Source organism: Streptomyces sp. NPDC051136, assembly GCF_044455745.1.
Classification (GTDB): Bacteria; Actinomycetota; Actinomycetes; order Streptomycetales; family Streptomycetaceae; genus Streptomyces.
Window position 1 is genome coordinate 379,309 of record NZ_JBITFE010000003.1, and the last position, 54,984, is coordinate 434,292.

The window sequence follows — 54,984 nt, forward strand, 5'->3', positions numbered from 1 at the left end:
CGACTTCGCGGTGAGCGTCGACGACGCCGAGCGGGGGGCGGCCCTGCTCAACGCGCTGCGCACGGAGGGGGCCCGGGACTGAGGGCCACGGCCCCGAAGCCGTCCTGCACACGACCGAGCAGCCGTCTTACACGCAACTCGTCGGCCACCGCACAGTTTTCGCTCATCTTCGCTCGCAGTCGTGAACATCACCGATCTGACTGGCATATGCCCCCAGCTCCGCCCTACGTTCCGCGACGGAGGTGGTTCACATGAAGGAACCCAGCAAACGGCAGAACTCTGCCGAACAGCACGAAGCGATCGACGTCAGCGACTTCGTCTACGCGGCGACCGGCGCCCGGGTGCGGAGGCTGACGATGCCGGACGGCAGCCACTGGTTTCCGGCAGTCGACGTCTGCAAGGAACTCGGTCACACCAACTCTCGGAAGGCGCTCGCGGATCACGTGCCCGCCGAGCACCGAGAGATGCTCGAGACCGTAACCAGAAGTTACGGTCTCGGCGTTCCCGCAGGCAGGGGGTGGCGCCGAGACTTGCATGTCCTTTCTCTCCAAGGTCTCATCCTCCTCGTCAACGCCTGCACCAAACCGGCCTGCGCCCCCTTCAAGCAGTGGGTCGCCGAAGTCGTCGAGACCGTGCAGCGCGAAGGTTCGTACTCCCTCGACGAGGCCGAGGTGCAGCCCGCCGGACCCGGCGCGCCCGTCGCCTACGCCATGCCGGACCAGGTCGCCGAGGCCATCGTCCGGCTGGAGGCGCACAACCTCCGGCTGGACGAGGAACTGGCCGAGGGGCAGCGGACGTCGATCGCGTTGCAAAGGGAGATGCTGGCCACCCAGCAGGCCACCCTCGCCACGCAGCAGGCGGGGCTCGCCGTGCAACAGGCCATGGTCCGGGCACTGGAACGCATCGCGGACCGGTTCGACGCCCTGGTCGTGTCCCAGGCGGTGCCCCGCGGCCCTCTCGCCCCGGTGCCCACCACGGAGTCGGTGCTGGCCGACTGGCGTCGGCGGCTGTCCGTGACCGAGGACGTGTGGACGGTCGCCGTGATCATCGCTCCGGTGCTCGTCGAGAAGGGCGAGCTGCGCGAGCCGCTGGAGTCGATCGCCGTACGTACGGGGCTTACCGTGCGGCGGGTCAACGAATGCCTGCGGCTGCTGCGGACCCACGCCTGCATCCGCTCACGGGGCGGTGCCGAGGACGGGACGCCGGTGTACGTGCTGCACCACGTCTGAGCCCGGACGGGCAGGAGGGGCGTCGCAACTCGAACTTGCGGCGCCCCTCCGTCATGACGTTACCCGGTACTCGGCTCTCACGCCCAGCTGATCAACCGCTTCGGCTGCTCCAGGACCGCCGCCACGTCGGCGAGGACCTTGGAGCCGAGCTCGCCGTCGACCAGGCGGTGGTCGAAGCTCAGGGCGAGGGTGGTCACCTGACGCGGCTTCACCTTGCCCTTGTGGACCCACGGCTGGAGCTTGATCGCGCCGACCGCGAGGATGGCGGACTCGCCCGGGTTCAGGATCGGCGTACCGGTGTCGACGCCGAAGACGCCGACGTTGGTGATGGTCACCGTGCCGCCCTGCATGGCGGACGGGGACGTCTTGCCCTCCCTGGCCGTCGTCACCAGCTCGCCGAGGGACCCCGCCAGCTGCGGCAGCGTCTGGGCGTGGGCGTCCTTGATGTTCGGGACGATCAGCCCCCGCGGGGTGGCGGCGGCGATGCCCAGGTTGACGTAGTGCTTGACCACGATCTCCTGGGCGGCCTCGTCCCAGGACGCGTTGACGTCCGGGTTGCGCTTGATCGCGACGAGCAGGGCCTTGGCGATCAGGAGCAGCGGGTTCACCCGCAGGCCCGTGTACTCCTTGTCCTGCTTCAGCTCCTCGACCAGCTTCATCGTGCGCGTCACGTCGACCGTCACGAACTCGGTGACGTGCGGTGCCGTGAAGGCCGAGCCGACCATCGCGGCCGCCGTCGCCTTGCGGACCCCCTTGACCGGGACGCGGGTCTCGCGCGCCGTGTCGCGGGACGCCGGTGCCGCCGCCGGGGACGGGGCGGACACGGCGGCGGGGGCCGGCTCCGGTGCCGCCGCCGGGGTGGCGGCCGCGACGGCCGCGTGGACGTCCTCGCGGGTGATGACGCCGTCCGGGCCGGAGGGCACCACGGTCGCCAGGTCGACGCCGAGGTCCTTGGCCAGCTTGCGCACCGGCGGCTTGGCCAGCGGGCGGTCGCCGCCGGCCGGCGCGGCCGGGGCCTCGGGCGCCGCGGGCGCCGCCGGTCCGTGGCCGTTCATCTCGGCCTGGACCGCCGCCGACGCGGCCTGCGCGGCGGCCGGGGCCTGAGCGCCCTTGCGGGGACGGCGCCTGGTCGAGGACGTGGACACGCCGTAACCCACCAGGACCGGCTGGCGGGCCGCGGGCTTGGCCTCCTCCTCGGCGGCGGGGGTGTCCGCCACGGCCTCCTGCACCGGCTCGGCGGCGGCCGCCGCACCGTCACCGACGGCCACCGCGATGATCGACGTACCGACGTCGACCGTGGTGCCCTCGGGGAAGTGCAGCTCGCGCACCACACCGTCGTAGGGGATGGGCAGTTCGACGGCGGCCTTGGCCGTCTCGACCTCGCACACCACCTGCCCGTCGGTGACCGTGTCACCGGGCTGGACGTACCACTTGAGGATCTCGGCCTCGGTGAGGCCCTCACCCACGTCGGGCATCTTGAACTCACGCACGGAGCTGTCCGTCATCGTCGTCACGCTCCCCTCCTCAGTACGCCAGCGAGCGGTCGACGGCATCCAGCACCCGGTCCAGGTCGGGCAGGTACTCCTCCTCCAGGCGGGCCGGCGGGTACGGGGCGTGGTAGCCGCCGACCCTGAGCACCGGAGCCTCCAGGTGGTAGAAGCAGCGTTCCGTGATCCGGGCCGCGATCTCCGCGCCCGAGCCCAGGAACACCGGCGCCTCGTGGACCACGACCAGGCGGCGGGTCTTCTCCACCGACGCCTGGACCGTGTCGAAGTCCAGCGGGGAGATGGACCGCAGGTCCACCACCTCCAGGGAGCGGCCCTCCTCGGCGGCCGCGTCGGCGACCTCCTGGCAGAGCTTCACCATCGGACCGTAGGCGGCCAGCGTCAGGTCGGTGCCCTCGCGCACCACGCGCGCGGCGTGCAGCGGGCCGGGGATGGCCTCCTTGTCGACCTCGGCCTTGTCCCAGTAGCGGCGCTTGGGCTCGAAGTAGATCACCGGGTCGTCGCTCTGGATGGCCTGCTGCATCATCCAGTACGCGTCCCCCGCGTTGGAGGGGCTGACCACCTTCAGGCCCGCCACGTGCGCGAACAGGGCCTCCGGGGACTCGGAGTGGTGCTCGACCGCGCCGATGCCGCCGCCGTAGGGGATGCGGATGACGACGGGCATCTTGACCTTGCCCAGCGAGCGGGCGTGCATCTTCGCCAGCTGGGTGACGATCTGGTCGTAGGCCGGGAAGACGAAGCCGTCGAACTGGATCTCCACCACCGGGCGGTACCCGCGCAGGGCCAGGCCGATGGCGGTGCCGACGATGCCGGACTCGGCCAGCGGGGTGTCGATGACCCGCTCCTCGCCGAAGTCCTTCTGCAGACCGTCGGTGACCCGGAAGACACCGCCGAGCTTGCCGACGTCCTCGCCCATGATCAGGACCTTGGGGTCCGACTCCAGTGCGCGGCGCAGCGACTCGTTGATCGCCTTCGCCAGCGCCATCTTTTCCGCTGCCATGTCAGACCCCCTCTGCATCGGCGAACGATGCCTGGTACGCGGCGAACTGCGCCCGCTCCTCGTCCACGAGCGCGTGTCCGTCCGCGTACGCGTTCTCGAAGATGGCGAACCGGTCCGGGTCCGGCATGGCACGGACCACTTCGCGCACTCGTTTGCCCAACGTCTCGCTCTCCGCATCCAGTTCCGCGAAAAATCCCTCGTCCGCGTGGTGTGCGGCCTCCAGGAAGCGGCGCAGGCGCAGGATCGGGTCCTTCGCCTCCCAGGCGGCCCGCTCGTCGTCGTGCCGGTAGCGGGAGGGGTCGTCCGACGTGGTGTGGGCGCCCATGCGGTACGTGTACGCCTCGATCAGGGCCGGGCCCTCGCCGCGCCGGGCGCGGTCCAGGGCCCAGCGGGTGACCGCGAGGGAGGCCAGGACGTCGTTGCCGTCGACGCGCACGCCGGGGAAGCCGAAGCCCTGGGCGCGCTGGTAGAGCGGCACCCGGGTCTGCTTCTCGTTGGACTCGGAGATCGCCCACTGGTTGTTCTGGCAGAAGAACACCACGGGGGCGTTGTAGACGGCGGCGAAGTTGAACGCCTCGCTGACGTCGCCCTGGCTGGAGGCGCCGTCGCCGAAGTACGCGATCACGCCGGAGTCGGCGCCGTCCTTGGCCACGCCCATCGCGTAGCCCGTGGCGTGCAGCGCCTGCGAGCCGATCACGATGGTGTACAGGTGGAAGTTGTTGCTGTTGGGGTCCCAGCCGCCGTTGTTCACGCCGCGGAACATGCCGAGCAGGTTGGTCGGGTCCACCCCGCGGCACCAGGCGACGCCGTGCTCGCGGTAGGTCGGGAAGACGTAGTCGTCCTCGCGGGTGGCCCGCCCGGAACCGATCTGAGCGGCCTCCTGGCCGAGCAGGGAGGCCCACAGGCCCAGCTCGCCCTGGCGCTGCAGGGCGGTGGCCTCGGCGTCGAAGCGCCGGGTGAGCACCATGTCGCGGTACAGGCCGCGCAGCTCGTCGGGGGTGATGTCGGCGACGTACCGGGCGTACTCGGCGTAGGCGGAGTCCGCCGCCGTCTCGATCCGCTCGCCCTCGGGCGTCAGCAGCTGCACCAGCTCCGTCTCGGAGCCCTTCTCGGCAGCGGTACGGGTGGTGCTGGTGGTGCGAGTGGTGCGCTTGCCGGTGCCGGCCTTGGTGCCGGTGGTGCCGGCCGCCTTGGTGCCGGTGGTGCCGGCCGCCTTGCTTCCGGCGCTGCGTCGCGGCTTGCGCGCGGCAGTGCTCTCGGTCACGTGTGCTCCTCCGTCGGTCCGGCCCCCGGGTTCGCCGGAAGCCAGTGCGGCTCACCTGCGGCCCGGCGGACGCACAAGGGTGGGTGCGGCCCGATCGGGAACAGGCGTGACAGGTGCCCCGGCGAGCGCCCTGCGAACAGCACGTTACCCAGTGCTCCACATTTCTGTGAAACCCCTCCTGACCTGCATTTTTACTCGGATTTCCAAGTAAATCGGTGAAGGAGGGAAGTTTTACTGGTCACAGCCTTGCAGGGGGCCGGAACAACGGCACGTTATCCCGGGCACCCCGGGCACGGGAAGAGCCGGTGTGTGACACTGACCGCGTGCGCGAAGACGGAAAAATCCGGGTATTCCTCCTCGACGATCACGAGGTGGTCCGCCGCGGGGTGCACGATCTGCTCTCCGGCGAGGCCGACATCGAGGTGGTGGGCGAGGCCGGTACGGCCGCCGAGGCGCAGGCCCGGGTCGCGGCCACCCGCCCGGACGTCGCGGTGCTGGACGTGCGGCTTCCCGACGGCAGCGGTGTGGAGGTCTGCCGCGACATCCGCTCCCGGGACGACTCCGTCCGCTGCCTGATGCTGACCTCCTTCGCCGACGACGAGGCCCTCTTCGACGCGATCATGGCGGGCGCCTCCGGCTACGTCCTGAAGGACATCCGCGGCGCCGAGCTGCTCGGTGCCGTACGGGAGGTGGCGGCCGGCAAGTCGCTGCTCGACCCGGCGGCCACCGCGCGCGTGCTGGAGCGGCTGCGCGACGGCGGGACGAAGCCCGACGACCGGCTGGCCCGGCTCACCGAGCAGGAGCGCCGCATTCTGGAGCTGGTCGGCGAGGGCCTGACCAACCGGGCGATCGGCGAACGCCTGCACCTGGCGGAAAAGACGATCAAGAACTACGTGTCGAGCCTGCTGGGCAAGCTCGGCATGCAGCGGCGCTCCCAGGCGGCCGCCTTCGTGGCCCGCCTGGAGTCCGAGAACCGCTGACGGCTCCGCTCCCGGCGTCCCGGCCGCGGGCCCTTCGGGCTCACTCGGGACTTACGGCCCCCCGGGTCGGGGCGGGCGACTCTGGTCCGGCGCCCCGCCGTCGGCGCACAGTGAGGCCATGCCCTCCGACGAACAGCTCGCCGTCGGCCTGCTCGGCCGTACCGCCTACGGCCGGGCGGCCACCACCCTGCGCGCCCTGCCCGTCCTGGCCCCCGCGCGCCACATCGTGACCGACGGCCGGGTCCTGCTGCGCATGCCCCGGAGCTGGGGGTACCACCGGGTGTGCGCCGGGAGCGTCGTCGCCTACGGGGCGGACAACCTGACCTCCGCGCGGCCCGGCGAGAGCCTGTGGACCGTGCAGGTGGTGGGCCGGTGCGAGGCCCACGAGCCGAGCGCCGCCGAGCTGGAGCGGTTCGGTCCCGCACCGAGCCGGGTGGACGGCGAGCCGTTCGAGGCCGCCTATCTGCGCGTCGACCCGCAGTTCGGCACCGTGCACTTCACGGACGGGGAGGCGGGACCCGCCTAGGCGAACGCGACGCGCGCGTGGAGCCCGTGTCCGGGCCGCACGCGCGCGTCGAGCGAGGGTCGTGGGTGGGTCACTCGCCGGCGGGGTCGCTGGCGCCGCCCGCGCCTCCGGCTCCGCCCTCGGTGTCGCCGCCGGCCGGCGGGGTCTCGCCGCCGCCGGTCGGCTCACCGCCGCCGGTGGGGTCGCCGCCGCCCGTCGGCTCACCGCCGCCGGTCGGCTCACCGCCGCCGGTCGGCTCGCCACCGCCGGTCGGGTCGCCGGACGGGTTGCCCGAGGCGGTCTCCGACGGCGTGTACGACGGGGTGTACGGATCGTTCCAGCCCCCGCTGCCGTTGCCGTCCCCGCCGGAGCCCTGCTCGGTGCCCGGGTCGGTGCTCTCCTGCGTCTCCTTGTCACTGGGCGAGGAGCTGGGCGTCTTCTCGTCGGTGCTCTTGGACGTGGTCGCCGACGGGCTCTTGTCCGTCTCGGTGCCGCCCTTGCCGCCACCGCCGTTGTTCAGCGCCAGCGCGACGCCGGCCGCGATGGCGATCACCGCGAGGACGGCCAGTATCCACAGCTTGCCGCGGCCGCTGCCCTTGTTCCCGCTGCCCTCGAAGCCGCCGTCGTCGCCCCCGCCGTAGCCGTTCGGCAGGATCGGCTGGGGGATCTGCTGTGTGCCCGACGCACCGTGGTCGGGATGCGGCAGCACCGTCGTGCCCGCGAGACCGGCCGAGGGGGTGTGCCGGCCGTCGTGCGCGGCGACCGGGCCGGTGTTCCAGGTGCCGGTGTGGCCGCCCTGCTCGTACAGCATCTGGAGCCCGTACTGGACCAGGCCGCGCATCTCCTCGGCGGTCTGGAAGCGGTCGTCGGGCTCCTTGGCCAGCGAGCGCATCACCAGGCCGTCCAGCTCCGGCGGGGTGGCGTCGGAGACCTCGGAGGGGGGCGTCGGGATGTCCTGCACGTGCTGGTAGACCACCGACAGCGGGGTCTCGCCGGTGAACGGCGGGCGCAGCGCGAGGAGTTCGTAGAGCAGGCAGCCGGTCGCGTACAGGTCGGAGCGGTGGTCGACGGCCTTGCCGAGCGCCTGCTCGGGGGAGAGGTACTGCGGGGTGCCCATGACCATGCCGGTCTGGGTCATCGTCGACTGGGCGCCGTGCAGGGCGCGCGCGATGCCGAAGTCCATCACCTTCACCGCGCCGGCGTTGGTGATGATGACGTTCGCGGGCTTGATGTCGCGATGCACGATGCCGTGCTGGTGCGAGTAGGCGAGCGCCTCCAGGACACCGGAGACGATGATCAGGGCCTGCTCGGGACCGGGCGCCTCCGCGTTGAGCAGGAGGTCGCGGATGGTGCGGCCCTCGACGATCTCCATCACGATGTACGGCACGGACTGGCCGCCGACGACGTCCTCGCCCGAGTCGTACACGGCGACGATGGCGTGGTGGTTGAGGCCCGCCACCGACTGCGCCTCGCGCGTGAAGCGCGCCTTGGAGACCGGGTCCTCGGCGAGGTCCGCGCGCAGCAGCTTGACGGCCACGGTGCGCCCGAGCCGGACGTCCTCCGCGGCGAACACCTCGGCCATGCCGCCCCGCCCGAGCCTGCGGGTCAGCCGGTACCGGCCGTCGCCGACCAGGCCGCCGTTGCCCCAGTTCTCCGGCGCGTCAGACATACCGCCGCCAGATGCCTCGGGTTCGGACGGGCCCTGGGCGCGCTGCTGCTGTGCCATCAGTCCTCGCCGTCGTTTCTGCCCGCGGTACGCGCGGTGTTGTTACGGTCTCCGTCGGCCACGCTACAGCCTTCGCGGGGGCCTGCGGTCCGGGATGGACGCCGGGACCGGACCTGAGCCGGACCGGTCATGAAACCCTGGCTCCGTACTCTCGTGCAAATTCCGTGGACCGGCGGTACGCCCGCTGTAACGCTTCCGCGACGCTTCTTTCGCGTACGGTCACGGAACGGGCACCGCGCTTGACGTGTCAGTGCCCTGGGGCAGACTTGGCCGGGAATAGCACTTTCGATCACGAGCGCGCGTGCCGCTGCCACCGGCGCCCGCCGTCTATGGGGGACGCAGAGACATGAGCCAGGACGCCGGACAGGGACGGTACGCGGGGCGGGCACTCGCCGGCGGCCGTTACCAGCTGCGCGACTTGCTCGGCGAGGGCGGCATGGCCTCCGTGCACCTGGCGTACGACTCGGTCCTCGACCGTCAGGTCGCGATCAAGACGCTGCACACCGAGCTGGGCCGCGAGCAGGCCTTCCGTGAGCGCTTCCGCCGTGAGGCACAGGCCGTGGCGAAGCTCACGCACACCAACATCGTCTCGGTCTTCGACACCGGCGAGGACGAGCTGGGCGGCCTGACCACTCCGTACATCGTCATGGAGTACGTCGAGGGCCGGCCGCTGGGCTCGGTGCTCGACGAGGACGTGCGGCAGCAGGGCGCGATGCCCGCCGACAAGGCGCTGAAGATCACCGCGGACGTGCTGGCCGCCCTGGAGATCAGCCACGAGATGGGCCTGGTCCACCGGGACATCAAGCCGGGCAACGTGATGATGACCAAGCGCGGCGTGGTCAAGGTCATGGACTTCGGCATCGCCCGCGCCATGCAGTCCGGCGTGACCTCGATGACGCAGACCGGCATGGTCGTCGGCACCCCGCAGTACCTCTCGCCCGAGCAGGCCCTCGGCCGCGGCGTCGACGCCCGCTCCGACCTGTACTCGGTCGGCATCATGCTGTTCCAACTGGTCACCGGGCGCCTGCCGTTCGACGCCGACTCGCCGCTGGCGATCGCGTACGCGCACGTGCAGGAGGAGCCGGTGGCCCCCTCCGCCGTGAACCGCGCCCTGCCCCCGGCGGTGGACGCGCTGGTGGCCCGCGCGCTGAAGAAGAACCCCAACGAACGCTTCCCCAGCGCCGAGGCCATGCGCGACGAGTGCCTGCGGGTGGCGGCGTCCTTCCAGGCGGCGCCGCCCAGCATCGTGCCCGGCGCCCAGACGTCGAGCGGCGCGGGCGTCGGCTCCGCGGTCTTCCCGCCGGTCGACCAGAACACCCCGGCGCCCACCGGCCCCGTGCAGACGCCGTACCAGCCGACGCCGGCCCACGGCCCGAACCCGTACGGCGGCCCGGCCCCGGCGGCGCACTCGCCCGCCTACGGCTATCCGCAGCAGCCCGGCTACCCGACGCCGGGCCCTTCGCCGTACGCCCAGCAGCAGACCTCCACGCCGCCGCCGTACAACCTGACGCCGTCGGCCCAGGGCTCCGGGCCCTCCGGCGGCGGCAAGAACAACAAGCCGGTGATCATCGGCTCGATCGTGGTCGCCGTCGTGGCCGTCGGCGGACTGGTCGCCGCGCTGCTGATGAACAGCGGCGGGGGCGAGGACCCGGAGGGCGGTGGCGGTTCCTCGAGCGTGTCCGCGTCGCCCTCGAAGGCGGCGGGGTACCGCGGGCCGGACACGACGCGGACGATCGAGAAGGACAAGTGCACCGAGCCCGAGGAGTCGTACAACGACCCCGACAAGATCAAGGTGCCGGACTTCACCTTCAAGTACATCGGCTCGGTCAAGGAGTGCTTCAACGCCGCCGGCTGGCAGATGAAGGTCGTCGACGTCGACGAGAACACCTACGGCCAGGGATCGGTCCGCGACCAGTTCCCCGTCGCGGGCACGGACGTCGACCCGGAGAACATGCCGACGATCCAGCTCAAGGTCTCGACGGGCAACCCGGCCTCCGAGTGACCCCGTGACGCCGCCCCCGTGACGGACGGCCGACGACGAAGGGCCCGGCAGCATCCGCTGCCGGGCCCTTCGCGCTGCCGGCCCGAGCCGTGTGTACGGGTGGTGGACGCCGTCCCCGCCGGTGGGGGCCGTCCCTACAGGTAAGGGCCACCGGACCGGCCGCCCGGGTGCGGGGGCTCCTCGCCCTCCGGGGCGACACCGGGCGGCAGCGCGCGGCGCATCTGCTCCAGCTGGGCCCGCGCGGCCATCTGCTGGGCGAACAGCGTGGTCTGGATCCCGTGGAAGAGGCCCTCCAGCCAGCCGACCAGCTGTGCCTGGGCGATCCGCAGCTCGGCGTCGGTCGGGGTGCCGTCGTCCGTGAACGGCAGGGAGAGCCGCTCCAGCTCCTCCACCAGCTCCGGCGCCAGGCCGTCCTCCAGCTCCTTCACCGAACTGGCGTGGATCTCCTTGAGCCGCACCCGGCTCGCCTCGTCCAGGGGCGCGACCCGCACCTCCTCCAGCAGCTGCTTGATCATGCTGCCGATCCGCATGACCTTGGCGGGCTGCTCCACCTGCTCGGTCACCGGAATCTCCCGGGAGTCGTCGTCCCCGCCGCCGCTGAGCGCCATTCCGTCCTGGCCGACGACCAGGATCTGGGGGTTCTCCGGCGACCTGTCGTTCCTCGGCATTTCCATGCCGCCATTGTCTCCCACCCGGGTGCCGCACACGGGGGCTGCCCCCGGGAAAACGGGCGCCACGCGTTCGGCGGCGTCCGGAATGCCGGGATCGGCGGCCGGTGTGAGGCTTGTTCCGTCGTTTCACGACGCTTCCACGACGGGCTACACCGGGAGGGGGTCACGGCCGTGACTCCATGGCTGCGCACACTGCGGGCGACGGGGCTGGCGGGCGCCCTGGGGGTCGGCGCGGTGGTGGCGCCGTTCGGGGCGGGGGCGGCCCACGGTGCCGGGTACCCGGCGGTGGCCGCGACGAGGCCGGTCACGGTGGCGGCGCCGTCCCCCGAGGACTCCGCCCCGGGGCACGCCTCGGCTCCCGGGGCGCCGACCGGCCCGGGCGGATCCGCCACCCATGACGGACGGGGCGGCCACGACCGCCCCCGGCACCCCGACGGTCCCGGCCGCCCGGAGCACCCGGAGCGTCCCGACGCGGGGCCCGCCTCCCGGCCCGCCGCGGATTCCGGCCCCGCGGGCAGTGCGGGGCACGCGTCCGCCACGTCCTCCCCCTCGTCCCCCAGGCCCTCGGCGTCCCGCGGCGGCGCCGACCCCGAGCACTCCCGGCCCGGCGGCCTGCCGGGCGAGGGGCGCGGCCGGCCCGGTCACGCCGGGGAACGGGAGCGGGACGGCGGGGACGAGCACACCGGCCGGCACCGCGACGACGGCGACGACGCCCCGGAGGAAGAGGCCGCCGCCGTCCCGCCCGCGCGGAGCGAGACCGCCGTGGCGCCCTCGGCCGCCCCGTCCCCGGCCCGGTCGGCGACCGGCACGCACCCCCGGCAGGCGGCCGCCGAGCCGATGCTGCGGGTCCTCCCGCTGGGCAGCGGGCTGGTCCTGGTCGGCCTCGGTCTGGCCCTGGGCCTCGTCGGGCTGCGCCTGCGCCGGGGGTAGGGCGGCCGCCGCGCGTACCCGGCCGCGCGGCGCCGAAGGGCCGTCCCTACGTGGTGACCAGCAGCACCTTGCCGATGTGCCCGCTCTCCTCCACCACCCGATGGCCCTCCGCGGCCTCGCTCATCGGCATCTCGCGGTCGACGACCGGGCGGATGTGCCCCCCGTCGAACAGCGGCCAGACGTGCTCCCGTACGGCCGCCACGATGGCCGCCTTCTCCTCCAGGGGCCGGGCCCGCAGCGAGGTCGCGCTGACGGCGGCGCGCTTGGCGAGGAGCGTGCCGATGTTCAGCTCGCCCTTGCGGCCGCCCTGCATGCCGATGATCGCGAGCCGGCCGTTCACGGCGAGGGCCTCGACGTTGCGGTCGAGGTACTTCGCGCCCATGTTGTCCAGGATGACGTCGGCGCCCGCGCCGCCCGTCGCCTCCTTCACCTCGGCGACGAAGTCCTGCTCCCGGTAGTTGATCAGGATGTCCGCGCCCAGTTCGGCGCAGCGCTCCAGCTTCTCCTTGGTCCCCGCCGTCACCGCGACCTTGGCACCGACGGCCTTGGCGAGCTGGATCGCCATGGTGCCGATGCCGCTGGAGCCGCCGTGCACGAGCAGCGTCTCACCGGGACGCAGGTGGGCGACCATGAAGACGTTCGACCAGACCGTGCACACCACCTCGGGCAGCGCCGCCGCCGCCTTCAGGTCCACGCCCTGCGGCAGCGGCAGCAGCTGCCCCGCCGGGACGACGACCTTCTCGGCGTAACCGCCGCCCGCGAGCAGCGCGCACACCTCGTCGCCGACGGACCAGCCGGACACCCCGGGGCCGATCTCGGCGACCCGCCCGGAGCACTCCAGGCCGGGGTGGGCGGAAGCGCCGGGCGGGGGGTCGTAGAAGCCCTGGCGCTGCATGATGTCGGCGCGGTTGACGGCGCTGGCCGTCACCTCCACCAGGACCTCGCCCTCGCCGGGCCGCGGGTCGGGCACCTCGGCCCACACCAGCGCCTCGGGGCCTCCGGGTTCGGAAATCGTGATCGCATGCATGAGGCCGACGCTACTCCTGTGCCCCCTCGTGGCCCGCCGCCGGAAAAAGCCGGTGCGCCGCCGATGAGTTTGCGCGACGGTAAAGGTCTCCCCATGCGTAGCCCAAGAACGCGTACTCCGGCCCGCGGAAGGACCCACAGCATGAGCACGCACACGACCGGCCTCGCCATCGAGACCTCGGGACTGGTGAAGACGTTCGGTGAGACCCGGGCCGTGGACGGGGTGGACCTCGCGGTGCCGGCCGGCACGGTCTACGGCGTCCTCGGACCGAACGGCGCCGGCAAGACCACCACGGTGAAGATGCTCGCCACCCTGCTGCGCCCGGACGACGGCCAGGCGCGCGTCTTCGGCCACGACGTCGTGCGCGAGGCGGACGAGGTCCGCGGCCGGGTGAGCCTCACCGGGCAGTACGCGTCCGTGGACGAGGACCTCACCGGCACCGAGAACCTGGTCCTGCTGGGCCGCCTCCTCGGGCACGGGAAGGCCGCGGCCCGCGAGCGGGGCGAGCAGCTGCTGGCCGCCTTCGGACTGACGGACGCCGCGGCGAAGCAGGTCAAGCACTACTCCGGCGGCATGCGGCGGCGCATCGACATCGCCGCCTCCATCCTCAACACCCCGGACCTGCTCTTCCTCGACGAACCGACCACCGGCCTCGACCCGCGCAGCCGCAACCAGGTGTGGGACATCGTGCGCGCGGTCGTCGCCCAGGGCACGACGGTGCTGCTGACCACCCAGTACCTGGACGAGGCCGACCAGCTGGCGTCCCGGATCGCCGTCATCGACAAGGGCCGGGTGATCGCCGAGGGCACCAAGGGCGAGCTGAAGGCCTCCGTCGGCGCCGGCTCCGTCCATCTGCGGCTGCGGGACGCGGAGGAGCGGCCCGAGGCCGAGCGGCTCCTGCGGAACCTGCTGGTCGCCGAGGTGCAGCTGGAGCCGGACCCGGTGGCGGTGACCGCGCGCCTCGCGGCGGCGGCCGGCGACACCGCCGCCGACCAGGCCGCCAAGGCACTCGGTGAGCTGGCCCGGGCTGGCATCACCGTCGACAGCTTCTCCCTGGGGCAGCCGAGCCTCGACGAGGTCTTCCTGGCGCTGACCGGACACGACACCGGCCGGCGCACCGACGCCGGCTCCGGCACCGACACGAAGGGCGAGGTGGCGGCATGAGCACGGCCACGAGCACCGAGAACAAGGAACTCACCCCGGTCAGCGCCGAGTCCCTGGCGGCCCTGCTGGTCACCAGGGAGCGGCCGCCGCGGCCCGGCGCCCTGTCCACGTCGCTGACGTTCGGCTGGCGCGCGATCCTCAAGATCAAGCACGTGCCCGAGCAGCTCTTCGACGTCACCGCCTTCCCGATCATGAACCTGTTGATGTTCACGTACCTCTTCGGCGGTGCGCTGGCCGGTTCGCCCGGTGACTACATCCAGTTCGTGCTGCCGGGCATCCTCGTGATGTCGGTCGTGATGATCACCATGTACACCGGGGTCTCGGTGAACATCGACATCGAGAAGGGCGTCTTCGACCGCATCCGCTCGCTGCCCATCTGGCGGCCCTCGGCGATGATCGGCTATCTCCTCGGCGACGCGCTGCGCTACACCATCGCGTCCGTCGTCATGCTCTCCGTCGGGCTGCTGCTCGGCTACCGGCCCGACGGCGGGTTCGTCGGCGTGGTCGCCGGGATCGCGCTCCTGCTGCTCTTCTCGTTCGCCTTCTCGTGGATCTGGACGATGTTCGGTCTGATGCTGCGCACCGAGAAGTCGGTGATGAGCGTCAGCATGATGGTGATCTTCCCGCTCACCTTCCTGTCCAACGTCTTCGTCGACCCGAAGACCATGCCGGGCTGGCTTCAGGCCTTCGTGAACAACAGCCCCATCACCCACCTGGCGTCCGCGGTGCGCGGCCTGATGGCGGGCGGCTGGCCCGGCGCCGAGATCGCCTGGACGCTGGGTTGGGCGGGCCTGTTCGTGCTGGTCTTCGGCCCGGTCACGATGCGGCTCTACAACCGCAAGTAGCGGGGCCCGGGGAGCGGCTCAGTCGCGGGGAAGCGGGCGGGCGTCGGGTGCCACATGGGTGGCCGGCGTCGCCCGTACGATCGTGATCAGGCGGTCCGTCAACTCCAGCCCGCCGAGGGCCGAGTCGTCGTAGCCCAGGACCCGGTGGCCGCGGATCACGCTCACCACGAGGTCGTCCACCTCCCGCGGGCTCTTGCCCACCTCGGCCTTTATGACGGGCCGTTCGATGAGGTCGAGTCCGCTGCCCTGGCTGATCAGGTCCTCCATGACCATGCCGGCGGCGGGGCTGAGCACGGAGAGCCCGAGCAGCCGCCCCGCTGCGCTGGCGCTGGTGATCACGGCGTCGGCGCCGGACTGCTTCAGCAGCGGCGCGTTCTCCTCCTCGCGGACCGCGACCACGATCTTCGCGCCGCGGTTGAGCTGCCGGGCCGTCAGCGTGACCAGCACGGCGGTGTCGTCGCGCTGGGTGGCGATGATGATCTGCTTCGCCCGGTAGGCCTCGGCCCGGTTGAGCACGTCGCTGCGGGTCGCGTCACCGACCACACCCGCGTAGCCGTGGGCCGTCGCGGCCTCGATGGCCTTCCCGCTGGGGTCGACCACGACCACCTGGTCCTTGCGCAGCCCGGTCGCGCAGACGGTCTGGATCGCCGACCGTCCCTTGGTTCCGAAGCCGACGACGACGGTGTGATCGCGCAAGGCGGACCTCCAGCGGTTCAGGCGCCACTCCTCCCGAGTGCGCTCGGTGAGGGCTTCCAGCGTGGTGCCGACCAGGATGATCAGGAACAGCACGCGCAGGGGCGTGATGACGAAGATGTTGGTCAGCCGGGCGGAGTCGCTGACGGGCGTGATGTCGCCGTACCCGGTGGTGGAGAGGGTGACGGTGGCGTAGTAGAAGGCGTCGAGGAGGTCCAGGGAACCGTCGGAGTTGTCGGTGTAGCCGTCGCGGTCGACGTACACGACGACGGCCGTCACCACGAGGACCACCAGGGCGACGGACAGCCGCTTGGCGACCTGCCGGAACGGGTGCTCCACCAGTTTCCTGGGGAGCTTCACCTTGTGAGGCACCAGATGTTCGTCCGCCTGGCGGGCGATCGCGTCCTGGCCCGGAAGTTTCACGTGAAACACACCCCGATCCCACCGGTCGCCCAGGGCAGGTCGAGCAGCTCGGTCTCCTGCCCCGGTCGCGCACCGCCCGGCGCCACGACGGCCAGGGCGTCGGCGGCCGCGACACCGCGCAGCATCGCCGGGCCGTTGTAGCGCAGCGGCACGGCCCCCTCACCGCGCAGGACGACGGGCACGAGCCGGGTGTCGTACGGATGCCCGTGCACCGCGTCCCGCAGCGGCAGCGTGTACGGCTCGGGTGCCGGGCGGGCGGCGAGGGTGCGCAGCAGCGGTTCGGCGAGGGTGAGCAGTCCGGAGACGGCGGCGAGGGGGTTGCCGGGCAGTCCGACGAGGTGCTGGTCGTCCTTGAGGCGGGCCAGCAGCATGGGGTGGCCGGGGCGCACCTTGACGCCGTCCACGAGGAGTTCGGCGCCGATCCGGCGCAGGGTCGGGTGGACGTGGTCGACGGGGCCCGCGGCGGTGCCGCCGGTCGTGACGATCAGGTCGGCGTCGGAGGTCGTGACGGCGCGGTGCAGCGCCTCGGCGTCGTCGCCGATCCGGCGGACGGTGCGGACCTCGGCGCCCAGTGCGCGCAGCCAGGGCGGCAGCATCGGGCCGAGCGCGTCCCGGATCAGTCCGTCGTGCGGGAGGCCCGCGGTGAGCAGTTCGTCACCGAGGACGAGGACGTCGACGCGGGGCCGGGGGACCGCGGTGAGGGTGTCGTACCCGGCGGCCGCCGCGAGGCCCAGGACCGCCGGGGTCGCCAGGGTGCCGACGGGCAGCAACTGCTCGCCGCCGCGGCACTCCTGGCCGCGCGGGCGGATGTCCTGGCCGTGCACGACCTCGCGGACGGGGTGCAGCCGGCCGCGTTCGTCGCTGCGTCCGTGCTCGGTGCGCAGTACGGCGGTGGTGTCCGGGGGGATCCGTGCACCGGTGGCGATGCGGACGGCCTCGCCGTCGGTGAGGGGCTCGGGTTCCGCGTGTCCGGCGAGGACGCCCTCGTCGCGCACCGCCCAGGGGCCCGGCCCCGCGACGGCCCAGCCGTCCATCGCCGAGCTGTCGAAGGAGGGCAGGTCGGTGAGGGCCGCCAGCGGCGCGGCCAGGGTGAGGCCGAGGGCCGCGTCGAGCGGCACGGAGACCGGGGTGCGGCGGACGGCACGGGCGGCGGCGCGGGCCGCCCGCTCGGCGGTCGTCCGGGCCTCGGGCCACGGGATCGCGCGGTGGTGGTCCGCCCGCCCGCGCCGCTGATCGTCCTGGTGCCGCGGGACGGGGGCACCCTGGCCGCGGGGCTCGCGGTGGGCGGGGCCGGGATTCTCCTGCACGAGGGCGAGCGCCTCCTCGACTCCGAGGTCGTCCGCTTCCTCGTCGGCCCGCGTGCCGGGGGAGGTCATCACGCGTCCGGGCGGGCGTCGGGGGTGGCGTCGGGTGCCGGGTCGGGCCGGTCCTGCGCGGGGGCGGGCGCGGGACCCGCCGCCTCCTCGGCCCAGCGCAGCGCGAGCGCCGCGGCCTTGCGGGCGCTCTCGGCGACGGCCTCGGGACCGCCGCCCGCCCGGCCGACCGCGTAACCGACGAGGAAGGTGGTCAGCGGGGCCGCCGGCCTGGCCACCCCGTGGGCGGCGTCGCGGGCGAGATCGAGCAGGACCTTGGTGTCGACGTCCAGGTCGATGCCCAACTCGTCCTTGGCTGCGGAAATCCATTCATCCAACACGTGACCATGCTCCCTGATGCGTGCCCTTGCGGTGGCGATGTCGTCCCAGGTGTCGCAGTCGAAGGACGCGACGGCGTCCGGGAGTCGAGTGAGGCGCAGCGCGCCGGTCAGGCGGCGCAGCGGCAGCCCGGTGAGGTCCGGCCCGGCTGCCCGTTCCGCCCGCTCGCGGGCGAGCGCGGCCAGTTCGCGGCGGAGTGCGGGCGCGCGGTAGGCGGCGACGAGGGGCTGGTCGCGGCCGTCGACGTCGGTGAGCAGCACGCCGTCGGCGTCGCCCGCGGCGAGGGCCGACAGCAGCCGCCCCACGGTCGGCCCGGCGAGGAACGGCAGGTCGGCGGAGAGCACCACGACGTGCTCGGCCGCGGTGTGGCGCAGCCCGGCGGCGAGGGCGGCGAGCGGTCCGCCGCCGGGCGGGTCCTCGCGCGCCCAGGTCACGGGACGCGCGGTGGGCCGGGGATCGGCGACGACGACGGTGCTCCGCGCTCCGTCGCAGGCGGCGAGCACCCGGTCAAGGAGCGCGCGCCCGCCCACCCGCAGCCCCGGTTTGTCCGCGCCGCCCAGCCTCCGGGCGGCACCGCCCGCGAGCACCACGGCGTCGTACCCGGCGGGGCCGGGACCCGGCTCGGGGTTCCGGCCCGGCCCGGCATCGGATTCCGGCGCGGGGTCACGGCCGGCACCCGGGGCGCCGACGGGCTCGTTCGCACTCACCCCACGAGTATGGGGCCCGGTGCGATCACAGGGAATGTGAGGGAGCCCGCGCGATTCCGGGGCCGCGAGCGGGTCGCCGCCGGGGGCGGGCCGTCGCTTCCGTCACAGGGTCCGCAGCAGCACCGCCGGCTGTTCCACGCAGTCCGCCACGTACCGCAGGAAACCACCCGCCGTGCCGCCGTCGCACACCCGGTGGTCGAAGGTGAGCGAGAGCTGCACGACCTGACGCACCGCCAACTCGCCCTCGTGCACCCACGGCTTGGGGACGATGCGGCCGACGCCGAGCATGGCCGCCTCGGGGTGGTTGATGATCGGTGTGGAGCCGTCGACGCCGAAGACGCCGTAGTTGTTCAGCGTGAAGGTGCCGCCGGTCAGCTCCCCCGGCGTCAGCCGGCCCGCGCGGGCCGCCTCGGTGAGCCGGGCGAACTCCGCGGTGAGCGACTCGGCGTCCCGCGCGTGCGCGTCCCGGACCACCGGCACGACCAGCCCGCGGTCCGTCTGCGCGGCGAAGCCGAGGTGGACCCCGTCGAGCCGGACGATCTCCCGGGCCTCGGTGTCGACCGTCGAGTTCAGCTCGGGGAAACGGGCCAGGGCGGCGGTGCAGATCCGGGCCAGCAGGGCGACCAGGGAGATCTTCGGCCCGCCGGACGCGTTCATCGCCGTGCGCGCACGCATCAGCTCGGTCGCGTCGGCGTCCACCCAGCAGGTGGCGTCCGGGATCTCGCGCCGGCTGCGGGAGAGCTTGTCGGCGACGGCGCCGCGCACGCCTTTGAGGGGGACGCGGGTGCCGGGAGAGGCGGAGGTGGCGGAAGGGGCCGAGGTGACGGATGCGGCGACCTGCTCCCCGCTCGTCCTCGCCGCCCGGTCCGCCGTACGACCGCCCTGTGCGGCGGCGGCGCGCAGCGCGTACTCCACGTCCGCCCGCAGGATCAGCCCCTCCGGCCCGGAACCGGTCAGCTCGCGCAGGTCCAGGTCGTTCTGCCGGGCCAGCCTGCGCACCAGCGGGGAGATGACCGGCACCGGTCCTTCCACCGGCTCGTCCGTGCGGATCTGGCCGCCCGCCGGCTCGTCCGTGCGGATCTGGCCGCCCGCCGGCTCGTCCGTGCGGATCTGGCCGCCCGCCGGCTCGGTCGTGCGGACCTGTCCGCCCGCCGGCTCCGCCGGAAGGGCCCGGCCGTTCGCCCGCCCGGACGGGCCGGTGGCCGCCGGCCGGCCGGGCCGCACCCTGCGCCGCCGCGCGGGCGCCTCGGAGGTGCCGTAGCCGACCAGGACGTTGCCGGAGCCCTCCGCCTTGCCGTCCGCCTTCTCCGCGGTCCCCGGCGGCTCGGCGGCCGGTGACCCGGCGGCCCCCCTGCCGGACTCCCGCGCCGGTCCCCCGGCTGCGGCCGCCCCGGCCCCGTCCACCGCCACGGTCACCAGCGGCGCCCCGACGGGCAGCTCCGTGCCCTCCTCGCCGAAGCGGGCGGTGACCACACCGCCGTAGGGGCAGGGCACCTCGACCATCGCCTTTGCGGTCTCGACCTCGACGACCGGCTGGTCGACGACGACCACGTCACCGACCTCGACCAGCCAGCGGACGATCTCCGCCTCGGTGAGCCCCTCACCGAGGTCGGGCAGCTTGAACTCCAGGCTGTGCCCGTCAGAAGCGTGTGCCATCAGCTCTCTGCCTCCCACTGCAGGCGCCCCACGGCGTCCAGGATGCGGTCCACACCGGGCAGGTGGTGACGCTCCAGCATCGGCGGAGGATACGGGATGTCGAAACCGGCCACCCGCAGCACCGGCGCCTCCAGGTGGTGGAAGCAGCGCTCGGTGACCCGGGCCGCGATCTCCCCGCCCGGGCCCCCGAAGGAACCCGACTCGTGGACCACGACCGCGCGTCCCGTCCGCCGCACCGAGGCGCACACCGTCTCGTCGTCGAACGGCACCAGGGAGCGCAGATCGACGACTTCGAGGTCCCACCCCTCCGCCCGGGCCGCCTCGGCCGCCTCCATGCAGACGGCCAGCGACGGCCCGTACGTGATGAGCGTGGCGCTCCGGCCGGAGCGCCGCACCACCGCGCGGCCCACCGGTTCGACGGGCGCCGGCTCCGCCGGGTTCCAGCTGTCCTTCGACCAGTAGAGCCTCTTGGGTTCGAGGAAGACCACCGGGTCGTCGGAGGCGATGGAGCGGCGCAGCAGTCCGTAGGCGTCGGCGACCGTCGCGGGCGTGACGACATGGAGCCCCGGAGTCGCCATGTAGTACGCCTCGGACGAGTCGCTGTGGTGCTCGACGCCGCCGATCCCGCCGCCGTAGGGGACGCGGATGGTCAGCGGCAGGGGCATCGTGCCGCGGGTGCGGTTGCGCATCTTGGCGACGTGGCTGACGACCTGCTCGAACGCCGGGTAGGCGAAGGCGTCGAACTGCATCTCGACGACCGGGCGCAGCCCGTACATCGCCATGCCGACGGCCGTGCCGAGGATGCCGGCCTCGGCGAGCGGGGTGTCCGTGCAGCGGTCCGCGCCGAACTCCGCGGCGAGTCCGTCGGTGACGCGGAAGACACCGCCGAGGGTGCCCACGTCCTCGCCCAGGACGTGCACGCCCGGGTCGGCGGCCATGGCGTCGCGCAGCGCGCGCGTGAGGGCCTGCGCCATGGTGGCCGGCTTGGCGGCGACGGTGGTCATCGGTGTCCCCCCTGCGGAGCGGCCGCGGAATCCGCCTCGGCCTCCGCCTCCAGTTCGGCGCGCAGCTGGGCCTGCTGCTCGCGCAGCTGCGGTGTGGGTTCGGCGTAGACGTGGGCGAACAGCTCCAGCGGGTCCAGCTCCGGGTCCGCGTTCATCCGGGCGCGCAGGTCGGCGGCCATGGCCTCGGCCTCCTCGCGGGCGCCGCGGATGCCGTCCTCGTCGAGCAGGCCGCGCTCGGTCAGCTCCCGCTCCAGCAACGCGACCGGGTCGTGCCCGCGCCAGGCCTCCACCTCGGCGTCGCCCCGGTAGCGCGTGGCGTCGTCGGCGTTCGTGTGCGCGTCGAGGCGGTACGTCACCGCCTCCACCAGCGTGGGGCCGCCGCCCGCGCGCGCGTGCCGTACGGCGTCGGAGAGGACCTCGTGCACCGCCGCCGCGTCGTTGCCGTCGACCAGGCGGCCCGGCATCCCGTAGCCGACGGCCTTGTGGGCCAGCGACGGGGCGGCGGTCTGCTTGTCGAGCGGGACGGAGATCGCGAAGCCGTTGTTCTGCACGAGGAAGACGACGGGGGCCTGCCAGACGGCGGCGAAGTTCAGCGCCTCGTGGAAGTCGCCCTCGCTGGTGCCGCCATCGCCGACCATGGCCAGCGCGACCACGTCGTCGCCCTTGAGCCGGGCGGCGTGGGCGAGGCCCACGGCGTGCGGCAGCTGGGTGGCCAGCGGCGTGGACAGCGGGGCGACCCGGTGCTCGTAGGGGTCGTAGCCGGTGTGCCAGTCACCCCGCAGCAGGGTGAGGGCCTCGACGGGGTCGACGCCGCGCGAGACGACGGCGAGGGTGTCGCGGTAGCTGGGGAAGAGCCAGTCCCGCTCCTCCAGGGCCAGCGCGGCGGCGATCTCGCACGCCTCCTGGCCGGTGCTGGAGGGGTAGACGGCCAGCCGGCCCTGCTTGGTGAGCGCCGTGGCCTGCGCGTTGTAACGGCGGCCGCGCACCAGCCGGGCGTACAGCGTGCGCAGCAGCCCGGGGTCGACGCGGTCCGCGGCCTTCGTGCCGAGGACGCGGTACGGCTCCGCGTCGGGGAGCAGCGGCGCGGGGTCGGTACGGGGCTGCCAGGCGGGCGGCGGTGTGGGCCGGTACGCGCCCCGCTGCTCCATGACCGTCATGACGGCACCTCCTCGTGGGAGTGGCTCCGGGCTCGCCACGGGTGTGTGACGGGCCTCACCTACCGATTGTTCGGTCGTCGGCACATTTTGGCTACAGGCGGCCCCAGGCTGTGGACAAACGGTTCTCCACAGCCTGAGATGGACGCAGGACGTCCATCAGGGGAAGGCGGGGGCACGTGGCATCTGAACAAATGGCCGATCGCCCCGACGGGGGCGGCGGCCCGGACGAGGCGGGCACCGCGCCGCCCGCGCGCCCGCTGGACTCCATCGACCAGGACATCCTGCGCATGCTCCAAGCGGACGGCCGCGCCTCCATACGGTCGGTCGCGGAGCGGGTGCACGTCTCGCGCGCGAACGCCTACGCGCGCATCAACCGCCTGGTCGAGGACGGCGTCATCCGCGGTTTCGGCGCCCGCGTCGACCACGAGCGCGCCGGGCACGGCACCTCGGCGTACATCACCCTGAAGATCGTCCAGAACTCCTGGCGCACGGTGCGCGCAGAACTGCGCAAACTCCCCGGGGCCTCGCACATCGCCCTGGTGGGCGGCGACTTCGACGTCCTGCTGCTGGTGCACACCCCGGACAACCGGGCCCTGCGCGAGCTGGTGCTCAGCCGCCTCCAGGCCATCCCGGAGGTGCTCAGCACCCGCACCCTGCTGGTCTTCGAGACCGAGGACCTCGAACCGCAGAGCTGATCCGCGGGCCGGCCGGGTGCGGCCAGAGCCGTCCGGTCCGGTTCCAGAGGCCCTGCGCAGGCCGAGGGGCCCGGCGCGGCTCAGCTGCCCCGCGCGGCTCAGGTGGCCCCGCGCAGCCCGCCGAACACCAGCCGCGCCACCGCGTCGGCCACCTCGCGCTCGCCGGTGCCGCCCCGGCCGTCGGGACCGTCGGGCCGGTACCACTCGACGATCGAGTTGATCATGCCGAAGACGAGGCGGGTGGCGAGCCGCACCTCCACGTCGGCGCGCACGTCCCCCTCGGCCGCCGCGTCCTTCAGCAGGGCGGCGACCCGGTGGTCGAACTCGCGCCGCCGCTCCAGCGCCCACCGCTCGGTGCCGGTGTTGCCGCGCACCCGCAGCAGCAGCGTGACGTAGGGCAGCTCGGCCATCAGCACCTCGACCATGCGCCGCACGACGTACTCCAGGCGCTCGGCGGCGGACCCCACGCGCGCGTGCTCCTCGTCGAGGATCCCGAAGAGCTCGTCCAGCGCCCGGCTCACGGCCCGGCGCAGCAGCTCCTCCTTGCCGGTGACGTGGTGGTATATCGACGACTTGGAGATCCCCGCCGCCTTGGACAGGTGCTCCATGGAGGTGCCGTCGTAGCCGCGCTCGATGAAGACCTGCACGGCGACGGACAGCAGCGTCTCGGGCGTGTACGTGTCCCGCTTGGCGGTGGTCATGGGCGGCTGCCTCCGGTGGCGTCGACGGCGTGCGCGTGGCGGAACAGCGCGAGGGAGGGGGCGCAGCGGCCCGCGACGTCACGCCGGTGCAGCTCGGCGAGGAGCGCGTACGCCCACGCGGGGCCGAGCGCACGGCCCCACTCGATGGGGCCCAGCGGGTAGTTGACACCCAGACGCATCGCGGTGTCGACGTCCTCCTCGGTGGCGACGCCCTTGGCGACGGCGTCGTGCGCCAGGTCGACGATCCGTGCGACGGTCCGGGCGACGATCATGCCCGGGACGTCACCGATGACGCTGACCCGCTTGCCGAGCGCCTGGAAGAGCCCCGTGGCCCCGTCGAGCGTCGCGCGCGGTGTGCCGGGAGCGGCGGACAGGGCGACGCGGGTAGCGCGGCCGTAGTCGAGGGCGAGGTCGAAGTGGACGGTGTCGCCCAGCTCCGCGGTGCTGCGGCCGTCGGCGAGCAGGAGCCGGCCGCCGCCGGGCAGGACGAGCCGCCCGACGCCGCCGGAGTCCTTCTCGCGGACCTCGACGCCCGCCTCGCGGATCAGCCCGGGGAGTGCGGCGGCCGGTCCCAGGCCGCCCTCGACGACGACGTACGCGGGTGCCTCGGCCGGTCCGGCGGTGCGCGGCTCGGGCCGCACGGCGCCGTCGCGGTAGTCGTACCAGCCCTGGCCGCTCTTGCGGCCGAGCCGGCCGGACTCCACCAGCCGGCGCTGGGCCAGGGACGGGGCGAAGCGCACGTCCTGGAAGAAGGAGGTCCACACGGAGTGCGTGACCGACTCGTTGACGTCCTGCCCGATGAGGTCGGTCAGCTCGAAGGCGCCCATCCGGAAGCCCCCCGACTCGCGCAGCACGGCGTCGACGGTGGCCGGGTCCGCGCCCTGCTCCTCGAAAACCGTGAGGGCCTCGGCGTAGAAGGGGCGGGCGACGCGGTTGACGATGAAGCCGGGGGTGTCGGCGCAGGCGACCGGGGTCTTGCCCCAGGCGCGGGCCGTCTCGTACGCGCGCGTGGCCGACGCGGGGTCGGTGGCGAACCCGGAGACCACCTCCACCAGCGGCATCAGCGGTGCGGGGTTGAAGAAGTGCAGGCCGACGAAGCGGCCGGGCCCGCGCAGCGCGCCGGCGACGGCGGTGACGGAGAGGGAGGAGGTGTTGGTGGCGAGCAGGCAGTCGTCACCGACGACGTCCTCCAGCGCGCGGAACAGCTCCTGCTTGACGTCCAGCCGTTCCACGACCGCCTCGACGACCAGCGCGCAGTCGGCGAGGGCGTCCAGGGCCCCGGCGGGCACGAGCCGGGCCCGGGCGGCGACCCGTTCGGCGTCGGTGAGGCGGCCCTTCTCGACGAGCCGGTCGAGCCGGGCGCCGATCGCGTCGGCCGCTTCCCCGGCCCGCCCCGGGACGGCGTCGTACAGCCGGACGGGGTGGCCCGCGACCAGCGCCACCTGGGCGATGCCCTGGCCCATGGTGCCGGTGCCGACGACGGCCACGGGGCTGCTGAGGTCGAGTGCTGTCATGTGCGCGATCCTCCCGCACGGGGTTTTCCACAGATGCGGCGGACCCCCTTGTCCCGACCGATCGTTCGGTTACTCTAGCCGTGTCCGCCTGATTCTGCCCAGGTTTCCCCCAGGTCCACGGACTCGTCCGACCGTCGACGGAGCGTCGACGGCGCGCCGGCCGGTCCGTGAGAGACGAGGAGTTGGTCCCGCATGGCCGCCGAACTCACCGCACACCAGCTGATCGCCCAGCACCGGCCGACCCTGGACCTGGCGCTGGAGACGATCCGCACGCGCGCGTACTGGTCCCCCCACCCCGAGAACCCCAAGGCCTACGGGGAGAACGGCAGCCTGGACGCGGCCGCGGGCAAGGCCGCCTTCGACGCCCTGCTCGGCACCCGCCTCGACCTCGGCCAGCCCGGCACCGACGGCTGGGTCGGCGGCGAGGTCTCCCCGTACGGCGTGGAGCTGGGCGTGGAGTACCCGCACGCGGACCTCGACGTGCTGCTGCCCGCCATGAAGGCGGGGCAGAAGGCGTGGCGGGACGCGGGCGCGGAGCTGCGCGCGATGGTCTGCCTGGAGATCCTGCGCCGGATCGCCGACCGGACGACGGAGTTCGCCCACGCGGTCATGCACACCTCCGGACAGGCCTTCATGATGGCCTTCCAGGCGGGCGGCCCGCACGCCCAGGACCGCGGCCTGGAAGCCGTGGCGTACGCGTACGTGGAGCAGTCCCGCACCCCGGAGACCGCGGAGTGGACCAAGCCGCAGGGCAAGCGCGACCCGCTCGCGATGACCAAGCGGTTCACGCCGGTCCCGCGCGGCATCGGCCTGGTCATCGGCTGCAACACCTTCCCGACGTGGAACGGCTACCCGGGCCTGTTCGCCTCCCTGGCCACGGGCAACGCGGTGCTGGTCAAGCCCCACCCGCGCGCGGTCCTGCCGCTCGCCCTCACCGTCCGGGTCGCCCGCGGCGTCCTCACCGAGGCGGGCTTCGACCCGAACCTGGTCGCGCTCGCCGCCGAGCGCCCCGGCGAGGGCATCGCCAAGACCCTGGCGACCCGCCCCGAGATCCGGATCATCGACTACACCGGCTCCAGCTCCTTCGGCGACTGGCTGGAGTCCCACGCCCCCCAGGCGCAGGTGTACACGGAGAAGGCCGGCGTCAACACGGTCCTCGTGGAGTCCACCGACGACTACCAGGGCATGCTCGCCAACCTCGCCTTCTCGCTCTCCTTGTACAGCGGCCAGATGTGCACCACCCCGCAGAACCTGCTGATCCCCCGTGACGGCATCCGCACCGACCAGGGCGCCAAGACCTACGACGAGGTCACCGCCGACCTCGCCCGCGCCGTCGACGGCCTCCTCGGCGACGACGCCCGTGCGAACGCCCTGCTCGGCGCGATCGTCAACCCGGACGTCAAGGCCCGCCTGGAGGCCGCCGCGGGCCTCGGCGAGGTCGCCCTCGCCTCCCGCGAGATCACCAACCCGGAGTTCCCGGGAGCGGTGGTGCGCACCCCGGTGATCGTCAAGCTCGACGCCGCCAAGCCCGAGGACGAGGCCGCCTACACCAGCGAGTGCTTCGGCCCCGTCTCCTTCGCCGTCGCCGTCGACTCCGCCGACCGTGCCGTGCAGCTGCTGCGCCGCAGCATCCGCGAGAAGGGCGCGATGACGGTCGGCGCGTACACGACCGACCCGGAGGTCGAGGAGGCCGTGCAGGAGGTCTGCCTGGACGAGGCGGCCCAGCTCTCCCTGAACCTCACCGGCGGGGTGTACGTCAACCAGACGGCCGCCTTCTCCGACTTCCACGGTTCCGGCGGCAACCCGGCGGCCAACGCGGCCCTGTGCGACGGCGCGTTCGTCGCGAACCGCTTCCGGGTGGTGGAGGTCCGCCGGCCGGCCTAGGCCGCGCCGGGCCCGCGCGGTGCGCCCCCGCCGGCGCTCCAGTGGTACAGCGTCATGGCCACACTGGTCGCGAGGTTGTAGCTGGAGACCTGGGGGCGCATCGGCAGCGCCACCAGGTGATCGGCCCGCGCCCGCAGCTCCCGTGTGAGCCCGCTGCGCTCGGAGCCGAACGCGAGCAGCGCGTCGTCCGGCAGCCGCATGCCCCTGATGTCCTCGCCCTCCGGGTCCAGCGCGAACACCGGCCCGGCCGGCAGCTCCGCGACCTCCAGCCGCTCCACGACGGTCGCGAAGTGCAGCCCCGCCCCGCCGCGCACCACCGTGGGGTGCCAGGGGTCGAGCGTGCCGGTGGTGACCACGCCGGTCGCCCCGAACCCGGCGGCCAGCCGGATCACGGCCCCCGCGTTGCCGAGGTTGCGCGGCTGGTCGAGGACGACGACGGGGGTGCGGCGCGGCGTGTGCGCCAGTGCTTCCCGGCCCGCCGCGCGCGAGGGCCGGACGGCCAGGGCGGCCACCGCCGTGGGGTGCGGCCGCGTGACGAGCGACGCGTACGCCTCCCGCGACACCTCCGTCAGCAGCCCCGCCAGCGTCCCGCGCACGTCCGGCGCCAGCTCGTCGGCGAGGGCCAAAGCTGCCGCCCGGTCACTGGTCACGGCCACCGGCACCTCGGCGCCGAAGCGCAGCGCGTGCTTGAGGGCGTGGAAGCCGTCCAGCAGCACGCACCGGTCGGCGTGCAGGTGCCAGGCGGCCGGCGGGCCGGGGGCGGGATCGCTCATGCCCGGAAGCCTACGTGCGGGTGACCGGGACCCTCCCCGCCCTGCTCGCCGATCTCGTCCTTGCCGCTCTGTCCGCCGCCGTCCGCCGTGCCCGCCCCGGCGCCCTCCCGGGTCCTGGGCCCCGGCACCCTCGCCGTACCGCCGCCCCCGGGCCCGCCCGTCGCTCCCGCCGGTCCCGCAGGTCCCGTGGTGGGCTCCCGGCCGGTCAGGCGGGCCCGCGCGCGTGCCGCCAGGCCGCCCAGCCGGCGCAGGAACGAGGCCGGCAGGAAGACCGCGTCGGCGGCGATCATCGCCAGCGAGAAGAACGGCAGCCCGAGCGTCACCGCGATCACCGCGTGCTCCAGCATCATCGCCGCCAGCAGCACGTTCTTGACCCGCCGGTTGAGCAGCGTGAACGGGAAGGCGACCTGCACCGCGACCGTGCCGTACGTGATGAGCATGACCAGCGTGCCGTTGGCCGCCAGCGCGTCGGAGAGCGCGGGCCACGGCGAGAAGTAGTCCAGGTGCAGCGGGTAGTACACGGCCGTGCCGTCCTGCCAGCGCGAACCCTGGATCTTGTACCAGCCGGCCGTCGCGTAGATGAGACACGCCTCGGCCATGATCACGAGCAGCGCGCCGTTGTGCACGGTGTTGGTCACCACGTCCAGCAGGATCCGCGGCTGGCTGTCCTCCGCACCCCGCCCCACGGCCCACCACAGCCCCAGCGCACCCCACACCGCCCACAGCAGGGCCGGGACGAACCAGTCGCCGCCGAGGAGGCCCGCCGCCGTCACCGTGACCAGCAGAAACCCGAAGACGCACCACAGCACCGGCCCGACCCGGTCCACGGCCCGCTCACCGCGCGCGCGTGCCGCCGCCGCCCGCGCGGCACGACGCGCGTCCAGCGACCACACCCGGCCGCACCGGGTGAGGACCAGGTAGATGCTCATCAGGTGCACGACGTTGTCGCCGCCATCCCCCATGAACACGCTGCGGTTCTGGAGCGAGAGCACGCCGACCATGAACAGCACGGACACGGTCCTGGTGCGCCAGCCCAGCAGGAGCAGCACACTGCTCAGCACGGCCAGCGCGTAGACGATCTCGAACCAGACCCGTCCGTCCGACCACATCAGCACCGTGAAGGCGCCGTTGTCCGCGATCATCTGCTCGGCGAGTTCGTGGCTCCAGGGCCCGTCGGGTCCGTACAGCTCGCCCCGGTGGGGCAGTTCGCGCAGCAGGAAGAGCAGCCAGGTGGCGCTGAAGCCGATGCGGACCACGGCGGTCTGGTACGGGCCGAGCGCGGCACCGGTGACGCGGGCGACGCCGCGGGAGACCGAGAGGGCGACGCCGTTCATGCGGCACCCCCCGCCGCCCCGGACCTCGCGCCCGCGGTCTCCGCGGCCACGGACCACCAGGGCAGCTCGCGGACGGACGGACGGCTGGAGACCTTCTCCCCGCTCCACGAGGGCGGCTCCACGTTCGTGGTCCGGGAACGGTACTGGACCCGCTCGACGACGTCGCCGGATCCCGGCGCGCCCGACCGCTCCAGACGCAGCACGGCGATGCGCCGCAGGTACGTCTCGGCGAGGGCGCCCCGCAGGCCCACCGGACGGTTCTCGGAGTCGTGGCTGGCCACGAAGAAGTCCCAGGCCCGGCGCAGTTCGTTCTGCTGGGTGTGGCTGGGCAGCGGATTGCCGTCGATGGCCCGGCCGTCCTCGGCGGACAGGTCGTACCAGCCGGTCGTCCGTATCCCGCCGTCCGCCGCGGAGACCTCGGCACGGACCTGGACGGAGACGTTCTGCTGGAGCGGGTTGGGGGCGAAGAGCTTCCAGTTCTGCTCGAACTCCGGGAACACCCACTCGTCCACCGCGGCGCCGTGCTGCTTCGTGAGCGTGTTGGACGGGGCCACGTGCAGGAACACCAGGCCCATGTGGGCGCAGACGGCGACCGCGACCACCGCGAGGGCGACCACGGCACCGACCTGGTAGCGCAGGGAGAGCGCGGCGACACCGACACGGGGTTCGGGAGGCGGCGCGGGACGCGGGGCACCGGCTTGTTCCGGCACGACGGCGGGGCACCCGGACGCCCCGGCCCCGTCCGAGGAACCCGCCGACACCTCCGACCCCGCGACGGGAGCCACGGGCCCGGCGGACCGGGCGGACGCGTCGGACGCCGTAGACCCGTCGAGCCCAGTGGACACGTCAGACCCGGCGGACCCGGCCGACCCGTCGGACCCAAGGAACACGTCAGGCCCGTCAGACCCAGTAGTAGACACGTCAGACCCAGCGGACTCGGTGGACCCGGCGGACCCAATGGACACGTCGGACCCGTCAGACCCGGCGGACCGAGCGGGCTCTTCGGACCCGGCGGATGCGTCGGAACCGCCGGTCTCCTCCGCGTCCGCGTCCACCCCGCCGTCCGGCCCGTCCGGCCCGTCCGGCCCGTTCTGCCCCTGCCGGGCGGCCGAGCCCTTGTCGTACGCGTCCATTCCGCCCCGTTCGGTCCCGATCCGTCCATCCGCCCGCCCCGTCACGGGACGCCCGGGCGCCACCCGCGCGGCCGCTCGGCGACGTTCGAACGGGAACGGTACTCAGGACCGGCCGCCCGCACAGCCCCCGGCGGACCGGTCACGCCGTGGGCGTCACCACACCCCGCGGGACCCGGGTCCGGCGGGGAGGCTCAGAGCACGTGTCCCGGCTCGCCCTTGTCGTCCACCACGGGACGCCCGGCCGCGGCCCACTCCTGCATGCCGCCGTCGACGTTCACCGCGTCGACGCCCTGCTGCACGAGGTACATGGTCACCTGCGCCGAGCGGCCGCCGACACGGCAGAGCACGTGCACCCGGCCGTCCTGCGGCGCGGCCTCGGCCAGCTCCCCGTACCGGGCCACGAACTCGCTGAGGGGAATGTGCAGCGCCCCGGCGGCATGACCCGCCTGCCACTCGTCGTCCTCGCGGACGTCCAGCAGGAAGTCGCCGTCCTTGAGGTCGCCGACCCCGACCGTGGGCACACCAGCTCCGAAACTCATGCCCCAGACGCTACCGGAGCCGCCACCCGGCTCAGTCCCGCCCGAGCATCCCCGCCAGCTCCGCCTCCCGCTCGCGCACCTGGGTCGCCAGTTGCCCGGCGATCTCCTCCAGCAGCCGGTCGGGGTCGTCCGGGGCCAGCCTGAGCATGGCGCCGATCGCGCTCTCCTCCAGCTCCTTGGCGAGCAGCGTGAGCATCTCCTTGCGCCGGTCGAGCCATTCGAGCCGGGCGTACAGCTCCTCGCCGCGGCTCGGGCGCCGCTCGGGCACCGGCCCGGCGGCCCACTCCTCGGCCAGCTCGCGCAGCTCCGCCTCGTCGCCGCGGGCGTAGGCGGCGTTGACGCGGGTGATGAACGCCTCGCGCCTGACCCGCTCGTCCTCCTCCTGCGCCAGGTCGGGGTGGGCCTTGCGGGCCAGGTCCCGGTAGAGGCGGCGGGCCTCCTCGCTCGGCCGGACCCGCTGCGGGGGCCTGACCGCCCGGTCCGTCAGCATCGCCGTGGCCTCCGGGAACAGCCCGTCCCCGTCCATCCAGCCGTTCAGCAGCTCCTCGACCCCGGGGATCGGCATCAGCCGGGCCCGCGCCTCGTCGGCCCGGCGCACGTCGTCGGCGTCGCCCGTACGGGCCGCCCTGGCCTCCAGGATCTGCGCCTCCAGCTCCTCCAGGCGCGCGTACACCGGGCCGAGCCGCTGTTCGTGCAGCCGCGAGAAGTTCTCGACCTCCACGCGGAAGGTCTCCAGCGCGATCTCGTACTCGATGAGTGCCTGCTCGGCGGCCCGTACGGCCCGTTCCAGCCGTTCCTCGGGACGCGGGGCACCCTCCTGCTCGGGCTCAGCTTCCGGCGTCGTCACCCGACCAGCCTAGGGGGTGCGGGCAAGGGGAGCCGCCCGCGCGGATCCCCGCCGCTCCCCGTCACACCCCCAGCTCCGCCGCGACGCGCCCCGAACGCACCGCGGCCACCAGCTCCGCGTGGTCCGCCTCGGTGCGGTCGGCGTAGGCGACGGAGAAGGCGGCCACCGCCTCGTCCAGCTCGCCGTTCTTGCCGCAGTAGCCCGCGATCAGCCGCGGGTCGGCGCTGTGCGCGTGGGCCCTGGCCAGCAGGGCGCCGGTCATCCGGCCGTAGTCGTCCAGCTGGTCGGCGGCCAGCGCCGCCGGGTCGACGCTCCCCTTGCGATTGCGGAACTGCCGTACCTGGAAGGGCCGCCCGTCGACGGACGTCCAGCCGAGCAGGTTGTCGCTGACCACCTGCATCCGCTTCTGGCCCATGACGACCCGGCGTCCCTCGTGCAGGGCCTCGGGGGCGTCGAAACCGGCGGTCGCCAGATGGGGCAGCAGCGCGGAGGGCCTGGCCTCCTTGACCTGGAGCACGAGCGGCTCGCCCCGGTGGTCCAGGAGCAGCACGACGTACGACCGCGTGCCCACGCTGCCGGTGCCGACGACCCGGAAGGCCACGTCGTGCACCGCGTACCGGGCCAGCAGCGGCAGCCGGTCCTCGGAGAGCGTGGCCAGGTACGCCTCCAGGGCGCCCGCGACCGCCGCCGCCTCGGCGTCCGTCACCCGGCGCAGCACCGGCGCCGCGTCCACGAAGCGCCGCCCGCCGTCCTCGGTGGCCTCGGTCGACTTCGCCGCGAAGCGCCCGCTGGTGTTGGCCCGCGCCTTCTCCGACACCCGTTCCAGCGTGCCGAGCAGGTCGTGGGCGTCGGTGTGCGAGACGAGTTCCTCGTCGGCGATGGCGTTCCAGGCGTCCAGCGCGGGCAGCTTGGCCAGCAGCCGCATGGTGCGCCGGTAGGCGCGGGCCGCGTCGTGGGCGGCCGTGCGGCAGGTGTCCTCGTCGGCGCCGGCCTCGCGGCCCGCGAGCACGAGCGAGGCCGCGAGCCGCTTGAGGTCCCACTCCCAGGGGCCGTGCACGGTCTCGTCGAAGTCGTTCAGGTCGATGACCAGGCCGCCGCGGGCGTCCCCGTAGAGGCCGAAGTTGGCGGCATGCGCGTCGCCGCAGATCTGCGCGCCGATCCCGGTCACCGGCGTGCGCGCCAGGTCGAACGCCATCAGGCCCGCCGACCCGCGCAGGAAGGCGAACGGCGTGGCCGCCATCCGCCCGGCCCGGATCGGGGTGAGCCCCGGTATCCGGCCGCGGTGGGACTCCTCGACCGCGCTCACCGCGTCCGGCCGGGCGGCGTCCGGGTCGAGGGCCGCGTGCGCGGACCTCGGCACACGCGTACGCAGCGCCTTGCCCTCCGCCTTCGGCGAGCCCGCCCCGGGCCACCGCGCGAACCCGGGGACGACCGGCAGCCGCACGGCACCTTCCGCCGCCCGGTCCCCCTCCGTGCCGCGCGTCGACTCCGTACCCGCGCCCGCACCCGTACGCGCCGTCGGCACCGCCCCGGCCGCCGCCTCCGTGCCCGCCCCCGCCGTCGCCCCGGTCATCCCGGCCGCCCTCCCGTACTCGTCCCTGCCACCGCGTCGTGCCTGCGTCCCGCGCCCGCGCACCACACGCGGGCCCGGTCCGCGGACCCGCCCGCCGGCCCGCCCGGCGCCGCCGTCGGCTCCGACGCGCCACGACCGTACTCCCGCCCGCGCCGCCCGTACACGGGCCCCGGCCCGCCGCCCGCATAACGCCGGGCAGGGGGCGAAGCAGGAGGTGCCCGAGCCCCCCGCGGCGCGCCTACCGTGGCCTGCGATCACCACGGAGCGCGCCCGTCGAAGCAACCACAGCAGCCTGCCCCGCGCCGGCGGGCGCGCTCCCTGTCCCCGACGTCCCGGATGTCGCACGTCCCGTCCAGCTTCCCCAGGGACCACCCACCGAGGAGACCGAGGAACCGCCATGACCTCCCACACCCCCGCCACCCCCGAAGAACCCGAGCCCGGGCCCGGGACCGGTCCCCGCCCGGGCCCCGGCGCCGAGCGCGGCATCAGCCGCAAGACGCTGCTCAGGGCTGCCGTCGCCGCCGGCGCCACCGTCCCGCTGCTCGCCACCGGCGGTATCGCCCTGGCCCGGGACGCCGCCCGCTCCTCCGACGGCCGGACGCTGACACCGACGCCGTACTGCGACGACGGCGACGACCTGACGCCCGACCAGATGGAGGGCCCGTACTTCAAGCCGAACTCGCCGCTGCGCACCAGCCTGGTCACGCCCGGCACCCCCGGCACCCTCCTGACCGTCAGCGGCTACGTCTTCGGCCGGAACTGCGTGCCCCTGTCCGGCGTGCTCCTCGACTTCTGGCAGGCCGACGTCAACGGCGACTACGACATGGCCGGCTTCACCTTCCGCGGCCACCAGTTCACCGACGCCACCGGCGCATTCGCCCTGCGGACGATCGTGCCCGGCCTCTACCCCGGCCGCACCCGGCACATCCACGTCAAGGCGCAGGCCCCCGGCGAGCCCGTGCTCACCACCCAGCTCTACTTCCCCGGCGAGCCCCGCAACAGCACGGACACGATCTTCGACCCGGCCCTGCTGATGAACGTCCGCGGCGCCGGCAACGGCAAGGAGGGCACCTTCGACTTCGTCCTGGACGTGGACGGCGGCACCGGCCCCACGGACCCGCCCACCGACCCGCCCACCGACCCGCCGGGCGGCACCTGGACGAGCGGCCACGCCTACCGCGCCGGCGACCGCGTGACGTACGGCGGACGGTCCTACCGGTGCCTCCAGGCGCACTCCGCGATGACGGGCTGGGAGCCGCCGAACGTGCCGGCGCTGTGGCAGCGCGAGTCCTGACACCGCGCGACGGCGGCAACTGCCCGCCGCCCGACTCCCAGGCCCCCCGACGGTCGCACGACCGTCGGGGGGCCTGGCCGGTCACGGGCGTCCGGCGGGCGACAGCGTCGAGCGGTACCAGGGTTCGGCGCGCCGGAACCCGGTGACGAACGGGTCGCCGGGCGCCGCCCGGAGGTCCGACCAGAGGCTGTCGGACTCGAAGAGGTGGTCGGTCGTCAGCAGATCGACCACGCCCGACAGGACGTCGTCCCCGGCCAACAGACACCGCGCCCGCCCGACCGAGAGATCCCCCCGTGGCCAGGAGATCCCGGCGCAGGCGGCGACGGCGCGCAGGGCCCCGCACACGGCGACCGGTTCCGGGTGCGCCGCGTGGTAGACGGACGCGGACAGCGCCGAGTCGGGCGCGAACGCGGCACCCACCAGGGCCCGGGCCAGATCCGGTACGGCGATCATCGACATCCGCGCGGACCAGCCCGCCACCGTGCCCGGCAGCACGCGCAGCACCCGGGCCATGCCCGGCCCGACCCAGGCGTCCCCCGCCCCGTACACCAGGTGGGGGCGGAGGACGACCCCGCCGGCCGAGAGCACGGCGTCCTCGGCGGCGGCGCGGGTGCGGGACGTCCAGGACCCCGGATTCCGGACGAGTTCCTCGGGCCGCTGGCGCCGGTAGGTACCGCGGCCGTAGACCGAGGCGGTGCTGAGCTGCACGACACGGCGGACCCCGGCCCGCCGTGCCTCCGCGACCAGCGCCGCCGTGCCGTGCGCGTTCACCGCCTCGTTGGCCGCCTCGCCACCGCCTATCTGCGCCGCGCAGTGGATGAGTACGTCGACGCCGTCGCAGACGCCGCGCAGGGTCCCGGGATCGGTCAGGTCGCCCCGTACGCAGCGTGCGGCGGACCGGGGGACGGGACGCCGGTGCGACAGCAGCCTGACGTCGGCCCGCCGCCGTTCGGCCTCGCGGACGACGTGTCGTCCCACGAACCCGGACCCGCCGGTGATCAGTACGGTGAGCACGGGGCACTCTCCCAGGGGGACGGGCCGGGTCAGCTGACGCGGGGCCGCAGGACGAGGTCGGCGGTGAAGACCGTCTCGCCCTCCTGGCTGCCGCGCACCCGCACCGGCAGCTCGCCCCCCGCGCCGTCCCCCTCGACGGTGGCCGTGACCCAGCACGGGGAGTCGAACTCCGCGTAGCGCGCGAAGTCGGCCCGCACGCCCGAGAGCACGGCGCAGGGGAGCCCGGTGACCGCGTGGGCGGCCTGTCGGGCGGCCTCCAGCAGGACCATGCCGGGGATGTGGTCGGTCGGGTGGTCGAAGTAGGTCGGGTGGGCCGTGTCGACCCGCAGTTCCCAGCGGCCCGGCGTGGCCGGCGACGGTTCGCCCAGCAGGACGTGCCAGGGGTTGCCGTGGCGCACGGCGGCGGGGTCGAGCGCCGGCGGGGGTGTGCGGTGGCAGACCGTGGGGCGCTCTCCGCGTAACCGTCTGTACACGTCGGGGCTCATGCACCGGAAGGCGGCCGAGGCGGTCGCCCGCACCTCGTCGCCGCGCCGGACGGTGACGTCGTAGCGCATCTCGCGCAGGCTGCGGCCGCGGCGCACGACGTCCCGGCACACGGTGTGCATCTCGACGTCGGTGGGGACCGCGTCGGCCCGGAACAGCTCCGGGTCGGCGGTCACGCTGAGGTCGGACATCAGGAACTGGTACCCGAACGGCACGTCGAACTCGGCGTGCGCGAGCAGGGAACCGATCTGCCGCACGGACTCGACCAGCAGCATCGGGTCCTGGTAGCCGCGGTCGGACGCGAACAGCGAGTGGCAGCGCGGCCACTGGGCCCTGACCACGAAACCGCCGTGGTCGCCGGCGGCGGGACCGTCGTGCTCCCATCCGGTGAGCAGGACTTCGGAGACGGCCGCACGGTGCACGTATTCACGCGCGACCGTGGAGGTCAGCATCCGGGGCTGTGCCTTGACGCCGGGTGCCTTCGAGGCGAGGTTCGGCATGTGCAGGGCTCCCATCGGGTTCAGACAGGGGGCGGCACGGCCGTAAGTCGGCTGCTCACCCCCGTGGCCGACTAGCTGCGGCTAAAGATACAGACAGGTCGGTCCAGTTTTTCAAGAGGCAATGAGCTTTCGTCGACCTCACGTGCGTCAAGTGATGTACGCGCGGCCCCCCGAGACCTCCACACACTCGGGCCGATGAAACATGCAGAGGGGCACGGTTCCGAGCGGATTGACCCACTCTTGGCCAAGTATTTCCCTGGGCGCATCCGCGCACGAAGGCGGCACGAACTCCACCCGGGCGCGGGAAACACACAGCTCATGACGGCCGGACCCCCGTGACCAAAGGGTCACCCAGAGGTACGAGACACCCTTTGACAATCAGACAAGTCTGTTTGGTATTGTCCTCCCCGTGAACCTCAGTCCGTGATGACGTGGTGCGCTTCCAGGTGCCTTCAGGGGGACAGATGAACCGGCAGTACGCGGAGCTCGTCGGACCGTCGCCGCAGCACCCTCCTCTTCCGCCCGCCGCCCCGGGCCGCAGGGCGGCCCGGAACGTGCTGGTCGTCGAGAACGACCAGCGGGCCGCCGAAACGCTCCTGCGGGGGCTGGCCCGGCAGGGGTACGCCGCGCGGAGCGTGGACACCGGCGCCCAGGCGCTGCGCGGCCACCGCGACGCCGACCTGATCCTGCTCGACCTCGACCTGCCCGACCTGGACGGCCTCGAGGTGTGCCGGGCCATCCGGGCGATCAGCGACACACCGATCATCACCGTGACCGCGCGGCGCTCGGAACTCGACTGCGTGCTCGGCCTCCAGGCGGGCTCGGACGACTACCTGGTCAAGCCGTACGGCTTCCGTGAGCTGCTGGCCCGCATGGAGGCGGTGATGCGCCGCTCGCACGGCCGCCCGGCCAGGGCGGAGACCGGCCGGGTCATCACCCACGCCGGGCTGCGCATCGACGTGGCCGCCCGGGCGGCCACCCTCCACGGGGAGCCCCTGGACCTGACCCGCAAGGAGTTCGACCTGCTCCACCTGCTGGCGCTGCAGGCCGGCACGGTGCTCACCCGGCGCCAGATCATGGCCCACGTGTGGGACGACGCCTGGTCCCCGCGGGGCCGGACCGTGGACACGCACGTCGGCACCCTGCGCGGCAAACTCGGCTCCAGCACCTGGATCATCACCGTGCGCGGGGTGGGCTTCCGGCTCGGTCATCCGTGACCGCGCCGCCTCGCGGGGTCCCGCTCACGCGCACCCTGCCGCGGTCGTGAGTCGTCGGTTCTCCGGCGTAGAGAGACAGAAAAATACAGACTAGTCTGTTGGGCCAACAGCGGCAGGGTAAGGATGAAGGCATGGCTCAACAGGAACGCGGCAAGCAGTCACGGCGGACGATTCTCGAGGCCGCCGCCCATGTATTCGACGAGCGCGGCTACGACGCCGCGAGCACCAACGACATTCTGGCCCGCACCGGGCTCACCCGCGGCTCCCTCTACCACCACTTCCCCTCCAAGGAAGCCATCGCCGTGGCCCTGGTCGAGGCCCACGGCGAGGCCCTGGCCGTACCGGACCAGCCGGTGCGGCTGCAGTCGGTGATCGACCTGACCCTGGAGTTCGCCCGCCGTCTCCAGCACGACCAGGTGCTGCGCGCCAGCGTGCGCCTGACCACCGAGCAGACCTCCTTCCGCCGCTCCCCGCAGACCGCCTACGAGCAGTCCCTGGAGGCGATCGAGAAGCTGCTGCGGGAGGCTAAGGACCGGGACGAACTCCTGCCGGGCGTCGATGTGGACGAGGCGGCATCGGCGATCGTCGGCTGCTTCACCGGGCTGCAGATCATGTCCCAGGCGTACACCGGCCGGGAGGACCTGGGTGACCGGGTCGGCTCCTTCTGGCGCTTCTTCCTGCCCGGACTCGCCACCCCGGGCCTGATCGGGCGGCTCCGGACCGCGCCCCCCACGTCCTGACCCGCTCGCGGACGACGTGCGAACGTTGTCAGGGCAGGCAGCGGTGACCGCCGTCCGCCTGCGGGAACAACGGGCGTATCAGGCCCCACAGGCGCCGGGAGGTGTCGCCGTCCCACCACCCGGGCTCCGACCGGCCCAGCGTCTCGATGCCGGCCGCCAGGACCACGGCCAGGTCGGCCAGGTCCTCGGGCGGCGCACCGTGCCGCCCGCCGGCCGTCTCGTGCGCGGCGGCCACCCGGTCGCGGAGCAGGGACATCAGGTGGTCACGCAGCCTCGGCGGCCCCGCTGAGCCGTCCGGGGCCAGCTCCATGCCCGCCCGGACGATCTTGTCGGTGCCCAGTGCCTCGGTGAGCGCCAGACAGAAGCGCTCGGGTGCGTCGACCGGGGCACCGCGGAAGGCCGCGTCGACGATCTCCTCCAGCCGGCTGCGCGCCTGTTCGTGGACGGCGGCCGCGAGGGCGGCGGTCGAGGAGAAGTGGTGGTAGAGGGCGCCGCGGCTCACACCGGCCCGGCGGCAGATGTTGACCAGACCCGCGTCGGCCGGGCGCCCGTCCGCGATCAGCTCCGCCGTGGCCCTGATCAGAGCCTCACGAGTCCGCTCGGACCGCGTCTGCATCAGACCACACCCGCCTTCGTCATCCTTACTGACTCCTCGATCAACCGAAGCATACAAGGAGGTCTGTTTTACGGTACCCGCACCGACGTTCGGCACCTCCTTACGGTCTTCCTTCGTTCACAAATCCCCCACATACGTGCGTCAAATGGCCTGAACCTTCCGTTCCGAGCCGCCCGTTCGCCGACAAAGCGAGTAGACTTGCCTGTATGTTTTCCTGGAACGGCCGCTCACCGGGACGCCCGGATCTGGGCACTTGGCACGGCGCTGACACTGAGCTGACCCAACCTCGAACGCTTGATGGAACCCTGCATCGCCGTCGGTAGAAGTAGCCCCGGAGCCCGGTGAGACTGGATGCCGTCTTGCGAAACTGCCACGGATCGGGGGGATTTCGATGGATGAGCGTGAGAGAGCCACCGAGGAGCACACGAGCAGGGACTGCGCACGGCGGTGCGGCCGGATCTGCACCGGCTGCCTGGACCGGACCGGCCGTGAACTGCGGACACTGCTCGCCCTGTACAAGGAGAGCGACGAGACCCTGGCCGCCGTCCCCGCGACGGCGCTGCGGCAGCGGGTGAGCGGCAGCCGCGGCAGCGTCGGCATCGTGCTGGACGAGCGGGTCGTGTCCCTGCGGAGCCGGGTCACCGAGACGCTGAGCCTGTGGGCGCGGCTCGTCCTGGACGAGCGCGGCGACGCCGCCTTCGGGGCCACGGAGCGCGGACTCGGCCGGCTGGTGCGGTTCCTGGGGCAGCAACTGCCGTGGTTCGCCGGCCATCCCGCCGGCGTCGAGTTCACCGAGGAGATCACCGAACTGCTCGCGGAACTGGACGAGTTGTTCGGCCCGGGGCCGGTGAGCAGGTTCCCGCTGGGGCCGTGTCCGCGGCCGGAGTGCGGGGGCGCCCTCTTCGGCGTCCGGCCGGCCGACCGCGACCGCGTCCCCAGCCACGTCTCCTGCGACGCCGGCCACCCGGTGCCGCCCCGCCAGTGGCTGCTGCTGGCCGGCCGTACGGAGCAGGAGCCGGCCGCGTGAGCGGCGTCGCGGAGCGCACCGGCGGGACGGCCGGGCGCCGTACGGTGCCCACGGAACTGGCCGCCCTGGCGATGGGCGTCTCCCAGGCCACCATCCGCAAATGGGCCAGCCGCGGGAAGATCACCCGCCACGGCGGCCCCCAGCGCGCGGAGTACGACCTGGAGGAACTGCTGGCCCTGACCCGTCGCACCCCGCTCGAATGACCAGGGCCCCCAAGGGGCCGCCTCCAGACCGACCGCTCCACAGGGACCGATCCGTGCGGGGATCGAGTCCACCGCTGCCCCCGCGGCCCACACCGGCCGCGGGGGCAGCGCGTTTCGTCAACTCCCTTATAAATAACGGCAGTTGACGCCACGCACGGCAACTGTCACACTTTCTGCGGCGCCCCCATGCCCGGACGCCGCCCCTTCTCCGGTGGCGGTCCCCACGGGTGGCGCGTTCCGCGGCAGGCTCTTCGCAGCCCCGCGTTCTGCACCTTCCAGGAGATCCGCGGCGAGTCGGCAGCACCGACTCGCCGCGGATCTCCTTTTTTCTGCCGCCCCCATTCGAGGAAGTGTGGTCGATGCCTGTTTCTACCTGGACCCCCGTCGGACGCTGGACGGGTACGGTCACGCACGACGACGAGGTGGACGAGTACACGGTCGCCTTCGCCGCGGACGGTTCGCTCTCGGTCACCACGCAGAAGAGCACCGGCTACGGCGCGTGGACCGCCGTCGGCGACGAGACCCTGGAGTTCTCCCTGCGCGAGGACTTCAACGTCGACGTCACCCAGATCAGCCCCAACGGCCACCACGCCGCGTACATACAGATCGACATCACGGCGCGCCTCACCGGGGACACGCTCACCGGCGAGGGCAAGGCCGTCGTGCACGGCCCCGACGACGCCGTGATCTACGCGACGGGCGCCCGGACCGAAGCGCGCAGGGTGTCATGACCCCGGTACAGGCAGCGGCCCCCGCCGGCCTGGCCGCCGAGGTGGCCCGGCTGTCCGACGTCACGGCGCTCAAGGACCTCGCCGACCGCTATCTGGCCAGCCTCGACGCGGGCACCTTCGACGCCGCGTGGGCCGGCTCGCTGTTCACGGACGACGTGGAGATGACGTTCCCGGTCGGCAGCCACCGGGGCAGCACGGGTGTCGACGGCTTCACCGCCCGGATCATGGCGCGCTGGGGCCGTACGCACCACCACGGCTCCGAGAGCACGGTCGAGGTCGACGGCGACCGCGCGGAGGTGGGCTGGAGCCTGATCGCCTCCCACGTGCACCACGGCTCACCGCTGCCTCCGGACGCCTCCGAGTACTTCCAGCTCGGCGGCCGCTTCGCCGGTACGGCCCGGCGCACGCCGGACGGCTGGCGCTTCGACCGGCTGCGGCTGCGCATCGTGTGGACCACCGGAGCCGTACCCGCCGGTGTCACCCGGGTCGACGCGCGGACGCTCGACACCCGCGGCGGCCCCGGCACCCCTGCCCAGTAGCCCGACCCCAGCGAAGGAGAACCCACCATGCCCAGCACGCTCACGCCGGACCAGCAGAGGCAGCTGATCGAGAAGGTCTTCCACGAGGGCCTCGACCTCGGCGACCTCTCGGCCGCCGACCGCTACCTCACCGCGGACTTCCGCAACCACGGCAGCCACGACGACTCCATGCGCGGCCCGGAGGCGTTCAAGCACACCATCCGGATCCAGCAGTCCGCCTTCAGCGACATCAAGTACGAGATCCTCGACTTCATCGCCCAGGGCGACAAGGCCGCCATCCGCTGGGTGATGCACGGCCGGCACACGGGCCCCTTCATCGGGATCCAGCCGACCGGTCTCCAGGTCCAGCACCAGGCGATCATCTGGTTCCGCTTCGAGGGCGACCGGATCGCCGAACGCTGGGGCATCGTGGACAACTTCGCCCTCCAGCGCTTCCTCCAGTCCGGCGGCAAGCCGGCCGGTCCCCTCACCCCGGCCGGCCGTCCCGGCGCCTGACCCGCACCGCTCCGGCCCCACCCCCGGCCCACCCCGGCGCCGGCCGCGCACGCCGCTCGGGCGCTGCCGCGGCCGGCGCCGGGGTGGGCGCCGGGCGCCGGACGGCCGCCGGCCCTCCGGCCGCGGCGGAAGCACGACGACGACACGAAGAAACACCCCGACGCACGACGACGTACGACGTCGCACGACGACGCACAAGGAGGAGGACGTCATGCCCATCGACAGAAAGGTCGCCCGGTTCAACCGGAGGTTCGCCAACCGGTTCGTGGGGCCCCTGTTCAGCCGGCTGCCGGGCTTCGGGAAGGTCCACCACCGGGGCCGCAAGTCCGGACGGGAGTTCGCCACGCCGGTCAAGCTGTTCCGGCGCGGCACGGACATCGTCATCACCCTGCCGTACGGGCCGGGATCCGACTGGGTCAAGAACGTGCTGGCGGCGGGCGGTTGCGAGATCACCACCCGGGGGCGCCGCATCCGGACGACCGACCCCGTCGTCTTCACCGACGACGGCAGCACGCACATGCCGGCCGTGACCCGCCGCATCCTGTCCCGGGTCGAGGCCACCGAGTTCCTCGCACTGACGCCGGTGCCCGCGCCGCTGCCGGCGGACCGGTGACGCCCCCGCCGGTCCGGGTCGCGCTCCTCGTCGGCTCGGCCCGCGAGGGACGGCTCGCGCCGGACGTGGCCGGCTGGTTCGCCGGTGTCGCCCGGCGGCGCGGGGACCTGGTCCTCGACGTCGTGGACGTGGCACACCATCCGCTGCCGTCCGATCTGGCCGCGGACCACCCCGTGACCGCGGCGCTGCGCCCGCGACTCGCCGGCGCCGAGGCCTACGCGGTGGTCGTGCCGGAGTACAACCGCAGCATTCCCGGGCCGCTGAAGACGCTGGTCGACAGCTTCCAAACCGAGTGGCAGGCCAAGCCGGTCGGCTTCGTCGGCTACGGGCTCGGCGCGGCGGGCGGGGTGCGCGCGATCGAGCATCTGCGGCAGATCTTCGCCGAGTTCCACTGCGTGGGGATGAAGGACGTCGTCACCTTTCCCCGCGTGCTCGACCACTTCGACGCCGAGGGGCGTTTTCCCGCCGAGCCCGAGCGGTGCGAGGCGGCCGCCAAGCTCATGCTCGACCAGCTGATGTGGTGGGCCGAGGCCCTGCGCACGGCCAAGGCGGCCCGGCCCTACGGCTCCTGACCCCTCCGGCGGCCGCCGCGACACCGCCGGTGCCCGCCCTCCGCCCCTCCCTGTCTCTGGAGACGTGATGGCCGCTGTTCCCGTCCCTCTCTCCGACCTCCTCATCGCCGTTCCGGTGGTGATCCTCGTCAGCCGGACGGCCGCCCAGCTGCTGCGCCGGGTCGGGCAGCCACCGGTGGTCGGGGAGATCCTCGCCGGCATCCTGCTCGGCCCCTCCCTGCTGGGCGCGCTGTGGCCCGACGGCCAGGCCTGGCTGTTCGACCCCTCCGTGATCCCGTACATCGACATGCTCGGCAACGTCGGACTGCTCGTGTTCATGTTCCTGGTCGGACTGGAACTCGACCTCGGCGCGCTGCGCGGGGACCGCAGGACCGCCCTCGCCGTCTCCCAGGCGGGCACCGCCGTGCCGCTCGTGCTGGGTGTCCTGCTGGCGCTCGGCATGTACGGCCCGCTCGCCCCCGAGGGCACCGACCGGCTCCCGTTCGTCCTGTTCATCGGGGTCGCGCTGAGCATCACCGCGTTCCCGGTCCTGGCCCGCATCCTCACCGACCGCGGGCTGTACCGCACCCGGGTGGGCGCGCTCGCCATGGCCAGCGCGGCCGTGGGCGACGTGAGCGCGTGGTGCCTGCTGGCCGCCGTCGTGGCGATCGCGAACAGCGGCTCGCCCTTCGACGCCGTCACGACCGCGCTGTACGCGACGGCCTTCGCCTTCTTCCTGTTCTACGTCGTCCGGCCGCTGCTGACCCGGTGGACCGCACGGGCCGAACGCGGCCACTCCGACGCCGTGGTGCTGGTCGTCCTGTTCAGCGGCCTGTGCCTGTCCGGATACGTCACCGACCTGATCGGCGTGCACGCGCTGTTCGGCGCCTTCCTGTTCGGGGCGATCACCCCGCGCGGCAGCCGCCGGACCGCGACGGCGGCCTCACGGCTGCGCGCCTTCGCGGTGCCGGTGCTGCTGCCGCTCTTCTTCGTGAGCACGGGGCTGCGCACCGACGTGTCACTGCTGGGCGGCGGTACGGCGCTGTGGTGGTGGGCCGGGGCCGTGCTCGCCGTGGCGGGGCTCGGCAAGTGGGGCGGCAGCGCGCTCGCGGCCCGGCTGACCGGCAACGGGTGGCGGGACGCGATGTCCCTCGGCGCGCTGATGAACTGCCGGGGGCTGACCGAGCTAGTGGTGCTCGACATCGGTCTCGGCCTCGGGATCGTCGGCCCCGATCTGTTCACCGTCCTGGTGCTCATGGCCCTGGTGACCACGGCGGTGACCGCGCCGGCGCTGAGCCTGATCCGCCGGAAGGCGGACGTCCCGGCCCCGGACGATTCCGCCGCCCCGGAATCCGCCGAGGCGGAGAACCCGGCGTTGCAACCGGCCGAGCAGCGCTGACCTGCACTTTCACCATCCCTCTCGGCGATTGGGTCGCTGATGGTTGGTGTTTTGCTAGTTGGCATCTTGATAGATAAGCAAGTTGACGATACTGTCGCAGTACGGCACGGAGCAGTGAGGCGATGAGGGAGAGAGCCATGAACCAGGACTTCAAGAACCTCGACATGACGATGATGTTCGCGATCCACGACGCCCTCCGGCGCGAGCTGGAGCGCATCGCCCGGATCACCGCCCGGGTCGACGAGGACCCCCGGCACGTACTGAGCACCGCGGTCGGCTGGGAGCTGTTCAAGAAGTTCCTGACCGCCCACCACGTCTCCGAGGACGTCACCGTGTGGCCCCCGATGGAGCGCGCCCTGGCCGGCCGCCCGGACGAGCTGGCCCTGCTGGAGGCCATGGAGGCCGAGCACGCGGTGATCGACCCCCTGCTGGCGGACATCGACGCCGCCCTCGCCGACCGGGACTCCGGGCTCCAGCGCCTGGGCGGCCTGACCGACACCCTCTACACCCGGCTCGGCGGCCACCTCGACCACGAGGAGCGGGACGCCCTCGCCCTGATGGACCTCACCCTGAGCCAGGAGGAGTGGGCCGCCTTCAGCGCCGAGCAGCGCACCCGCATCGGCGACGACTCCACCCGCTACCTGCCCTGGCTGCTGGACGACATCGACGCGGCCAAGGTGGCCACCGTCCTCGGCAAGATGCCCGAGCCGCTGCGCCAGGCCTACGCCACGGAGTGGCGCGCCGCCTACGAGGACCTGGCCATCTGGACCCCGAAGGCCGACGCCACCCTGCGCTGAACCGCGGCCGCCGCTCGGCCGGGGCCCACCGCGCCCCTCACCTTCCGCAGGAGACGCCCTTCCCGCCGGACACGCCCTTCCCGCCGGACATCCCTTCCCGCCACATCCCCTTCCCGCCAGGGACATCAGAGACATCGGAGAGAACTCATGTCGCTGCAAGACCGCACCCAGGCCGTCCCCAAGGCCGCGGCACCGCCGCGGCAGGACGGCAGGCCCGGCCTCGCTCTGCTGGTCATCGCCGCAGCTCAGCTGATGCTGGTCCTCGACAACACCATCGTCGCCGTCGCCCTGCCGAGCATGCAGAGCGCCCTCGGCCTCAGCGAGTCCGGCCTCGGGTGGGTCGTCACCGCCTACGCGCTGGCGTTCGGCGGCCTGCTGCTGGCCGGCGGCCGCGCCGGTGACCTCTTCGGCCGCCGCCGGGTCTTCCGCATCGGCCTGGTCCTGTTCACCGCCGCCTCCCTGCTCGGCGGCGTGGCCCAGAACGGGGAGCTGCTCATCCTCGCCCGGGTGATCCAGGGCGCGGGCGCGGCCATCGCCGCCCCCACGGCACTGTCGCTGCTGGCCACCACCTTCGAGGCGGGCCCGGCCCGCAACAAGGCCCTCGGCGTGTACGGCGCCATGGGCGGACTCGGCTCGGTCGTCGGCCTGCTGCTGGGCGGTGTCCTCACCGAGTTCCTGAGCTGGCGCTGGGTGATGTTCATCAACATCCCGATCGCCCTGGCCGTCCTGGTCGGCACCGGCGTCCTCGTCGAGGGCGACCGTGAGCGCGGCAAGGTGGACGTGCCCGGCGCCTTCGCCGCCACCTTCGGCTTCGGCGCCCTCGTCTTCGGCATCACCCGGGCCGGCGAGGAAGGCCTCGGGGACGGCCTCACCCTGATCGGCCTGGCCGCCGCCGTCGTCCTGCTCGTCGCCTTCGTCGCCATCCAGCGCGGCAGCCGGGCGCCCATGATCCCGCGGGGTCTGCTCGCCGACCGCAGCCGGGTCGGGGCCAACCTGATCATGTTCCTGGTCGGTGCCGGCATGCTCGCCACCTTCTACTTCCTCACCCTCTACATGCAGGTGGTCAAGGGTTACGAGCCGATGGTGACCGGCCTCGCGTACCTGCCCTTCGCGCTCGGCATGGGCATCGCGGCCGGCGGTCTGGGCCCGCAGCTCCTGGCCCGGATGTCCGAGCGCGCCGTCATCTCCGTGGGCCTGGTCGTCGGCATCGCGGGCATGGTCTGGTTCAGCTTCCTGGCCCCCGGCCAGAACCCGATGGCGGCCCTGCTGCCCGCCCAGCTGATCGTCGGCCTCGGTCTCGGCATGGTCTTCGTGACCGTCACCGTCATCAGCGTCCGCGGCGTCGAACCGCAGGCCACCGGAGCCGCCTCCGGCCTGGTCAACACCGCCCAGCAGATCGGTGGCGCCATCGGTCTCGCGGCGCTGGCCGCCGCCGCCACCGTGGTCACCGACAACGAGCTGCCGGGCAACGTGCCCGACGCGCTGACCACCGGGTACTCCTACGGCTTCCTGCTCGGAGGCGGCCTGTACCTGCTGGCCCTGGTCGTCGCCCTGGTGACCGCCCCCGCGACCGCTCCCCAGCCGCAGCACGGCACCGAGCACCCGCCGGTCGCACTGTGACCCTCCGGCGGCCCGTCTTGTCCCCCGGGGCGGGCCGCCGGAGCCCTTTTCCCTGGGGCGTGCCGACCGGCACGCCCCTTCTCCCTTCCCGCTTCCTTCTCCCGCCCCCCGCACGGGCCCGCTTCCGCGGGGCGGCACACGCCACCGGCTGTTCCGGGACACCGCCCGTATACTCGGGCAGGAGGTGCTGTTCTTGCGGTATGAACGCGACGCCGGGCGAGGCCCCGTCACACGGACCGAGGAGACCGCGGAAGTCCCCGGAGTACTCCCCGAGGAACTCACCGACTTCATCGGCTACCTGCTGCGCCGGGTCTACGCCCAGTTCTCCTCGACCGGCACCGGCGGCGACGCGGACTCCCGCGACTTCCTGGTCCTGGACGCGCTCACCGGCCACGACTGGGAGTCCCAGCTCGACCTGGCCGAGCGCCTCGGCATCAACCGCACCATCATGGTGTCGGTCATCGACCGCCTCGAGGAGCGCGGTGAGGTCCGGCGCACCCGCAACCCCGACAACCGGCGCCAGTACGTGCTCTCCCTGACGGACGAGGGCCGCCGTGCGCTGGACGTCCGCCGACGCGCGGTGGCCGAGCGGGACGCCCGGCTCACCTCCGTACTCACCCCCGACGAGACCGCGCGGCTCGACACCCTCCTCGCCCGTCTGCTGCCCGAGTCCGCACAGTCGCTGGTACAGGGCACCGAGTACCTGGTGGCCCAGGCCCACCACCGGCTGCGCCGGCTCGGCGACGAGAAGCTGGCCGGTACCGGCCTGCGGGTGCGGCACTACGGCCCGCTCTCCGCCCTGGCCACGTTCGGGCCCTGTGCCCAGCAGCGGCTCGCGGAACTGCTGGCGATCACCGGGCCCGCGGTCTCCCAGCTCGTGGACGAACTGGTCAAGCAACAGCTCGTGCGCCGGGGCCGCGATCCGCACGACCGGCGCCGCTACGCCCTCGAAGTGACCGACACCGGCCGGGAGAAGCTCGACACCGTGGCGCGGGCCGTGGCCGGCCTGGCGGCGGACGTCACGGACCTGCTCGGTTCCGACGGCACGGAGGAATTGCGCACCCTACTGCTGAAACTCCTTTCCCCCACCCATTCCGGAAGCGCCTTCTCCGATATTTCCAAACCATCGGTCCCGGCCAGGGGTTGACCCTCCGGGGAAAGGCTGTCACGCTTAACCCAGCGGTTCTCGCATGCCCTTGAGTCGCTTTACCCCACTGATTGACGGACCTCTTCCAGGTACCTCTCAGAATCTTCCCGAAGCCGTTTCGAGGCTCTTCACTCCGCGCGGAGTGAAGAGCCTTTTTCCATGCGGTCACACCGCCGTGATCAACACCGGAACCCGCTGTGCACCGCCCCGACGAAGGAGACAGCTCATGGTCGCGACACGGACCGAAGGCTCACCCGAACCGGCCGAAGTCCCCGAGGAGATGACCTTCGACGTCATCATCCTGGGCTCGGGACTGGCCGGCTCCGTGACGGGTGCGGTCCTGGCCCGGCACGGCGCGAAGGTCCTGCTGGTCGACGCGGCCGCGCACCCCCGCTTCGCCATCGGCGAGTCCATGACCCCGCAGCTCGTGGAGTGGATCCACATCCTGTCCGAACGGCACGGGATACCCGAGCTGAAGAGCCTGGCCAGCGTCCAGGCCTCCACCCGGGACATCGCCCCGACGTTCGGCACCAAGGCGCACTTCGGGTTCCTGAAGCACGAGGTCGGCAAGGAGCCCGACCCCCGGCAGGCCACCCAGCTGGCGCTGCCGAAGATCTTCCACCAGAACAGCCACATGTTCCGCCAGGACAGCGACGCCTTCATGTTCCACGTGGCGGTCAAGTACGGCTGCACCCCCCGGCAGAACTGGCGGGCGAACGAGGTCGACTTCGACGACGACGGCGTGACGGTCCTCGGCAAGAGCGCCGCCCCCGGCGCCCAGCCCGAGCTGTACCGGGCGAAGTACCTGGTGGACGCCTCCGGGTTTCGCTCGCCGCTCGCCGACAAGTTCGACCTGCGGGAGAAGCCGGCCCGCTTCAAGCACCACTCCCGGTCGATGTTCACCCACTACGTCGGCATCAAGCGGTTCGACGACGTCAGCGGGCACCCCGCGGCACTCCGCCCGCCGGCCGACTGGCACACCGGCACCATGCACCACCTCATCGAGCGCGGGTGGTTCTGGATCATTCCGTTCGACAATCACGAGAAGTCCCGGAATCCGCTGTGCAGCGTCGGCCTGACCATGGACGAGCGCACCTACCCGAAACCCAAGGACCTGTCCCCGGAGCAGGAATTCCAGCTCTTCCTGGACAAATATCCGGCGGTCAAGCGGCAGTTCGACGGTGCCACCCGAGTGCGGGAATGGATATCCACCGACCGGTTGCAGTATTCCTCGAAGCAGACCATCGGTGACCGCTGGTGCCTGATGTCGCACGCGGCCGGCTTCCTCGACCCGCTGTTCTCCCGGGGGCTGTCGAACACCCTGGAGGTGGTGGACGCGCTGACCTCGCGTCTGGTGACCGCCCTGAAGGACGGCGACTTCTCGGCCGAGCGCTTCGAGTACGTGGAGCGCCTGGAACAGGGGCTGCTCCAGTACAACGACGAGCTCGTGAACAGCTCGTTCATCTCCTTCTCCCACTTCCGGCTGTGGAACGCGGTCTTCCGGATCTGGGGTTCCTTCATCACCCCCGGCACCATGCGGCTCACCCGGGCCCGCCTCAAGCACCTGCGCGACGGCCGTCAGGAGCACTTCGACGAGCTGGAGAACGTCCCGTACCCGGGCCTGTGGTGGCCGCAGAGCGACTCGTTCAAGCAGTTGCTGGAGACCACCGCGGAGACCTGCGAGAAGTACGAGGCGGGTGCGCTGACCGGTGACGAGGCCGCCGACATCGTCTTCAAGCTGCTCGACGAGTCCCCCGTCGTCAACCCGGTCTTCGGCTGGAAGGACGAGAGCCGCCGCTTCATCTACCCCTCGACGGCGATGATGGCCCGCTTCCTGTACTGGGCCTCCGCCCAGGCGCCGGCCGAGATGAACAGCGTCGGCCGGGAGTTCCTGCTCGGCATCCTCAAGGCCGGCTCCAAGGTCCGCAAGCTCCTCTGACCCGCGCAGCCCGAATCCGCCACCGCCAGGAAAGGATGCCCATGTCCGCAGCAGCGCGGTCGCTGACCCGCGCCCCCGAGCAGCGCCGGCCCGTCGATCCCCTGGGCCTGCGCCGTGTGTGCGGCCTGTTCACGACCGGCGTCACCGTGATCACCACCGGATCGGAGAGCGAGGCGGACGGCACGACCGTCAACTCCTTCACCTCGGTCTCCCTGGAACCCCCGCTCGTCCTGTTCTGTCTGCACCGGCGGTCCCGGCTGCACACCCTGCTGACCGAGAGCGGCGGGTTCACCGTCAACTTCCTCGCCGGCCGCCAGCAGTCGCTGGCCCGGCACTTCGCCGAGCGGCGGCCGGACATGCTCGTGGACGTCCCGCACCACTTCAGCGCCGACGGACTGCCCGTGCTGAGCGAGGCGCTGGCCCATCTGACCTGCACGACGGTCGACGTCCACACGGCCGGTGACCACGACATCGTGGTCGGCGAAGTGGTGGATCTCGGAACGCCGGAGCAGGGCCGCGAACCGCTGATCTTCTTCGACGGATCGCTGGGACCGCTGCAGACCGGCGCCGGCCGGTTCCAGCACGCGGCCCCGGACGCGCCGACGACCACCCGGCAGGCGTCCTGACATGCGGAGGGTGCTCATCGCCAATCGTGGCGAAATCGCTGTCCGCGTGGCCCGGGCCTGCCGGGACGCCGGGATCGCGAGCGTGGCCGTCTACGCGGACCCGGACCGGGACGCATTGCATGTCCGCGCCGCTGATGAGGCGTTCGCCCTGGGTGGTGACACCCCCGCGACCAGCTATCTGGACATCGAGAAGGTCCTCAAGGCCGCGCGTGAGTCGGGCGCGGACGCCATCCACCCGGGGTACGGATTCCTGTCGGAGAACGCGGAGTTCGCCCAGGCGGTCCTGGACGCGGGCCTGGTGTGGATCGGTCCGCCGCCGCACGCCATCCGCGACCTGGGCGACAAGGTCGCCGCCCGCCACATCGCCCAGCGGGCCGGCGCCCCCCTGGTCGCCGGCACCCCCGACCCGGTCTCCGGCGCGGACGAGGTCGTCGCCTTCGCCAAGGAGCACGGCCTGCCGATCGCGATCAAGGCCGCCTTCGGCGGCGGCGGCCGCGGACTCAAGGTCGCCCGCACCCTGGAGGAGGTCCCCGAGCTGTACGACTCCGCCGTGCGCGAGGCGGTGGCCGCCTTCGGCCGCGGCGAGTGCTTCGTCGAGCGCTACCTCGACAAGCCCCGCCACGTGGAGACCCAGTGCCTGGCCGACACCCACGGCAACGTCGTCGTCGTCTCCACCCGCGACTGCTCCCTGCAGCGCCGCCACCAAAAACTCGTGGAGGAGGCCCCCGCCCCCTTCCTCTCCACCGCCCAGCTGGAGGAGCTGTACGCCTCCTCCAAGGCGATCCTCAAGGAAGCCGGCTACGTCGGCGCCGGCACCGTGGAGTTCCTCGTCGGAGCCGACGGCACCATCTCCTTCCTGGAGGTCAACACCCGCCTCCAGGTCGAGCACCCGGTCACCGAGGAAGTCGCCGGCATCGACCTGGTCCGCGAGATGTTCCGCATCGCCGACGGCGAGGAACTCGGCTACGGCGACCCCGCCCTGCGCGGCCACTCCTTCGAGTTCCGCATCAACGGCGAGGACCCCGGCCGCGGCTTCCTGCCCGCCCCCGGCACCGTCACCCTCTTCGACGCCCCCACCGGCCCCGGCGTCCGCCTCGACGCCGGCGTCGAATCCGGCAGCGTGATCGGCCCCGCCTGGGACTCCCTGCTGGCCAAACTCATCATCACCGGCCGCACCCGCGAGGAAGCCCTCCAGCGCGCCGCCCGCGCCCTGGACGAGTTCACCGTCGAGGGCATGGCCACCGCCATCCCCTTCCACCGCGCCGTCGTCCGCGATCCGGCCTTCGCCCCCGAACTCACCGGCTCCACCGACCCCTTCACCGTCCACACCCGCTGGATCGAGACGGAATTCGTCAACGAGATCAAACCCTTCACCGCGCCCGCCGACGGTGAGGCGGAGGAGGAGTCCGGCCGCGAGACCGTCGTCGTCGAGGTCGGCGGCAAACGCCTGGAGGTCTCCCTCCCCTCCAGCCTGGGCATGTCCCTGGCCCGCACCGGCCTGGCCGCCGGCGCCCGCCCCAAACGCCGCGCGGCCAAGAAGTCCGGGCCCGCCGCCTCCGGCGACACCCTCGCCTCCCCCATGCAGGGCACCATCGTCAAGATCGCCGTCGAGGAAGGCCAGGACGTCCAGGAAGGCGACCTGATCGTCGTACTCGAAGCCATGAAGATGGAACAGCCCCTCAACGCCCACAAGTCCGGCACCATCAAGGGCCTGAGCGCCGAGGTCGGCGCCTCCCTCACCTCCGGCGCCGCCATCTGCGAGATCAAGGACTGACGGCCCATGGCAGCACTCAGCTACTCCGATGCCGTGAGCGAGGCGCTGGAACGTCTGCGTCCGGTCGGTTTCGAGCACGGCAGAAGCTTCGTGAACCACGCTCCGATGGCCGCCGAAGCCCTCGCGCACATGGGATACGCCGACGAGGTGCCTGCGTGGGTCGAACGGAACCTGCGCACCCGCTCCTACCACGACGTGCCCGAGCGCCGCTGGCCCATCGACCCCGACGACCCCGGTGACTGGCGGGCCGCGCTCGGCGACTTCTCCCGGGTGGCCGACTGGACGGCGCTCTTCGAGCGGGAGCTGGCGCTGGGCCCGTGGACCGGGGTGCTGGCTCGCTGGTGGCCCCGGCTGCTGCCGGGCATGTCCGCGGTGCTCACCCACGGAGTCATCCGTACCGCGCACGCGGTCCGGGCCGTGGCCGCCGCCCCCGGCGACAACCGGCTCCAGCTGGGCGAGTTGGCACAGGGCCTCGGCTACTGGGCCGCCCGCCACTCGACCCACGGCATCGTCGCCGACCCCGACGACGCGGCGGCCCCCGACGCGGCGGACCTCGGCGCGGCGGACCCCGACGCGACGTCGCCCCCCGGCGACGTGACCGGCCCCGGCGGTGCCGCGGGCCCGGGCGGCGACCTCGCCGGACGGGACCGCGGACGCGCCCCGGACGCCGGGCCCGACGGACGCGACGAGGTCTCCCGTGACCTGGACGCGCTCGTCGCCGAGTACGCCGGGATCTACGCCACCGCCGCCCAGCACCACCCGGTCCCCCTGATCCACGCGGTCACCGGGCCGGCCGCGGTGCGCCTGGTGGTCGCCCACCTGCCGTCCGCCCAGCGCCGCCCCTCGTACCTGACCGCGCGGGCGGTCAGCCGCACGATGCTCGACTGGTTCCGCACGGCGCCCGGCCCCGCCACCCCGGCGCCGGCCGCCCCGCCCGCCCTGTCGGAGGTCTTCGCCCGGGCCGTGGAGATCGGCGACGAGCACACCATCAAGCTCGCCGAGGTCGCGGTGCGCCACGAGGCGTTCGCGCCCGACCCCCGGCACGCGGCGGCCGCCCACCTGGCGAACCGGGCCATCGGACGCCTGTCCCGCTGATCCGCCCCCACACCCGTTCCCTGCCCCGCCCGTCGGCGGGGAGTTCCCGAGGAGTGTCATGGACGCACAAGTCATCGTCGTGGGCGCCGGGCCGGCCGGCATGATGCTCGCGGGCGAGCTGCGGCTCGCGGGCGTCGACGTCGTCGTACTGGAGAAGCTCGCCGCACGCACCGGAGAGTCACGGGGCCTCGGCTTCACCGCACGCACCATGGAGGTCTTCGACCAGCGGGGCCTGCTGTCCCGCTTCGGGGACATCGAGGTCAGCAACGTCGGCCACTTCGGGGGCCTGCCGGTGGACTTCGGCGTGCTGGACGGCGCCCACCAGGCGGCCAAGAGCGTTCCGCAGTCGGCCACCGAGACCGTCCTGGAGGAGTGGTGCACCCGGCTCGGCGCCGACCTGCGGCGCCGCCACGAGGTGCGGTCCGTCACCGAGAAGGAGGACTGCGTCGAGGTCGAGGTGAACGGCCCCGACGGGGCGGAGCGGCTGCGGTGCGAGTACCTGGTCGGCTGCGACGGCGGCCGCTCGGTGATCCGCAAGAAGGCCGGCTTCGACTTCCCGGGCACGCCCTCGACGCTCGAGATGTACCTCGCCGACGTCAAGGGCGTGGACCTGAAGCCCCGGATGATCGGCGAGACCCTGGAAGGCGGCATGGTCATGGTCGGCCCGCTGCCCGGCGGGATCACCCGGCTGATCGTGTGCGAGCGCGGCACCCCGCCGAAGCGGCGCGAGCAGCCCCCGGCCTGGGAGGAGGTCTCCGCGGCCTGGCAGCGGCTGACCGGCGACGACATCTCGCACGCCGAGCCGGTGTGGCTGTCCGCCTTCGGCGACGGCACCCGGCAGGTCTCCGAGTACCGGCGCGGCCGGGTCTTCCTGGCCGGCGACTCCGCCCACATCCACCTCCCGGCCGGCGGCCAGGGCATGAACACCAGCATCCAGGACTCGGTGAACCTCGGCTGGAAGCTCGGCGCCGTGGTACGCGGCCGGGCCCCCGAGTCGCTGCTCGACAGCTACCACGCCGAACGCCACCCGGTGGGGGAGCGGCTGCTGATGAACACCCGGGCCCAGGGACTGCTGTTCCTGTCCGGACCCGAGGTGCAGCCGCTGCGCGACGTACTGACCGAACTGATCCGGTACCCCGAGGTCGCCCGGCACTTCGCGGCGATGGTCTCGGGACTGGAGATCCACTACGACCTCGACGGCGGTTCCCACCCGCTGCTCGGCCGGCGCCTGCCGGACGTCGAGCTGAGCGGCCACAAGCTGCTGTCCCGCAGCACCGAGGCGCTGCGGGCCGGGCGCGGTGTGCTGCTGGACCTCGCCGACAACGGCCGGCTGCGCGAGCGGGCCCGGCCCTGGCTGGACCGGATCGACGTCGTCACCGCCACCCCCGTACT

At 73.0% G+C, this 54,984-nt stretch carries 52 protein-coding genes (2 of these 52 cut by a window edge); 29 read left to right on the forward strand and 23 right to left on the reverse strand.

Features of this window, described 5'->3' with window-relative positions; genetic code table 11:
* A protein-coding gene (locus ACIBCJ_RS10930) for a DUF1648 domain-containing protein (protein WP_365979455.1) crosses the window boundary here: on the forward strand, positions 1–82 show its end. Its footprint begins 908 nt before the window's first position; the window shows 82 of its 990 coding nt (coding positions 909–990); the start codon falls outside the window, past its left edge; it ends in the stop codon at positions 80–82.
* Between the two features lie 169 nt (positions 83–251).
* Positions 252–1,229: a Bro-N domain-containing protein gene (locus ACIBCJ_RS10935; RefSeq protein WP_365979456.1), complete on the forward strand. Its 978-nt coding sequence runs from the start codon at positions 252–254 to the stop codon at positions 1,227–1,229.
* 77 nt (positions 1,230–1,306) lie between these two features.
* Here ACIBCJ_RS10935 and ACIBCJ_RS10940 read toward each other — a convergent pair whose 3' ends face one another.
* The 3 genes from ACIBCJ_RS10940 to pdhA (ACIBCJ_RS10950) are packed head-to-tail and all read right to left on the reverse strand — an operon-like array spanning position 1,307 to position 4,998.
* On the reverse strand, positions 1,307–2,743 hold the full coding sequence (locus ACIBCJ_RS10940; protein WP_365979457.1) for a dihydrolipoamide acetyltransferase family protein: 1,437 nt from the start codon (positions 2,741–2,743) through the stop codon (positions 1,307–1,309).
* A gap of 10 nt (positions 2,744–2,753) precedes the next feature.
* Positions 2,754–3,734: an alpha-ketoacid dehydrogenase subunit beta gene (locus ACIBCJ_RS10945; protein ID WP_133888801.1), complete on the reverse strand. Its 981-nt coding sequence runs from the start codon at positions 3,732–3,734 to the stop codon at positions 2,754–2,756.
* 1 nt (position 3,735) lies between these two features.
* Complete coding sequence (gene pdhA / locus ACIBCJ_RS10950) at positions 3,736–4,998, reverse strand: pyruvate dehydrogenase (acetyl-transferring) E1 component subunit alpha (protein ID WP_362504934.1); 1,263 nt, start codon at positions 4,996–4,998, stop codon at positions 3,736–3,738.
* Positions 4,999–5,321: 323 nt separating this feature from the next.
* On the opposite strand from pdhA (ACIBCJ_RS10950), the gene ACIBCJ_RS10955 reads away from it, so the two are divergent.
* Positions 5,322–5,978: a response regulator transcription factor gene (locus ACIBCJ_RS10955; RefSeq protein ID WP_362099401.1), complete on the forward strand. Its 657-nt coding sequence runs from the start codon at positions 5,322–5,324 to the stop codon at positions 5,976–5,978.
* Positions 5,979–6,096: 118 nt separating this feature from the next.
* Positions 6,097–6,504 (forward strand): pyridoxamine 5'-phosphate oxidase family protein, encoded by a 408-nt coding sequence (locus ACIBCJ_RS10960; RefSeq protein ID WP_365979458.1) that lies wholly within the window; start codon positions 6,097–6,099, stop codon positions 6,502–6,504.
* 70 nt (positions 6,505–6,574) lie between these two features.
* Here the strand turns inward: ACIBCJ_RS10960 and ACIBCJ_RS10965 are convergent, their stop codons facing one another.
* A complete protein-coding gene (locus ACIBCJ_RS10965) occupies positions 6,575–8,209 on the reverse strand; it encodes a protein kinase (RefSeq protein WP_362099395.1) in 1,635 nt (544 codons plus the stop codon).
* A 346-nt stretch (positions 8,210–8,555) separates the two neighbouring features.
* Between ACIBCJ_RS10965 and ACIBCJ_RS10970 the strand changes: the two genes are divergently transcribed.
* A complete protein-coding gene (locus tag ACIBCJ_RS10970; protein ID WP_365979459.1) occupies positions 8,556–10,211 on the forward strand; it encodes a protein kinase in 1,656 nt (551 codons plus the stop codon).
* 134 nt (positions 10,212–10,345) lie between these two features.
* On the opposite strand, the gene ACIBCJ_RS10975 is transcribed toward ACIBCJ_RS10970, so the two are convergent.
* The gene (locus ACIBCJ_RS10975) at positions 10,346–10,885 is read right to left on the reverse strand and encodes a bacterial proteasome activator family protein (protein WP_133888806.1); all 540 of its coding nucleotides are present in this window, start codon (positions 10,883–10,885) and stop codon (positions 10,346–10,348) included.
* A gap of 168 nt (positions 10,886–11,053) precedes the next feature.
* Between ACIBCJ_RS10975 and ACIBCJ_RS10980 the strand changes: the two genes are divergently transcribed.
* On the forward strand, positions 11,054–11,812 hold the full coding sequence (locus ACIBCJ_RS10980) for a hypothetical protein (RefSeq protein ID WP_362099388.1): 759 nt from the start codon (positions 11,054–11,056) through the stop codon (positions 11,810–11,812).
* A gap of 46 nt (positions 11,813–11,858) precedes the next feature.
* On the opposite strand, the gene ACIBCJ_RS10985 is transcribed toward ACIBCJ_RS10980, so the two are convergent.
* Positions 11,859–12,839: an NAD(P)H-quinone oxidoreductase gene (locus tag ACIBCJ_RS10985; RefSeq protein ID WP_362099386.1), complete on the reverse strand. Its 981-nt coding sequence runs from the start codon at positions 12,837–12,839 to the stop codon at positions 11,859–11,861.
* A gap of 141 nt (positions 12,840–12,980) precedes the next feature.
* On the opposite strand from ACIBCJ_RS10985, the gene ACIBCJ_RS10990 reads away from it, so the two are divergent.
* Both ACIBCJ_RS10990 and ACIBCJ_RS10995 read left to right on the forward strand, forming a co-directional pair.
* A complete protein-coding gene (locus tag ACIBCJ_RS10990) occupies positions 12,981–14,003 on the forward strand; it encodes an ATP-binding cassette domain-containing protein (protein WP_365979460.1) in 1,023 nt (340 codons plus the stop codon).
* Entirely contained in the window at positions 14,000–14,848 is an 849-nt protein-coding gene (locus tag ACIBCJ_RS10995; protein ID WP_365979461.1) for an ABC transporter permease, read from the forward strand. The genes ACIBCJ_RS10990 and ACIBCJ_RS10995 overlap by 4 nt, the downstream gene beginning before the upstream one ends.
* An 18-nt stretch (positions 14,849–14,866) precedes the next feature.
* On the opposite strand, the gene ACIBCJ_RS11000 is transcribed toward ACIBCJ_RS10995, so the two are convergent.
* The 6 genes from ACIBCJ_RS11000 to pdhA (ACIBCJ_RS11025) form a co-directional block, all read right to left on the reverse strand.
* Positions 14,867–15,964, reverse strand: a complete 1,098-nt coding sequence (locus ACIBCJ_RS11000) for a potassium channel family protein (protein ID WP_362099377.1) — start codon at positions 15,962–15,964, stop codon at positions 14,867–14,869.
* A complete protein-coding gene (locus tag ACIBCJ_RS11005) occupies positions 15,961–17,340 on the reverse strand; it encodes a molybdopterin molybdotransferase MoeA (RefSeq protein ID WP_365979462.1) in 1,380 nt (459 codons plus the stop codon). Before ACIBCJ_RS11005 ends, ACIBCJ_RS11000 begins: the two co-directional genes overlap by 4 nt.
* On the reverse strand, positions 17,340–18,242 hold the full coding sequence (locus ACIBCJ_RS11010) for an NTP transferase domain-containing protein (protein ID WP_399282344.1): 903 nt from the start codon (positions 18,240–18,242) through the stop codon (positions 17,340–17,342). The genes ACIBCJ_RS11005 and ACIBCJ_RS11010 overlap by 1 nt, the downstream gene beginning before the upstream one ends.
* Positions 18,243–18,464: 222 nt before the next feature.
* The gene (locus tag ACIBCJ_RS11015; RefSeq protein WP_365979463.1) at positions 18,465–20,018 is read right to left on the reverse strand and encodes a dihydrolipoamide acetyltransferase family protein; all 1,554 of its coding nucleotides are present in this window, start codon (positions 20,016–20,018) and stop codon (positions 18,465–18,467) included.
* The gene (locus tag ACIBCJ_RS11020; RefSeq protein ID WP_365979464.1) at positions 20,018–21,022 is read right to left on the reverse strand and encodes an alpha-ketoacid dehydrogenase subunit beta; all 1,005 of its coding nucleotides are present in this window, start codon (positions 21,020–21,022) and stop codon (positions 20,018–20,020) included. The genes ACIBCJ_RS11015 and ACIBCJ_RS11020 overlap by 1 nt, the downstream gene beginning before the upstream one ends.
* Complete coding sequence (gene pdhA, locus ACIBCJ_RS11025; protein ID WP_362512557.1) at positions 21,019–22,179, reverse strand: pyruvate dehydrogenase (acetyl-transferring) E1 component subunit alpha; 1,161 nt, start codon at positions 22,177–22,179, stop codon at positions 21,019–21,021. The genes ACIBCJ_RS11020 and pdhA (ACIBCJ_RS11025) overlap by 4 nt, the downstream gene beginning before the upstream one ends.
* A gap of 191 nt (positions 22,180–22,370) precedes the next feature.
* Here pdhA (ACIBCJ_RS11025) and ACIBCJ_RS11030 point away from each other — a divergent pair, with 191 nt between their 5' ends.
* Positions 22,371–22,874 (forward strand): Lrp/AsnC family transcriptional regulator, encoded by a 504-nt coding sequence (locus ACIBCJ_RS11030; protein WP_133888871.1) that lies wholly within the window; start codon positions 22,371–22,373, stop codon positions 22,872–22,874.
* 98 nt (positions 22,875–22,972) lie between these two features.
* Here ACIBCJ_RS11030 and ACIBCJ_RS11035 read toward each other — a convergent pair whose 3' ends face one another.
* Together ACIBCJ_RS11035 and ACIBCJ_RS11040 are read right to left on the reverse strand one after the other, a co-directional pair.
* Positions 22,973–23,575, reverse strand: coding sequence for a TetR/AcrR family transcriptional regulator (locus tag ACIBCJ_RS11035; protein ID WP_362099360.1), 603 nt, complete (start codon positions 23,573–23,575; stop codon positions 22,973–22,975).
* Entirely contained in the window at positions 23,572–25,089 is a 1,518-nt protein-coding gene (locus tag ACIBCJ_RS11040; RefSeq protein WP_365979465.1) for a 3-hydroxyacyl-CoA dehydrogenase, read from the reverse strand. The genes ACIBCJ_RS11035 and ACIBCJ_RS11040 overlap by 4 nt, the downstream gene beginning before the upstream one ends.
* Before the next feature lie 192 nt (positions 25,090–25,281).
* On the opposite strand from ACIBCJ_RS11040, the gene paaN reads away from it, so the two are divergent.
* The gene (gene paaN, locus ACIBCJ_RS11045; protein WP_365979466.1) at positions 25,282–26,973 is read left to right on the forward strand and encodes a phenylacetic acid degradation protein PaaN; all 1,692 of its coding nucleotides are present in this window, start codon (positions 25,282–25,284) and stop codon (positions 26,971–26,973) included.
* On the opposite strand, the gene ACIBCJ_RS11050 is transcribed toward paaN, so the two are convergent.
* The 6 genes from ACIBCJ_RS11050 to ACIBCJ_RS11075 all read right to left on the reverse strand — a co-directional run bounded on the left by ACIBCJ_RS11050 (position 26,970) and on the right by ACIBCJ_RS11075 (position 33,172).
* Positions 26,970–27,746, reverse strand: coding sequence for a TrmH family RNA methyltransferase (locus ACIBCJ_RS11050; RefSeq protein WP_362099351.1), 777 nt, complete (start codon positions 27,744–27,746; stop codon positions 26,970–26,972). The two genes, paaN and ACIBCJ_RS11050, sit on opposite strands and share 4 nt — an antisense overlap.
* Complete coding sequence (locus ACIBCJ_RS11055; RefSeq protein WP_365979467.1) at positions 27,743–29,080, reverse strand: HTTM domain-containing protein; 1,338 nt, start codon at positions 29,078–29,080, stop codon at positions 27,743–27,745. Before ACIBCJ_RS11055 ends, ACIBCJ_RS11050 begins: the two co-directional genes overlap by 4 nt.
* Positions 29,077–29,790, reverse strand: coding sequence for a DUF5819 family protein (locus ACIBCJ_RS11060; RefSeq protein WP_365979468.1), 714 nt, complete (start codon positions 29,788–29,790; stop codon positions 29,077–29,079). The genes ACIBCJ_RS11055 and ACIBCJ_RS11060 overlap by 4 nt, the downstream gene beginning before the upstream one ends.
* A gap of 614 nt (positions 29,791–30,404) precedes the next feature.
* The gene (locus ACIBCJ_RS11065) at positions 30,405–30,734 is read right to left on the reverse strand and encodes a rhodanese-like domain-containing protein (RefSeq protein WP_362099907.1); all 330 of its coding nucleotides are present in this window, start codon (positions 30,732–30,734) and stop codon (positions 30,405–30,407) included.
* A gap of 49 nt (positions 30,735–30,783) precedes the next feature.
* On the reverse strand, positions 30,784–31,599 hold the full coding sequence (locus tag ACIBCJ_RS11070; protein ID WP_365979469.1) for a hypothetical protein: 816 nt from the start codon (positions 31,597–31,599) through the stop codon (positions 30,784–30,786).
* Between the two features lie 61 nt (positions 31,600–31,660).
* Positions 31,661–33,172 (reverse strand): DUF2252 domain-containing protein, encoded by a 1,512-nt coding sequence (locus ACIBCJ_RS11075; protein ID WP_365979470.1) that lies wholly within the window; start codon positions 33,170–33,172, stop codon positions 31,661–31,663.
* Between the two features lie 397 nt (positions 33,173–33,569).
* Between ACIBCJ_RS11075 and ACIBCJ_RS11080 the strand changes: the two genes are divergently transcribed.
* Positions 33,570–34,466 (forward strand): carbohydrate-binding protein, encoded by an 897-nt coding sequence (locus tag ACIBCJ_RS11080; protein ID WP_365979471.1) that lies wholly within the window; start codon positions 33,570–33,572, stop codon positions 34,464–34,466.
* A gap of 81 nt (positions 34,467–34,547) precedes the next feature.
* Here ACIBCJ_RS11080 and ACIBCJ_RS11085 read toward each other — a convergent pair whose 3' ends face one another.
* Positions 34,548–35,480 carry an NAD(P)-dependent oxidoreductase gene (locus tag ACIBCJ_RS11085; RefSeq protein WP_365979472.1) on the reverse strand — a complete coding sequence of 311 codons (933 nt, stop codon included), beginning with the start codon at positions 35,478–35,480 and terminating at the stop codon, positions 34,548–34,550.
* Between the two features lie 29 nt (positions 35,481–35,509).
* Positions 35,510–36,463: a ScbA/BarX family gamma-butyrolactone biosynthesis protein gene (locus ACIBCJ_RS11090; protein ID WP_362099335.1), complete on the reverse strand. Its 954-nt coding sequence runs from the start codon at positions 36,461–36,463 to the stop codon at positions 35,510–35,512.
* 464 nt (positions 36,464–36,927) lie between these two features.
* On the opposite strand from ACIBCJ_RS11090, the gene ACIBCJ_RS11095 reads away from it, so the two are divergent.
* Both ACIBCJ_RS11095 and ACIBCJ_RS11100 read left to right on the forward strand, forming a co-directional pair.
* Positions 36,928–37,680: a response regulator transcription factor gene (locus ACIBCJ_RS11095; RefSeq protein ID WP_362099332.1), complete on the forward strand. Its 753-nt coding sequence runs from the start codon at positions 36,928–36,930 to the stop codon at positions 37,678–37,680.
* Positions 37,681–37,811: 131 nt separating this feature from the next.
* Complete coding sequence (locus ACIBCJ_RS11100) at positions 37,812–38,420, forward strand: ScbR family autoregulator-binding transcription factor (protein ID WP_365979473.1); 609 nt, start codon at positions 37,812–37,814, stop codon at positions 38,418–38,420.
* Between the two features lie 28 nt (positions 38,421–38,448).
* Here the strand turns inward: ACIBCJ_RS11100 and ACIBCJ_RS11105 are convergent, their stop codons facing one another.
* A complete protein-coding gene (locus ACIBCJ_RS11105) occupies positions 38,449–39,036 on the reverse strand; it encodes a TetR/AcrR family transcriptional regulator (protein WP_362099326.1) in 588 nt (195 codons plus the stop codon).
* A 391-nt stretch (positions 39,037–39,427) separates the two neighbouring features.
* Here ACIBCJ_RS11105 and ACIBCJ_RS11110 point away from each other — a divergent pair, with 391 nt between their 5' ends.
* From ACIBCJ_RS11110 to ACIBCJ_RS11185, 16 genes are all read left to right on the forward strand, one after another.
* On the forward strand, positions 39,428–40,063 hold the full coding sequence (locus ACIBCJ_RS11110) for an OvmZ protein (protein WP_362513630.1): 636 nt from the start codon (positions 39,428–39,430) through the stop codon (positions 40,061–40,063).
* Positions 40,060–40,266: a hypothetical protein gene (locus tag ACIBCJ_RS11115; protein ID WP_365979474.1), complete on the forward strand. Its 207-nt coding sequence runs from the start codon at positions 40,060–40,062 to the stop codon at positions 40,264–40,266. The genes ACIBCJ_RS11110 and ACIBCJ_RS11115 overlap by 4 nt, the downstream gene beginning before the upstream one ends.
* A 359-nt stretch (positions 40,267–40,625) precedes the next feature.
* Positions 40,626–40,997 carry a dehydrogenase gene (locus tag ACIBCJ_RS11120; RefSeq protein WP_243860133.1) on the forward strand — a complete coding sequence of 124 codons (372 nt, stop codon included), beginning with the start codon at positions 40,626–40,628 and terminating at the stop codon, positions 40,995–40,997.
* On the forward strand, positions 40,994–41,536 hold the full coding sequence (locus ACIBCJ_RS11125) for a nuclear transport factor 2 family protein (protein ID WP_362099317.1): 543 nt from the start codon (positions 40,994–40,996) through the stop codon (positions 41,534–41,536). The genes ACIBCJ_RS11120 and ACIBCJ_RS11125 overlap by 4 nt, the downstream gene beginning before the upstream one ends.
* 27 nt (positions 41,537–41,563) lie before the next feature.
* Complete coding sequence (locus ACIBCJ_RS11130; RefSeq protein ID WP_133888831.1) at positions 41,564–42,031, forward strand: ester cyclase; 468 nt, start codon at positions 41,564–41,566, stop codon at positions 42,029–42,031.
* A 211-nt stretch (positions 42,032–42,242) separates the two neighbouring features.
* On the forward strand, positions 42,243–42,644 hold the full coding sequence (locus tag ACIBCJ_RS11135; RefSeq protein WP_362108035.1) for a nitroreductase family deazaflavin-dependent oxidoreductase: 402 nt from the start codon (positions 42,243–42,245) through the stop codon (positions 42,642–42,644).
* Positions 42,641–43,216 carry an NAD(P)H-dependent oxidoreductase gene (locus tag ACIBCJ_RS11140; protein ID WP_362108032.1) on the forward strand — a complete coding sequence of 192 codons (576 nt, stop codon included), beginning with the start codon at positions 42,641–42,643 and terminating at the stop codon, positions 43,214–43,216. The genes ACIBCJ_RS11135 and ACIBCJ_RS11140 overlap by 4 nt, the downstream gene beginning before the upstream one ends.
* A gap of 67 nt (positions 43,217–43,283) precedes the next feature.
* The gene (locus ACIBCJ_RS11145; protein WP_362514404.1) at positions 43,284–44,594 is read left to right on the forward strand and encodes a cation:proton antiporter; all 1,311 of its coding nucleotides are present in this window, start codon (positions 43,284–43,286) and stop codon (positions 44,592–44,594) included.
* Between the two features lie 137 nt (positions 44,595–44,731).
* Entirely contained in the window at positions 44,732–45,391 is a 660-nt protein-coding gene (locus ACIBCJ_RS11150) for a hemerythrin domain-containing protein (protein WP_365979475.1), read from the forward strand.
* Positions 45,392–45,538: 147 nt separating this feature from the next.
* On the forward strand, positions 45,539–47,011 hold the full coding sequence (locus ACIBCJ_RS11155; RefSeq protein ID WP_362514400.1) for an MFS transporter: 1,473 nt from the start codon (positions 45,539–45,541) through the stop codon (positions 47,009–47,011).
* 193 nt (positions 47,012–47,204) lie between these two features.
* Positions 47,205–48,158, forward strand: coding sequence for a MarR family winged helix-turn-helix transcriptional regulator (locus ACIBCJ_RS11160; RefSeq protein ID WP_399282263.1), 954 nt, complete (start codon positions 47,205–47,207; stop codon positions 48,156–48,158).
* Between the two features lie 226 nt (positions 48,159–48,384).
* Positions 48,385–50,097: an FAD-dependent monooxygenase gene (locus ACIBCJ_RS11165; RefSeq protein WP_362108017.1), complete on the forward strand. Its 1,713-nt coding sequence runs from the start codon at positions 48,385–48,387 to the stop codon at positions 50,095–50,097.
* Between the two features lie 41 nt (positions 50,098–50,138).
* The gene (locus ACIBCJ_RS11170; RefSeq protein WP_362108015.1) at positions 50,139–50,723 is read left to right on the forward strand and encodes a flavin reductase family protein; all 585 of its coding nucleotides are present in this window, start codon (positions 50,139–50,141) and stop codon (positions 50,721–50,723) included.
* Position 50,724: 1 nt separating this feature from the next.
* Positions 50,725–52,497: a biotin carboxylase N-terminal domain-containing protein gene (locus tag ACIBCJ_RS11175; RefSeq protein ID WP_365979476.1), complete on the forward strand. Its 1,773-nt coding sequence runs from the start codon at positions 50,725–50,727 to the stop codon at positions 52,495–52,497.
* A 6-nt stretch (positions 52,498–52,503) separates the two neighbouring features.
* Positions 52,504–53,592, forward strand: coding sequence for a hypothetical protein (locus tag ACIBCJ_RS11180; RefSeq protein ID WP_362100444.1), 1,089 nt, complete (start codon positions 52,504–52,506; stop codon positions 53,590–53,592).
* Between the two features lie 58 nt (positions 53,593–53,650).
* Positions 53,651–54,984 carry the 5' portion of an FAD-dependent monooxygenase gene (locus tag ACIBCJ_RS11185; protein WP_362100441.1) on the forward strand. Its footprint extends 133 nt past the window's final position, so the window shows 1,334 of its 1,467 coding nt (coding positions 1–1,334); it begins with the start codon at positions 53,651–53,653; its stop codon lies off the right edge, out of view.

What these genes read in the sequence shown, in the direction of transcription:
- ACIBCJ_RS10935 (WP_365979456.1), top strand. Translation starts at nt 252, where the DNA reads ATGAAGGAACCCAGCAAACGGCAGAACTCTGCCGAACAGCACGAAGCG.
- ACIBCJ_RS10945 (WP_133888801.1), bottom strand. Translation starts at nt 3,734, where the DNA reads ATGGCAGCGGAAAAGATGGCGCTGGCGAAGGCGATCAACGAGTCGCTG.
- ACIBCJ_RS10960 (WP_365979458.1), top strand. Translation starts at nt 6,097, where the DNA reads ATGCCCTCCGACGAACAGCTCGCCGTCGGCCTGCTCGGCCGTACCGCC.
- ACIBCJ_RS10965 (WP_362099395.1), bottom strand. Translation starts at nt 8,209, where the DNA reads ATGGCACAGCAGCAGCGCGCCCAGGGCCCGTCCGAACCCGAGGCATCT.
- ACIBCJ_RS10970 (WP_365979459.1), top strand. Translation starts at nt 8,556, where the DNA reads ATGAGCCAGGACGCCGGACAGGGACGGTACGCGGGGCGGGCACTCGCC.
- ACIBCJ_RS10975 (WP_133888806.1), bottom strand. Translation starts at nt 10,885, where the DNA reads ATGGAAATGCCGAGGAACGACAGGTCGCCGGAGAACCCCCAGATCCTG.
- ACIBCJ_RS10985 (WP_362099386.1), bottom strand. Translation starts at nt 12,839, where the DNA reads ATGCATGCGATCACGATTTCCGAACCCGGAGGCCCCGAGGCGCTGGTG.
- ACIBCJ_RS10990 (WP_365979460.1), top strand. Translation starts at nt 12,981, where the DNA reads ATGAGCACGCACACGACCGGCCTCGCCATCGAGACCTCGGGACTGGTG.
- ACIBCJ_RS10995 (WP_365979461.1), top strand. Translation starts at nt 14,000, where the DNA reads ATGAGCACGGCCACGAGCACCGAGAACAAGGAACTCACCCCGGTCAGC.
- ACIBCJ_RS11005 (WP_365979462.1), bottom strand. Translation starts at nt 17,340, where the DNA reads ATGACCTCCCCCGGCACGCGGGCCGACGAGGAAGCGGACGACCTCGGA.
- ACIBCJ_RS11015 (WP_365979463.1), bottom strand. Translation starts at nt 20,018, where the DNA reads ATGGCACACGCTTCTGACGGGCACAGCCTGGAGTTCAAGCTGCCCGAC.
- ACIBCJ_RS11020 (WP_365979464.1), bottom strand. Translation starts at nt 21,022, where the DNA reads ATGACCACCGTCGCCGCCAAGCCGGCCACCATGGCGCAGGCCCTCACG.
- pdhA (WP_362512557.1), bottom strand. Translation starts at nt 22,179, where the DNA reads ATGACGGTCATGGAGCAGCGGGGCGCGTACCGGCCCACACCGCCGCCC.
- ACIBCJ_RS11030 (WP_133888871.1), top strand. Translation starts at nt 22,371, where the DNA reads ATGGCCGATCGCCCCGACGGGGGCGGCGGCCCGGACGAGGCGGGCACC.
- ACIBCJ_RS11035 (WP_362099360.1), bottom strand. Translation starts at nt 23,575, where the DNA reads ATGACCACCGCCAAGCGGGACACGTACACGCCCGAGACGCTGCTGTCC.
- ACIBCJ_RS11040 (WP_365979465.1), bottom strand. Translation starts at nt 25,089, where the DNA reads ATGACAGCACTCGACCTCAGCAGCCCCGTGGCCGTCGTCGGCACCGGC.
- paaN (WP_365979466.1), top strand. Translation starts at nt 25,282, where the DNA reads ATGGCCGCCGAACTCACCGCACACCAGCTGATCGCCCAGCACCGGCCG.
- ACIBCJ_RS11050 (WP_362099351.1), bottom strand. Translation starts at nt 27,746, where the DNA reads ATGAGCGATCCCGCCCCCGGCCCGCCGGCCGCCTGGCACCTGCACGCC.
- ACIBCJ_RS11055 (WP_365979467.1), bottom strand. Translation starts at nt 29,080, where the DNA reads ATGAACGGCGTCGCCCTCTCGGTCTCCCGCGGCGTCGCCCGCGTCACC.
- ACIBCJ_RS11075 (WP_365979470.1), bottom strand. Translation starts at nt 33,172, where the DNA reads ATGACCGGGGCGACGGCGGGGGCGGGCACGGAGGCGGCGGCCGGGGCG.
- ACIBCJ_RS11080 (WP_365979471.1), top strand. Translation starts at nt 33,570, where the DNA reads ATGACCTCCCACACCCCCGCCACCCCCGAAGAACCCGAGCCCGGGCCC.
- ACIBCJ_RS11090 (WP_362099335.1), bottom strand. Translation starts at nt 36,463, where the DNA reads ATGCCGAACCTCGCCTCGAAGGCACCCGGCGTCAAGGCACAGCCCCGG.
- ACIBCJ_RS11095 (WP_362099332.1), top strand. Translation starts at nt 36,928, where the DNA reads ATGAACCGGCAGTACGCGGAGCTCGTCGGACCGTCGCCGCAGCACCCT.
- ACIBCJ_RS11100 (WP_365979473.1), top strand. Translation starts at nt 37,812, where the DNA reads ATGGCTCAACAGGAACGCGGCAAGCAGTCACGGCGGACGATTCTCGAG.
- ACIBCJ_RS11105 (WP_362099326.1), bottom strand. Translation starts at nt 39,036, where the DNA reads ATGCAGACGCGGTCCGAGCGGACTCGTGAGGCTCTGATCAGGGCCACG.
- ACIBCJ_RS11110 (WP_362513630.1), top strand. Translation starts at nt 39,428, where the DNA reads ATGGATGAGCGTGAGAGAGCCACCGAGGAGCACACGAGCAGGGACTGC.
- ACIBCJ_RS11120 (WP_243860133.1), top strand. Translation starts at nt 40,626, where the DNA reads ATGCCTGTTTCTACCTGGACCCCCGTCGGACGCTGGACGGGTACGGTC.
- ACIBCJ_RS11125 (WP_362099317.1), top strand. Translation starts at nt 40,994, where the DNA reads ATGACCCCGGTACAGGCAGCGGCCCCCGCCGGCCTGGCCGCCGAGGTG.
- ACIBCJ_RS11130 (WP_133888831.1), top strand. Translation starts at nt 41,564, where the DNA reads ATGCCCAGCACGCTCACGCCGGACCAGCAGAGGCAGCTGATCGAGAAG.
- ACIBCJ_RS11135 (WP_362108035.1), top strand. Translation starts at nt 42,243, where the DNA reads ATGCCCATCGACAGAAAGGTCGCCCGGTTCAACCGGAGGTTCGCCAAC.
- ACIBCJ_RS11145 (WP_362514404.1), top strand. Translation starts at nt 43,284, where the DNA reads ATGGCCGCTGTTCCCGTCCCTCTCTCCGACCTCCTCATCGCCGTTCCG.
- ACIBCJ_RS11150 (WP_365979475.1), top strand. Translation starts at nt 44,732, where the DNA reads ATGAACCAGGACTTCAAGAACCTCGACATGACGATGATGTTCGCGATC.
- ACIBCJ_RS11155 (WP_362514400.1), top strand. Translation starts at nt 45,539, where the DNA reads ATGTCGCTGCAAGACCGCACCCAGGCCGTCCCCAAGGCCGCGGCACCG.
- ACIBCJ_RS11165 (WP_362108017.1), top strand. Translation starts at nt 48,385, where the DNA reads ATGGTCGCGACACGGACCGAAGGCTCACCCGAACCGGCCGAAGTCCCC.
- ACIBCJ_RS11170 (WP_362108015.1), top strand. Translation starts at nt 50,139, where the DNA reads ATGTCCGCAGCAGCGCGGTCGCTGACCCGCGCCCCCGAGCAGCGCCGG.
- ACIBCJ_RS11175 (WP_365979476.1), top strand. Translation starts at nt 50,725, where the DNA reads ATGCGGAGGGTGCTCATCGCCAATCGTGGCGAAATCGCTGTCCGCGTG.
- ACIBCJ_RS11180 (WP_362100444.1), top strand. Translation starts at nt 52,504, where the DNA reads ATGGCAGCACTCAGCTACTCCGATGCCGTGAGCGAGGCGCTGGAACGT.